Origin of the sequence: Tabrizicola sp. (assembly GCF_041911175.1) — a bacterium.
In the GTDB taxonomy this organism is placed as follows: domain Bacteria; phylum Pseudomonadota; class Alphaproteobacteria; order Rhodobacterales; family Rhodobacteraceae; genus Tabrizicola.
The window spans coordinates 1-54,564 of sequence record NZ_JAYRPN010000079.1 but is presented as its reverse complement, the minus strand read 5'-3'; the positions used below and the strand labels follow the sequence as shown (position 1 = coordinate 54,564).

Here is a 54,564-nt window from a genome sequence, read left to right as displayed (position 1 = left end):
TTATCAATGATCTGAGCAGCGTCTGCCATGTTGACCGTCCCATTGTGAGCATGTATGTTCATTGTGAACAACGGCTCCACATGAGCAAGGCCGCGTCACGATGTCTACACCTTCAGATGAACTCTTGAAAGAGATTCGGGCCGAACTGGTGAGACGTGGAACGTCATTAAAGGCATTCTGCGAACAGCATGGCTTTGTTCGGCAGCATGTGGGGCAGGTGGTCTCCGGCAGGCGTAAGGGACCAAGGGCCACGATGTTGGTAGAGTCCTTTCTCGCAAAGTTGCGCGAGACAGCATGACGTATCTGTCCCCGGCAATCTTCGCGTCTTCGATGGGCATCGGCCCGCGCGCGGCACAGGTGGCTTTCCAGAAGGCGGCTGAAGGCAAACCGTGGAAGGGCATCACTCTGCCGGTCGTTGCCCTTCCGGGCAACCGTGGCGGCGCTGGCGGTAAGGTCTGGGGCCTGGCGGTGGACCGCTGCCCGCCCGAATTGAAGGCGAAGCTTGGCATCTTTGAAAGCCCCTTTGAAGCCTCGGTTCAAGACACGTTGAACGGGCGTCTTGAGCCGTGGCAGTGGCAAGAGCAACAGGACCGGTTGCGGATCATCGCGCCGATGATCGGGCTGGAAAAGCGAGCACCGGAGCGGGCGGAGGCCTTCCGCGCCGTTGCCGCCATGCGGCACTTCATTCGGGGCGTTCCTACCCTCATTTCCGAGAAGACCTTGCGGGACTGGGTGCGCGCGCATGAGCTGCACGGCCCCGGTGCGCTGATCCCCGAAACGCGTGGCGACAAGGGCAAGGCGCGGGTGCTTTTCACCAGGGAATGGGATGCGGGCATTGACCTGCCCTTCGACCGTCGCGCGGCCATCGCGGCGCGGTTGATCAGGGAAGCCCGCAGCATGGTCGGGATCGACGGCACGTCGATCCGCGAGACGTTGCGCCTGTGCAGCGATATCCTGTGCCGTCGCTCGACCGAGGCCGGGTCGGCCATCCTGGTGCGCGACCTTCGGGGCTTGTGCCAGCTCAATATCAAGTGGGCCGAGCGGATCGACCTTGAACGCTACCGGCTGCACTACCGCGCGCGGAAGGATCACAAGACCTATCAGGACCGGGCGGTGGGCCGGGCGAGCCTTGCCCTTGCCGACCGACCGATGAGCCTTCTACAAGGTGACGTGCACTATGCCGATATCGCGGTGCAGGACCAGGCCGAGCCGATCCGTCTGCGCCTGATTGCCTGGCTGGATATGTCGAGCCTCTTCCTGTGGGTGACGCCGGTCCTGCTTTCAAAGGGGCAGGGCATCGTGCAGGCCGATGTGGCCGAGGCGCTGGCCCACGTCACCATGTCCCCGCATGGGGGCATCCCGGAACACTTCTACTTGGACAACGGCGGCGAATACTCGGCCCTTGCAGCGGCGATGGGGCGGCTGTCCTACCTCGCGCAAGATCAGTTCGGCCTGACCCTCGCCAAGCCCTACAGCCCTACGTCCAAGGGATCGATCGAAGGGCTCTTCAACATCCTGGAACAGGTCTTCAAGGGCCTGCCGGGCTGGATTGGCGGGCGGCGGGACAACAAGAAGACCGCGAACAAGGGGCAGACCGTCGCACCCTATGCGCTGGGCCTTGGGCAGCTGGTGCAGGATATCGAAGCCTGCGTTGCAATCTACAACAGCCGCCCCCAGGGCGCGGGCAGTCGGCTTGCGGGCCTGTCTCCGAAAGAGGCGCTGGAAATGAAGATCGAGGCTACGGACTTCACCGCCCGGATGCCTTCGGAAGAGGTCTTCGACCTGATTTTCAGCCGCCCGGAAACCCGCACTGTCAACCAAAGCGCGGTCAAGATCGACAACCGCGTGTATCACGGGCCCGTCCTGCACCGGATGATGCCGGGCGAGAAGATCGAGGTCCTGCTACCTCTGCGGAAAGACCGGGGCTATGCGTGGGTCAACCTGCGCGGCCGCGCGCCGGAGCGGATCGAGCTGGCCCCGACTTTCGCCTATGGCGACCGGGCTGGGGCGCGGTACCAGGCGCAGCTTGAGGCAGCGTCCAACCAGTTCGTGCGGGACCTTGCACGCGACCTGGACCCGAGCGTTTCCACCTTCGAACACCAGAAGCGCGCGGCGGACATGACGCCGCCAAGGGCACCCGCGCCGGACCTGTGGACCGGCCCGCGCGTGATCGACAAGACCGCGCCCCGGAAGACCGAGGAAGAGCTTGCAGAGGAAAAACGCGCCGAGCGGCAAAGGAAGCTCTTGGCGATGATCGAAGGGGCAAACGCCCCCGAAGAGCGGGCAGTCAGCGGTGGCCGCCGCTGACTGCCCATGTGCAACCCAAGACCCGAAGGAGGTCACATGTCTGCGATGCACCCCATTACCCCTATCATCCGAACGGGGGCCTATTCAATCCTGCGGGACGTTGCCCGCGCGGCGCTGGAAACCGCGCGGCTCGGCATCGTGCGCGGCCCGGTCGGGATCGGCAAGACCTTCGCCTTGCGGCAGATCGCGGAAGAGCTTTCGCAGGGCGATGATGATGTTTTCCTGATCGAAGCGCCTTCCGACAAGTCCAAGGCGGTTCGGCGGTTCTATCAATCCGCCCTCTACGACCTTGGGGCCTATGGGCACGGTGGGGCCGATCCGTTCGACGTGTTCACCGGCTACATGCTGCGCAGCTACCCCTTCCGGCGGGCTGGCCGGCGCAAGCGCGTTCTTCTGATCGTGGATGAATGCCAGCGCCTTGCCCCAAACATCCTGGAAACCCTTCGACATGCCTATGACGCTGGCCAGCTCGCGCGAGACGGCATGACGGAAGAGCCCGCCTTCGGCATTCTGCTGGTCGGCAACCATCACTTCCTGACCAAGGGCGGTCGGGCCGTGGCGCTGACTTTCGATGCCCTGCTTTCGCGGTGCCCGATCAACGTGGAACTGTCCCGGCCGGAACCGGCCGAATATCGGGCACTTGCCGAAGGGCTCTTCCCGGAAAACGACGCGCTGCGCGGCGCGCTGGCAAAGCACGGGGCCAAGCGGGGCAACTTGCGCGAGATGGCCGAGGCTCACGCCTTGGCGCGGCACTATGCGGGCGGTGGGCCGATCAGCCCGATTCACCTGGAAAAGGCAATGCTCTTCTCTGGGGGAAACGTGTGATGGGGGACATGTTTCGAATGAGCCTTCACCTTGACGGCGAGTCCATGAACGAATTCGGCCGCGCCGTGGCTCGGGTCTGTGTGGAGTATCCGAACGTCACCTTGTCAGATGCGCGAGAAATCGAAACCCTGATAAGGTGCGATGAAATCGACCGTCCGGCCGTGCTGCAAATCCTGGCTCGTGTAATTGCCAACTCCGAGTCGACCGTCATCATTGGAAACGGGGTCGCTACGTTGATCGGCATGTGCGAGCCGGTGCGGATCGACGGGGGGCCGGTGCAATGAGCAAGCGCCTCACCCCCGAAGAGATCGAGGCGCGGACGATCTACATTCCGCAGGATGATCGGACCCGGCCCGTCTCCATCCGCATGTATGAAGCCGAGCAGAAGCGGGGACTACGGGCAACCGAGACGGTGCCCTATGCCCTTCACGACGCCGCCGCTGTCTTCAAGCTGCTCAGTGAAGACCTTTCGACCGGCCTCTTCGCCCGGAACGATCCGGGTGTGATCAGCCTGACCAACATCTGCGCGGCGCACTTCAAATCCCTCGCTGAAAATGAGGGTGAGCACCTGATGCAGCTCGCACAGAACCTGCAACACCGCGCCTCTGCCGAGGGCGGAGAGGAGAAACCGAAATGACCCTTTCCAATTCCCAGAAGGCTATCCTGCACGTCGCGAAGTCCAAGCTGCTTTGGGACGATGAGACCTATCGCATGGTTTTGGTCCGGATCGCGGGCGTCACCACGTCCAAGGACCTTGACCAGGACGGCTTCACCGTCGTGATGGGCTTCGCTGAATACTGCGGGTTCCGTCCGCTGGAAAAGGGCGGGCCCCGCTATGGCGACCGGCCGGGCATGGCGACCTTCGCGCAGCTTGAGCTGATCCGCGAGCTTTGGCGCGAGCTGCACGACCAGGCGACGTGCGACGATGAGGCCCTGACCGGCTGGCTTCTGAAATACCACAAGGTCAGCTCCATGCGCTTCCTGACCCTGGAGGCGGCCCGCAAGGCAATCGTCGCCCTGAAAGCCTGGAAGGCCCGGCCCAGGCACGGCGTCAAGGTAGGGTGAGAAGGCCGGGTTGGACTCGAACCAACATCAATCCGTCGCTTGCGACGCACCCCCTTGCCCATCGGGGTACACGGCCTCGGACGGATCATAGGCACGGGCGAACCTGAAAGCAACAAGGGGCGGCCCGAAGGGTTCGCCCCTTGACATTGCGTAGGAGGGCCGAGAAAGGCCCTCTTCTCTTTTCGGCCCCCTCACCCCTCGGAAACTCGTAGACCCGTTTAATTTTCTCTCTTTGGCGTTTAATTTTGCAATCCCGGATCACCCCTGTCGCCGGGTGACCCAAAACGAGCGTGATGGCACCTTTCGACCAGGATGAAGACATCGGAAAGCCGGGGTCCGGTCCGCCACCGCGAGGTGCCGCGAATGAGGGAGGCCCGCCCCTCCTTCATCCCGCTTCTCACCGTTGCGCAAAGGCATCCGATCCGGCATCCTGTCGGGGCGGGCGTGACACGGTAATATTCTCGCGGCCGTAGCACGATCTTCTGATCGGAGCGCCATGCAGGGTTTCCGGGAAACCGGGCGCGGGGCCCTGCCGCCTGCATCTGCGACAAGTCCGAAGGCACGAGCTGCTTTGCATTCGGCCCGAAGACCTGTAATCTTGCGACTGACGTGGGGCATCGCCCGCTGCGGATCGGCCGTATGCACGCCCTGGACGTAATGGGCGGGGACACGTCGACCGCGCGGTGTACCCCGATGGGCAAGGGGGTTCGCCTGCTTGGCAGGGAACTGATGTCAGTTCGAGTCTGACCCCGCGCGGCCCATGATTTCCCTCTTTCGATTTCCCAGGGACCTACCCACAAGCGCTTGTGGGTGATCTCGCCATTTCCCGGCATGTTACGCCTTGTCCCGAGGGGTGCGACCGGCGCATCCGACAGCCAGGGACTGCGCGCATGATCATCAACGGCCAGACGCTTGACCTTGCCTTCCGGGGTTTCAAGACCGTCTACACCGAGGCATTCGACCAGGCCGAAACCCACTACGACAAGATCGCCATGACCGTGCCCAGCTCGTCGCGGGACGAGTCCTATGGCTGGATCGGACAGTTCCCGCAACTGCGCGAATGGGTCGGGCCGCGCCATGTGAAGAACCTTGCCGCGCACGGCTTCACCATCACCAACCGCACCTTCGAAAGCACGGTTGCGGTGAAACGGTCGGATGTCGAGGATGACCGGCTGGGCATCTTCAAGCCGATGTTCGCCGAGATGGGCACCTTTGCCCGGCGTCATCCGGAGGAGCTGGTGTTCAGCCTTCTGAAGGACGGCTTCACCGCGCCCAGCTTCGACGGCAGCACCTTCTTTGCCGCAGACCACGAGCTGGAAATCGACGGCGAGAAGGTCGAGGTCAGCAACATGGATGCCGGGTCCGGCCCGGCGTGGTTCCTCCTGGACACTTCCCGCGCCCTGCGCCCGATCATCTGGCAGGAGCGGTCAGGCTACGAATTCCAGTCGATCACCGACAGCAACGATCCGCATGTGTTCATGAACGACCAGTATCTCTACGGGGTGCGGGCGCGGGTAAATGCAGGCTTCGGTCTGTGGCAGCTGGCCTATGGATCGAAAGCCACGCTGAACATGACCAGCTACGCCGCCGCGCGAGCTGCGATGATGGACTTCCGCGCCGATGGTGGTCGCATTCTGGGTGTGAAGCCGACCGTCCTGGTCGTGCCGCCTGCACTTGAGGCTGCGGCGCTGCAAATCCTGAACGCCCTGCTGACCGAGGACGGCGGTTCTAACGTCTGGGCCAACACGGCCCAGTTGATCGTCACTCCTTACGTGAAGGGCTGAGCCATGACCGTGCTGACTTCAGAACGCAACACCACCCAGCTGCGCGGCGATACCCGCGTGCAGCCGGCGGCCGCCGCCGTCAAGGTCTGGAAGGGCGGGATCGTCATGCGCAACGCGGCGGGCTATGTCACCAAGGGGGCCACGGCAACCGGCTGCATCGGCATCGGTCGCTCCGAAGCGACGGTGGACAACAGCGAGGGCGCAGCCGGGGCGGCCTCGGTCGAGTATCGTACCGGCATCTTCGACTTCGCCAATTCGGCGGCCGCCGATGCCATCACGCAGGCCGATATCGGCAAGCTCTGCTACATCGTCGATGATCAGACCGTTGCGAAGACCAACGGTTCCGCGACCCGCTCGCCCGCAGGGATCGTGGATGGGATCGAAGGCAGCAAGGTCTGGGTCCGGCTGGAAGAGGAGGTGACGCGGAGCGCGATCTGATGGCGGGCCTGTCGCTAGCGGTCTGCGACCGCGCTCTTGCGCCTGGTGGTGCCCCGGAATGGGTTCATCTTCTTCCCGCGGGTGACATGACCGGTCGCGACGGGCGCCGTTTCGATCTGGCGGACCCTGCGGCCCTGATGCTGGATTTCCAGTCGCGGGGTGTCGATCTGCCTATTGACTACGAACACCAGAACGACCGGCCCGAAGCAAAGCTCAAAGGCCCGGTTCCCGCTGCGGGCTGGATCAAGGAGTTGAGGGCTGACGACACGGGCCTCTGGGGTCGCGTCGAATGGACGGCCACCGCGCGGGAGCTGATCGGGCGGCGGGAATACCGCTACCTCAGCCCGTCCTTCATGTTCCATCCCCAGACGCGGCAGGTCGTGCGGCTCAAGGGTGCGGGCCTCGTCCACAACCCCAACCTTCTCCTGACCGCCCTTGCGCATGAGGAACCCGACATGCCTGCACCCGAAGAGCGCAAGCCCGCACAGCCCGATCCGCAGCTCCTGCCCCGACTGGCCGAGGCTTTGGGCCTTGCGCCTGACAGCGACGCGGCGGCGGTCCTCTCTGCCATCCTCGCCGCTTTGCTGCCCGGCACGGCGCTGGCCAGGGAACAGTCCGATCCGACCCGATTTGTGCCGGTGGACGCAGTCAGGGAACTGCTGTCCGACCGCAATACCCGCATCGCGACCATGCGCGAATCCGAGGCCACCGCGAAGGTGGAGGCGGCGCTTCGTGCCGGTCATATCACGCCTGCTATGCGCTCCTGGGCAACCGCGCTTTGCATGCAGGATGTCGAGAGCTTCGATACCTTCATCTCGAAGTCGCCCGCGCCCTTTGCGCATCTGCTCCGTGAATCCCACGCTGCGGGCATCCCGCCGCATCCTGCCGGACGCGCCGCTGCCGATACGGTGGAAGAGGCCGCCATCTGCGCCCAGCTCGGCCTGAAACCCGGCGCATTGCTGTCCTGAAATCGGTCGGGAGGTCACGAGCCCCGGTCGTTCCTGGCGGTTGGACAGCCGCCTTCGGCCCTCGCGTCTACCCGCAGGGCCGAAACCCGCGCCCGCTTCCGTGCCTGGTCGGAAGCGGGCGCAACCCATCTCTGCCACGAGGTTCCGCCGATGCCCTCCACGCTTCCTGCCCGCCCGATGCCCCGCGCCTCTGCCCAGGTCGCGCCCTATGTCGAATGCCTCGGCGCCGAGCTGGCAGTGCAGTTCCTGCTGCGTTTCGGAGGTGCGGAACTCTATATCCCGGCAAATGGGGGCGCGGCCTCTGCGCTTTGCGCCCTAGTCGGCGCGGAAGCGGCAGCCCGCATGGCCAGTCACCATCGCATCGGCCAACATGTCCGGCGCGTCCCCCTCGCCCGGCGTTGGCTGGCCCTCATGCTGCACTGGCAGGGCCATTCCGTCGCCCAGATCGCCCGCACCCTTCGCACAACCGATGTGACGGTACGGAACTACATCAACGAGGGGCGCATCGCGTGAGGCCATGTAGAAAGAGCCGCAGGTGAGACCGAGCCGAGCCAATGCCAAGTGCCTTGCCGCCTCGGCCCTGGCCGATCTGGACCGGGCGCGGCGGTCGGTTGAGCTGCTTTCGTCCGAGCTTGAAGGCGGTGTTAAGGCCGCGTTCAACGACCCATTGAACACTGGCACCGATCTGGCCGCATGGCGGGCCGCACATCGTTCCGGCACCCCGTCGAAGCTCGACACCGATGCCGAGTTGCGAGCCTTCGTACTGAATCTGATCGAAACCCTGACATACGATCAGATCGTGCAGGCCGTCGAGGCGGCGTTCCCGCCAGACCAGCGCACCTCGCGTTCGTCTCTCAGCCGCTGGTTCCGACGGCAGCGCGAACCTCGGGCAGGAGTCTCAATCGGCTGATACCGGCTGTCATCAGCTGATCCCGGAATTCACCGCCCTCCCCCGGCTCTTCCGGCTTAATTGGTAACATTCCGGGAGAATTGGTTACACCACATCAGGCTGCGATATAGCGGTCGCGGCGGTGGTTGACGGCGATGACCAGGTTCACCACCAGCGCGCCTGCGAAGCTGATCGCCACGGTTTTGGGCGGCACCACCAGGAAGGCCAGCGCGAAAAGCACGGCGTCGAAGCCCAGCTGCACCCAGCCCGCGCGCCAGCCGAGCCGGTCCTGCAATATCAGCGCCAGGATGCCCACCCCGCCCAGGCTCGCCCCGTGGCGGAAGAGCGCGAGAAGCGCCGAGCCGGAGAGGAAGCCGAACAGCACCGCGCCAAGCCAGGGGTTCAGCGTGGCGAAGCTGACCTGCCCCGGCATCCAGACCGACAGGGCGGAGAGCAGCGCCACCGCCGCGAAGGTCTTGACGGTGAAGCGCAGCCCCATGCGCAGGTAGCCCAGAAGGTAGAAGGGCAGGTTCACCGCGAAGAACACCGGGCCGAAGCCCCAGCCGGTGGCATAGGCGATCAGCACCGCAAGGCCCGCAGTCTGGCCGGTGACAAGGCCGAGATGGGTGAGGATGGTGATGCCGAAGGCCGCCATCGTGGCGCCATAGGCGATGCCCTGGGCATCCTCGATCAGGCTGTGCTTTTCGGGGTCGGTCATGCCGCCCGGCTATCCGGGGCGGCAACCGACCGCAAGTGCAGCAATGCCGCAGGTGCGCCTAGGGTCAGGCGGCGATATAGCGGTCGCGACGGTGATTGACCGCGAGGAACAGCGAAAAGACCGCCGCGCCGAGGAAGCTGTGGGCCAGCGTATCCAGCGGCATCACCAGCGCGGCAAGGCCGAAGATCACCACGTCGGACAGAAGCTGCGCATGGCCGGCAGGAAAGCCGGTGCGGTCCTGCAACTCGATCCAGAGCACCGAAAGGCCGCCGAAGCTGCCGCCATGCCGGATCGCCGCCAGCCCGGCGATGCCGAAGAGAAGGCCGAAGAGCACGGCGGCCACGGTGGGCTCGATCCGGCCCAGTTCGATCCAGCCCGGCAGGACAGCCACCAGGCCCGAGAGGGCGGCGGTCGTCGCCAGCGTCTTCAGCGCGAAGCGTGCGCCCATCCGTCGCCAGGCGAGGCCGAGGAAGGGCAGGGTGACGGCGAAGTACACGGCAGGGAAGGGCAGGCCGGTCAGATGCGCGATCAGCACGGCAAGGCCGGTGGTCTGGCCGGTGACGAAGCCCATATGGGTCAGGATATGCATCCCGAGTGCGGCCATTGTCACCCCGAAGGCGATGCCCTGGGCGTCGTCCACCGCACTGTGGCGCGGGCGGTCGGTGATCTGGTCGGGACGGTCGGGCATGGGGGACTCCTCGCGGGCAGGAAGGTCATACCTTCTGCCGCATTTAAAGTCAATAAGACTGACCTATAATGTCGTGGCGAAGAAAAAGGGCCGGAAGTTTCCCTCCGGCCCGCGCGATGGATGGTGGGTTGGCACCGAGCCTGCGCTTATCCCTTAAGCGCCTTGTTCAGATACTCGTCCACCTTTTCGAGATAGCCCATCGTGGTCAGCCATTTCTGGTCCGGCCCGACAAGAAGCGCCAGGTCCTTGGTCATGTAGCCGTCTTCCACCGCGTCGACGGTCACCTTCTCCAGCGTGGTGGCGAAGCGCATCAGCGCCTCGTTGTTGTCGAGCTTGGCACGGTGCTTCAGGCCTCCGGTCCAGGCGTAGATCGAGGCGATGGAGTTGGTCGAGGTCTGCTTGCCCTTCTGGTGCTCGCGGTAGTGGCGGGTCACGGTGCCGTGGGCGGCTTCCGCTTCCACGATCTTGCCATCGGGCGTCATCAGCACGGAGGTCATCAGGCCCAGCGAGCCGAAGCCCTGCGCCACGATGTCGGACTGCACGTCGCCGTCATAGTTCTTGCAGGCCCAGACATAGCCGCCCGACCATTTCAGCGCCGAGGCCACCATGTCGTCGATCAGCCGGTGTTCGTAGGTCAGGCCGCGCTTCTTGAACTCCTCGGCGAATTCCGCGTCGAAGACCTGCTGGAAGATGTCCTTGAAGCGCCCGTCATAGGCCTTGAGGATGGTGTTCTTGGTGCTGAGGTAGACCGGCACGTTCCGCACCAGGCCATAGTTCAGCGAGGCGCGGGCGAAGTCGGTGATGCTGTCGTCGAGGTTGTACATCCCCATGTAGACCCCGGCGGAGGGGGCGGAGTAGACGTCGCGCTCGATCACCGTGCCGTCGTCGCCGACGTATTTCATCGTGAGCTTGCCCTTGCCCGGGAAGCGGAAGTCGGTCGCGCGGTACTGGTCGCCAAAGGCGTGGCGGCCGACGACGATGGGCTGGGTCCAGTGCGGCACCAGGCGGGGGACGTTCTTGCAGATGATCGGCTCGCGGAAGATCACGCCGCCCAGGATGTTGCGGATCGTGCCGTTCGGCGATTTCCACATCTGCTTCAGGCCGAATTCCTCGACCCGCTGCTCGTCCGGGGTGATCGTCGCGCATTTGACGCCGACGCCGTATTTCTGGATCGCATGGGCCGCGTCGACGGTGATCTTGTCCTCGGTCCGGTCACGCTCCTCGATCCCGAGGTCGTAGTATTTCAGGTCGATGTCGAGGTAGGGCAGGATCAGCTTCTTCTTGATGAAGTCCCAGATGATCCGGGTCATCTCGTCGCCGTCGAGTTCGACAACGGGGTTGGCTACCTTGATCTTCGACATGGGTCACTCCGGTCAGGGGATTCGGTTGCGGGCTGCATAGCGGAAAAGCATAGGCTTGGGAAGGGCGGTATGCGATTGTATACCGTACTGGTTGATGCGGTCGCCGAGCTACCGGGAATATTCGACAATGTCGAAGTCAGAGAGTGTTCCCATCCCGTTCCCGCCTTCCGGCAGAACGTAGCCGACCACGGTCATCCCGCCGCCGATCTGCTTTTCGATCTGGACGATGACGACCTTGGTCTTGCTGCCATTGGCGTTTTTCACGACGGCGAGCGCCGGCAGACCGGGCGTCGCCACGACCTCGGATTGGCCTTGGCCTGCCGCGAACACCGCGTTGCAGTAGTTCACGTCATCCAGTGTCGCGACACGCTCTTCGATCACCGGGATGGCTCTCCAGTCTTCGATGTCGAATGGGGGGTAGCAGGGTTCCATGTCAGCAGTCTTTCTTGGCCGCAAACCAGGCGAATGCGCGGGATCGGACCCACTCCCACAATCCCGGCGCGCCTTTGGCGATCTTCACGCCGACCCGCGCTTCCAGCTGGGCGAAGGTCACGTCATAGGTCTTCCAGGTCCCGCCGCCGGACATCAGGTTGGCCATCACCGGCTGCACGCGGTCGAGCGATTTTGCGAAGCGGGCGTCGGGGGTCTCGGCGGCCTCGAACTCCTCCCAGAGCGCGCGAAGATCATCGCGCAGGTCATCGGGAAGCAGGCCGAAAATCCGGTCGGCGGCTTTCGCCTCGGCGGCCTGTGTCTCGGTGCTGGAATGCGCGGTGCCGTTCTGCGAATGGATCGGCACGTCGCCGACGTCGATCTCCACCAGGTCGTGGATCAAGAGCATGCGGATCACCCGGTTGATGTCCACCCCCGGCGCGGCCTGGTCGGCCAGCACCAGCGCGTAAAGCGCCAGATGCCAGGAATGCTCGCCGGAGTTTTCGGGGCGCGAGCCGTCGACCAGCGTCGTCGCGCGCAGGATGGATTTCAGCCGGTCGGCCTCGTTCAGGAAGGCGAACTGGCGCTCAAGCCGGTTGCTCAATGGCCCATGCCGCCCATGTCGATCGGGGCTTCCGGTGCTTCCTGGATCTCGCCGCGTTTCGCGGCCAGCGCCTGCTCCAGGAAGACCCGGCCCCGACGCTCGGCCAGCCGCACCCGCACCGAGGTGATATAGGCCTCCTGGAAGGTCGGCGAGGCTGCCATCAGCACCTTGGCGACCTTCTCGTAGAAGCGGTCGTCCTCAAGCTCCACCTCGGCGGCGAGCACGTCCTCGGCCAGCTGGTCGGCCATTTCCTGCAGGGTCGCCATCAGCGTGTCGCCTCGGTCATCCTCCGGCGGACATAGTCGGAAACCGTCTGGATCATCGGCTTCATATGCGCCTCTTCGTCCTTGAAGAAGTGGTCCGCGCCCTCGATCTCGGTGTGGGTGATGGTGATCCCCTTCTGCTCGTGCAGCTTGCCGACCAGCGTCTTGGTGTCTTTCGGCGGGGCCACCTTGTCGGCGGTGCCGTTGATGATCAGGCCCGAGGACGGGCAGGGGGCGAGGAAGGAGAAGTCGTAGAGGTTGGCGGGCGGGGCGACCGAGACGAAGCCGGTAATTTCCGGCCGCCGCATCAGAAGCTGCATGCCGATCCAGGCGCCGAAGCTGAAGCCTGCGACCCAGCACTGCTTGGAGTTCTGGTTCATCGCCTGGAGGTAGTCGAGCGCGCTGGCGGCATCGCTGAGCTCGCCGATCCCCTGGTCATATTCGCCCTGCGACCTTCCGACGCCGCGGAAGTTGAAGCGCAGCACGGTAAAGCCCAGATTGTAGAAGGCGTAATGCAGGTTGTAGACGACCTTGTTGTTCATCGTTCCGCCATAGGCGGGGTGCGGATGCAGTACGATGGCAATCGGGGCGTCGCGGTCCTTTTGCGGATGGTAGCGGCCCTCAAGGCGTCCATCGGGGCCGGCGAAGATGACTTCGGGCATTGCTTACTTCTCATGCGGGAGCGATTTCTTGACGCTTTCGCTCGGCTAAACTAGAACCGTTCTAAAGTGGGCCGGAACCGATCCCGGCCGACTTTTCGGGGCTTGACTGAGGTAATGCCGCCTGCGCGCGGCGTCAATGCGGTTGCGATTCCCCGAAGCCGGGGGCAGGAGGGTGGCATGAAGCTTTCGACCAAGGGACGCTACGCGATGGTGGCACTGGCCGACCTGGCGCTGGCCGAGGCGAAATCGGGCGGCGACGACCTGGTCTCGCTGGCCGCGATCTCGAAGCGGCAGGACATCAGCCTGCCCTACCTGGAGCAGTTGTTCGTCAAGCTGCGCCGTGCGGGGCTGGTCGAGGCGGTGCGTGGCCCGGGCGGCGGCTACAAGCTGGCGCGGTCGCCGGACCAGATCCGCATTTCCGACGTCATGCAGGCGGTGGAGGAAACCGTCGATGCCATGCACACCGGGGCAGGGGCGAGCGGGGCCGTTTCGGGCAGCCGGGCGCAGTCCCTGACCAACCGGCTGTGGGAAAGCCTGTCGGCCAATGTCTATGTCTTCCTGCATCAAGTGCGGCTTTCGGACGTGGTGAAGAACGACCTGACCCCATGCCCTGCGGTGCCCTCGCTGTTCCGCGTGGTGGATGAGGAATGACGAGGCTCTACCTCGACTGGAACGCGACGACCGCGCTGCGCCCCGAGGCGAAGGCGGCGATGGTCGCGGCGATGGAGGTGGTGGGCAACCCGTCCTCGGTCCATGCCGAGGGGCGGGCGGCGAAGGCGCTGATGGAACGGAGCCGTGCGAAGATCGCGGCGGCGCTGGGGGCCGAAGGGGCGGACATCGTCTTTACCAGCGGCGCGACCGAGGCGGCGGCGCTGGCCTGTGCAGGGCGCGGCCTCGCCTGCGCAGGCGTGGAGCATGATGCGGTGGCGGCCTGGTGCGAGGCGAGCCTTCCAGTCGACGAGCAGGGCAGGGTGGCAGTGGCCGATCCCGCCCGGACCGCGCTGCAACTGGCGAACAGCGAAACCGGAGTGATGCAGGATCTGCCGCAGGGTCTTGCGGTCAGCGACCTGACACAAGCCTTCGGCAAGGTGCCCTTCGCCTTCAACTGGCTGGGCTGCGAGATGGGGCTCATCTCGGCGCACAAGCTGGGCGGGCCGAAGGGGATTGGCGCCTTGGTGGTGCGGCAGGGCATCGAAGTGCCGCCGCAGCTGAAAGGTGGCGGGCAGGAGATGGGGCGCCGGGCGGGGACCGAGAACCTGATCGGCATCGCCGGGTTCGCCGCCGCCGCCGAGGCCGCCGCGCGCGATCTGGCGAATGGGGTCTGGGACGAAGTCGCCGAACTTAGAAATATTCTAGAATCGCAGTTGTCGGCTGCGGCAATTGAGACTATTTCCGTCGGGAATGGTTCGCCTAGATTGCCGAACACCCTTTGCCTGATCGCGCCCGGCTGGAAGGGCGAGACGCAGGTGATGGCGATGGATCTTGCCGGGTTTGCGGTGTCCGCAGGCTCGGCCTGTTCCTCGGGCAAGGTGCGGGCCAGCCGTGTCCTGACCGCGATGGGCTACAGCGAAGCCCTGGCCGGGCAGGCGATCCGGGTCTCGATCGGGCCCGGGGTGAGACAAGACGACGTGCTGCGGTTCGGGAGCGCCTGGACCGCCGCCTATGCCAAGGCCCGCGCGCGGGCTGCCTGAAAGGAAACGCCGATGACCGCGATTCTCGAAACCACCCCGGATGTCCGCGACGGCGTCGACCGCGAGACGATCGAGACCGTGCAGGCGATGGCCGGCAAGTACAAATACGGCTGGGAAACCGAGATCGAGACGGAATATGCCCCGAAGGGCCTGTCCGAAGACATCGTCCGCCTGATCAGCCAGAAGAACGGCGAGCCGGAGTGGCTGCTGGACTGGCGTCTGGCGGCCTACCAGCGCTGGCTGAAGATGGAAGAGCCCCGCTGGGCAATGCTGAACTACCCCGAGATCGACTATCAGGACCAGTATTACTACGCCAAGCCGAAGAGCATGGCGAAAAAGCCGAAGTCCCTGGACGAGGTAGATCCCAAGCTGCTGGCGACCTATGCGAAGCTTGGGATTCCCTTGAAGGAACAGATGCTTCTGGCCGGTGTTGAAGGTGAGGCGGAACCGCGCAAAGTGGCGGTGGACGCGGTCTTTGACAGCGTTTCGGTGGGGACGACCTTCAAGGCGGAACTGGCCAAGGCCGGGGTGATCTTCTGCTCCATCTCCGAGGCCGTGCGCGAACATCCCGAGCTGGTGAAGCAGTATCTGGGTTCGGTGGTGCCGCCGACCGACAACTTCTTTGCTACCCTCAACTCCGCCGTCTTCTCGGACGGTTCCTTCGTCTACATCCCCAAGGGCGTGCGCTGCCCGATGGAGCTGTCGACCTATTTCCGCATCAACGCCGAAAACACCGGCCAGTTCGAACGCACGCTGATCGTCTGCGACGAGGGTGCCTATGTCAGCTACCTGGAAGGCTGCACCGCGCCGAAGCGCGACACCAACCAGCTGCACGCGGCGGTGGTGGAGATCGTGATCCTGAAGGATGCCGAGGTGAAATATTCCACGGTGCAGAACTGGTATCCGGGCGACGAGAACGGGGTTGGTGGGATCTACAACTTCGTGACGAAGCGCGCCGATTGCCGGGGCGATAGGGCCAAGGTGATGTGGACCCAGGTTGAGACCGGGTCGGCGATCACCTGGAAATACCCGTCCTGCATCCTGCGCGGCGACGATGCGCAGGGCGAGTTCTATTCGATCGCCATCGCCAACAACGCCCAGCAGGCCGATACCGGGACCAAGATGGTCCATCTGGGCAAGCGCACCAAGTCGCGGATCGTGTCCAAGGGGATCAGCGCGGGCCGGGCGCAGAACACCTATCGCGGGCTGGTCAGCATGCATCCGAAGGCCAAGGACAGCCGCAACTACACCCAGTGCGACAGTTTGCTGATCGGCGACAAATGCGGCGCGCATACCGTGCCTTACATCGAAGTGCGCAACAATTCCTCGCGCGTGGAGCATGAGGCGACCACGTCCAAGGTGGATGACGACCAGCTGTTCTATTGCCGCTCGCGCGGGATGGACGAGGAAGAGGCGGTCGCCCTGGTGGTGAACGGCTTCTGCAAGGAGGTCCTGCAGGCCCTGCCGATGGAATTCGCGATGGAGGCGCAGAGCCTGGTCGCGATTTCGCTGGAAGGCTCGGTCGGGTGATGGAGGGTCGGGCAGAGGCTGAGGCTGTGCAGGCCAAAGCCCCAGTGGCGGCACGTCCCCAAGGGACGGGCCGGAAGGTGCTGTTCTCGGCAATGAAGAACGAAGCACCCTTCCTTCTCGAATGGATCGCCTACCACAAGGCCATTGGCTTCGATGAGATCGTCATCTGTTCCAACCCTTCAAACGACGGAACAGAGGAATTGCTGGTGGCGCTGGGAGAGGCGGCGCAAGTTACGCATATTCGGAGCCTGCCGGTTCACGGGCGATCCGCACAACAGCTTGCTTCGATCGCATTCTCGCAACAGTGCGGATATCGGGATGGCGATTGGTATCTTTGGCTTGATGCGGATGAGTTTCTGAACGTTCACACGGGTGATCGCACCGTAGGCGCCTTGGTAGCTGCCATTGGAAGCCAGCAGTGTGCCTTGGTCAACTGGCGCATCTTCGGCGCAAATGGGAACGAAACGTTTCCCGGTCGTTTCGTAAGTGCCGATTTCGTTGGTGCATCGGCAGAAGGCTTTGCCGGAAATGACCAGGTGAAGACCCTATACCACCATTCAAAGAACTTCCGTGGCTTTGCACGTTTCGGAATCCATCGCCCGCTTGTAGCCCGCAATACTGATCTGCGACTTGATGACGTCTTGGTCGGCACTGGCGCCACCGCAAGCGACGCTTACAGGATGCATTTGCGTTGGTTGAAAGGTGTGGATTCGGGCGGGACCGCGCGGGTCGCCGATGGAGAACTTGGTTGGGCGCTTGCCCAGATCAATCACTACATGGTGCGGACCCCGGATTTCTTCGCTCTGAAGCGCAATCGCGGTCGCGGTTACAAGCCTGACGCCGTGGGTGGCGCGAACCTGCGGCATACACCCGAGTTCTTCGAGACAAATGACCGCAACGAGGCGGAGGACCGGACGATTCTGCATTGGCAGGATGCCGTCACCGCGGGGATCGAGCGGCTATTGGCCAATCCGGCGGTCGCGGCAGCCTCTGCTCGATCCGCCATGCTTGTGAAGGACATCATGGCCAACCCCGAATCCCCGTCCGCACCCGCAGTAGCGGAGCCTGCCGACGATCCGGCCAAACCGTCCGAACCCGTTTTCGAACTGACCTTCCCGGCAGCCGAAAGCGCATATGTCCGGGAGACCTATCCAAAGGCTCGCGTCATCCTGGAATATGGCAGTGGCGGCTCCACCGTACTCGCAGCGGAAGCCGGATGCCGGGTCATGAGCGTTGAAAGCGACAGGGCTTGGGCGGAACGTCTGGCAGACCATCTTGCGGCGATCTCCTCCCGTGCGTCTGTTCACCATGCCGACATCGGCCCGACCGGCGCTTGGGGCACGCCATTGAAAGCCAACGCTTACGCCAAGTTCCCGTCCTACGCCCTGTCCGTCTGGGATCGCCCGGACTTCGAGGAGCCCGATCTCGTGCTGATCGACGGTCGCTTCCGCGCCTCCTGCCTTGTCGCAGTCCTGCTACGTGCCAAGCGCCCTACTACGGTGCTTTTCGATGACTATGCCAAGCGGCGCTACTACCACGGCGTCGAGCGCCTGGCCCGCAAGGAAGAAATGGTCGGCCGCATGGCCCGCTTTACCGTCACCCCCGGCGCGATCCCGCCCGAGATGGTCACCCAGGCCATCGGCTGGTTCACTGATCCGCGCTGACGACAAAGGAAAAAACATGCTTGAAATCAACAATCTGCACGTCAAACTTGAGGAAGAGGACAAGGTGATCCTCCGCGGCGTCGATCTGAAGATCGGCGCGGGCGAGGTGCATGCGATCATGGGGCCGAACGGGTCGGGCAAGTCGACACTCAGCTATGTCCTGTCCGGCCGCGACGGCTATGAGGTGACGGAAGGCTCGGCGACGCTGGACGGCAAGGAACTGCTGGAAATGGAGCCGGAAGAGCGTGCGGCGGCGGGCCTCTTCCTGGCCTTCCAGTATCCGGTGGAGATTCCCGGCGTCGGCAACATGACCTTCCTGCGGACGGCGGTGAACGCGCAGCGGAAGGCGCGCGGTGAAGAAGAACTCAGCGCGGGCGATTTCCTGAAACTCGTGCGGGCGAAGGCCAAGACGCTGAAGATCGACGCCGAGATGCTGAAGCGCCCGGTCAACGTGGGCTTTTCCGGCGGCGAGAAGAAGCGCAACGAAATCCTGCAGATGGCGATGCTGGAACCCCGGATGTGCATCCTGGACGAAACCGATTCGGGGTTGGACGTCGACGCGATGAAGCTTGTCGCCGATGGGGTCAATGCGCTCCGTAGCGAAGGCCGGTCCTTCCTGGTGATCACCCATTACCAGCGGCTTCTGGACCATATCAAGCCGGACGTGGTGCACATCATGGCGGCGGGCCGGATCGTGAAGACCGGCGGGCCGGAGCTGGCGCTGGAGGTCGAGACCAACGGCTATGCCGACATCCTGAACGAGGTGGGCTGATGGCACTGCCGAAGACGAAGGAAGACGCGCTGGCGGCGCGTCTTGCGGCCCTTCCTGCCGTTTCGGGCAAGGGCTGGCTGGTGGGCGCGCGGACCGAGGCTCTGACCCGGCTGACCGCGATGGGCCTGCCCGCGCGGCGTGATGAATACTGGCGCTACACCGACCCGGCGAGCCTGAACGCCCCGGAGGCCCCGGTCGCGCATCGCTTCGATGCCAGCGACGAGGCCGCGCCCTTCGACGGCATGGACCGGCTGAAGATCGTCTTCGTCGATGGGGTTTTCGACCCGGCGGCCTCGGACGACCTGACGCTCTCCGGCGTGACCATCGAACGGCTGGCAGAGGCCGGGGCGAAGGACATCCACTGGGCGCAGGGCTTGTACGGTGTGCTGGAAGCGCGCGGCCAGTCCCCGGTCGCGCGGCCCTTCGCGGCGTTGAACACCGCCCATGCGACGGATGGCGTGCTGATCCATGTCACTGGCAGGGCGACGAAACCCGTGTCGCTGATTTATGTCCACGACTCAGAGACTTCGGACGCGATCCTGCACCACTGCGTGAAGCTGGAGCCGGGGGCGGAGCTGACGCTGCTGGAAAACGGCCCCGCCGCCGCGCGCTTCTCCAAGGTGCTGGAGGTCGAGGTGGCAGACGGCGCCAGCTTCCACCATATCCGCTTGCAGGGCCGCGACCATGAACGCCGCGCGGTGACGCATGTCTTCGCCCGCCTTGGGGCGAAGTCCGAGCTGCGGTCCTTTACGCTGACTGCCAACGGCCGCCTGACCCGCAACGAGGCGGTGGTCGAGCTGACCGGCGACGAGGGCCGCGCGCATCTGGCCGGGGCCACCGTCGGTGACGGCGAGTTCCATCACGACGACACGGTTTTCATCACTCATGCCGCCGTTGCCTGCGAAAGCCGGCAGGTGTTCAAGAAGGTGCTGATGAACGGCGCGACGGGAGTATTCCAGGGCAAGATCCTGGTGAAGCCCGGCGCGCAGAAGACCGATGGCTACCAGATCAGCCAGTCGCTGCTGCTGGACGAGGACAGCCAGTTCCTCGCCAAGCCCGAGCTGGAAATCTACGCCGATGACGTGAAGTGCAGCCACGGCTCCACCTCCGGCGCCATCGACGAGACCGCGCTCTTCTACCTGCAATCGCGCGGGGTGCCCCGGCGGACGGCGCAGGCGCTGCTGGTCCTCGCCTTCCTTGCCGAAGCCATCCAGGAGATCGCCGACGAGGAGTTCGCCGAGGACATCCGCGCCCGGCTGGAACGCTGGCTGGCGCGGCACGGGACGAAGGGGTGAGTCTGGGGGCATGAGCGTCACCACCGACCTTGTCGCCACCTGGGCGCGACCGCGCGCCATCCTGCGCCAGCACCTTGCGCGCGGGGTGTCCGAGCCGTTTGCGCTGTCGTTCCTGCTGATCTTCCTGGCGCTGGCCTTCGTCGGACAATGGCCTGTCGCCGCGCGCGAGGCGTTCCTTTCCGGTGAACCTTCGGCGACGCCCCGCATCATGGCGCGGGCCTTTGCCGTGCTGGCGACCATTCCGGTCTGGTACGGGCTGGCCGCACTCGGCCACCTGGCGGCGCGGGCGATGGGCGGGCAGGGCACATGGTACGGCGCGCGGATCGCGCTCTTCTGGGCGCTGGCCTGCATCGGGCCGCTGATGCTTCTGCAAGGCCTGGTCGCTGGGATGATCGGGCCCGGCCCGGGCCTGACCGCCGTGACGCTGCTGGCGGGGGTGGCGTTCCTCTGGCTCTGGGCCACGCTTCTGCACGAGGCCGAGCACGGATGACGCTTTCCCACCGCATTGGCGCTTTGGCGCAACTGACGCTGCAAGAGCCCCGGCAGGCCGCCCGCGTGCTTCTGGCCGAGGACGTGCCGATCCGCGCGCGGACGGCGGGGCTGCTGCTGGTCGCGGTCGTCTCGTCGCTGCTGGCCAGCCTTCAGGTCGGCTCGGACCTTGGCGGACTTGACCCGTTCAGCCGTTTCATGCTGGCCAGCCCCTTCCGCGCGGCGGTCTTCCAGTGGCTGTTCCTGGCGCTGACCGTTGTGCTGGTTCACCGTGTCGGGCGGGCCTTCGGCGGACACGGCAGCTTCCCCGATGCGCTGCTGGTCGTGGTCTGGCTGCAACTGCTGATGCTGGCGCTGCAGGTCGTGCAGCTGGTGGCGACGCTGATCGCCCCGCCCTTGGCCGGGATCATCGGCCTTGCCGGCTTTGCGCTTTTCGTCTGGCTGATGACTGTCTTCACCGCCGAACTGCACGGCTTCCGCTCACGCGGGAAGGTGCTTCTGGGGCTGGTGCTGACCGGGCTTGCCGCCGGACTGATCCTTGGCACCGCGACTGTCCTGATCCTCGGCCCGGAGGCCTTTGCCGATGTATGACGTCCAGAAGATCCGCGCCGATTTCCCGATCCTTGGCCGTCAGGTGAACGGCAAGCCGCTGGTCTACCTCGACAACGGCGCCTCGGCGCAGAAGCCGCAAGTGGTGATCGATGCCATCACCCGCGGCTATTCCGAGGAATATGCCAACGTCCACCGCGGCCTGCATTTCCTGTCGAACCTCGCGACCGAGAAATACGAATCCACCCGATCCGTGATCGCCCGCTTCCTGAACGCCGCGTCCGAGGCGGAGATCGTCTTCACCACCGGCGCGACCGAGGGCATCAACCTTGTCTCCTACGCCTGGGCCGCCCCGCGCCTGCAACCCGGCGACGAGATCGTGCTGTCGATCATGGAGCATCACGCCAACATCGTGCCCTGGCATTTCCTGCGCGAACGGCAGGGGGTGGTGCTGAAATGGGTGGAGGTGGACGCGATCGGCGATCTTGACCCGCAGGCGGTGCTGGATGCGATCGGGCCGAAGACGAAGCTGGTGGCCGTGACGCATATGTCGAACGTGCTGGGCACCGTGGTCGATGTGGCCGCGATCTGCCGGGGCGCGCGGGAAAAGGGCGTGCCGGTGCTGGTCGACGGCTCGCAGGCCGCCGTCCATATGCCCGTCGACGTACAGGCCATCGGCTGCGATTTCTACGCGATCACCGGGCACAAGCTCTACGGCCCCTCGGGGTCCGGCGGCATCTACATCCGCGCCGAACGCCAGGCCGAGATGCGGCCCTTCCTGGGCGGCGGCGACATGATCCGCGAGGTCACGCGCGACACCGTCACCTGGAACGACCCGCCGATGAAGTTCGAGGCCGGAACCCCCGGCATCGTCCAACAAATCGGGCTTGGCGTGGCGCTCGACTATCTGATGGGCCTCGGCATGGCGAATGTCGCGGCGCATGAACGCACCCTGCGGGACTATGCCCGCGACCGGCTCAAGGGTCTCAACTGGCTGACGGTGCAGGGGAATTCGGCGGGGAAGGGGGCGATCTTCTCCTTCACCATGCAGGGCGCGGCCCATGCGCATGACATCTCCACCATCCTTGACAAGCGCGGCATCGCCGTCCGCGCCGGCACCCATTGCGCCATGCCGCTGCTGGCGCAGTACGGGATCACCGCTTCCTGCCGGGCCTCTTTCGGGCTCTACAACACCCCTGGGGAAGTTGACGCCCTGATCAGCGCGCTGGAGCTGGCGCACGATCTCTTCGCCTGACGCGCTTCCGGCATTGAAACCCCCGCGGCCTTCGGCTAAGGACAGCCGCAGGCACCCATAGCTCAGCTGGATAGAGCGTTGCCCTCCGAAGGCAAAGGTCGCACGTTCGAATCGTGCTGGGTGCGCCAGCCCCTCCCGCCCGCTCCGACCCGTCGCTGGTCCATCGCCGGGCCTGCCTGACCCTGGACGAATCCTTGCCGCCACTGGCCCGCATCGCCGCCGGTCTTGCCCTCGGAACCCTGGGCGGGTTCACTTTCTACGCCCTCTCGCTGCCCCTGCCCTGGATGCTCGGCGCACTTTTCGTTACCATGACCGCAGCCGTCGCAGGCCTGCCGGTCCTTGGGCCGATGCGCCTGCGACCCGCCATCGTCGCGGTGATCGGCGTGCTCCTAGGCTCACGCTTCACCCCCGCCGTCATCGGCCAGGCGGGCGAGGCGCTGGTGACGATCTCGATCCTGATCGTCTACCTTGCTGCCGTCGCCGCCGTGGTCGTGCCCTGGTATCGCTTCGTCGCAAGGCAGGACTGGACCACCGCCTATTTCGCGGGAATGCCCGGCGGCCTGTCCGAGATGGTGGAGCTTGGCGAGGCCAAGGGCGCCGACGTGCCCGCCATCGTGCTGGCCCATTCCCTGCGCATCGTTCTGACCATCGGGCTGATGGCGGTGCTCTTCCGTCTTGTCCTTGGCTATAACGTGGGGGCGGCGGGCGGCGCGGTCGCCGGGACGGCGCTCGAGGTGCAGGACGCGGCCATCCTCGTCGCCTGCGCCGTGCTGGGGGCCGTCCTTGGCCCAAGGCTGCACCTGCCCGCGCCGACCTTCCTCGGCCCCTTGATCCTGTCGGCGGCGATCCACATGGCCGGGATCACCGAAAGCGCACCGCCCGGCATGCTGATCAACGCGGCGCAGGTGGCGCTTGGCACCATCCTCGGCTGCCGCTTCCTTGGCATCGACACGCGGATGCTGTTCCGCGCCGGGCTCTACAGCCTCGGGGCCACCGCGCTGACCCTTTGCCTCGCGCTTCTCGGCGCTTTCACCCTGCAGGCCGCCGCCGGTGTGGCCATCGACCAGGCGATGCTCGCGCTCGCGCCGGGAGGGCTGACCGAGATGGGCCTCATCGCGCTGGCCATCCACGCCGACGTGGCCTTCGTGGCCCTGCACCATGTCGTGCGCATCCTGGTGGTGATCGTTCTCGCGCCAATCCTGGTGCGGCTCGTCCAGCGCTAAAGCTGCGTCGCATCCTGCAGGCGCACCCCTTTCAGCCCGGCCCGAACCAGCGCGTCGCGCAGCACCCGGTCGCAGAACACGTCCATCGAATAGGGTGAGGCGAAGATATGCGCCCGGCCCACCACCTCGGGCCGGAACCGCAGCGCAGCCCCGCCCGACCGGCTGTAGTACTTGCCGTTCACATAGTCGCCGGTCTTGATCCTCAGCCGCGAACCCGCCTCGTCCAGCGCGTCCAGCTCGCGCACCACGTTGCAAAGGTGAAGCTGCGGCCCCGGCGTCCCGTCCCACAGGGTAAAGTCGCAGGCGGCAAAGGCGAAGGCCTCCGGGTCGACCGCCTGGAACACCTGCTTCAGCGGTTCGGAGATGATCCACAGCGACGCCAGCATCTCGAAGTCACGCGGCAACCCGTTGGTCTTGCCGCCCTTCGGCTCGTGCACCAGATGCGGTCGTTCGGGGTATTGGTCGGGATCGCCGTTCGGCGGCTCGATGGTGTAGGAGCCGGGCCGCCGCAGCCGGTCCCGATTGGCGAAGTCGATCTTCGGGAAACCGCCCGCGGGCCAGAAGCTTGGCCCGATCAGGAAGTATCGGCCCTTCTCCCGGCGCTCGGCCTCGGTCCAGGGTTCGGAAAAGGGGTGGCGGTCTTCTGTCATGGGGGCACCTCGCCGCCGGTCTGGCGCAGGCGGGGCAGGGCGGCAAGGCAGGAATTCCTGCGCCATCATCCTTGCCTTCTTGCAAATGCTTCTCATTTACATTCTACTCGTCGCAACCCAAGGAGCGCCCATGCGCCTTCGCCGCCGTGCCCTGCTGATCGCCAGCCTTCTCGCCTTGCCGTTTGCCGCGCAGGCGCAGGACCGGCTCAAGGTCGTCACCACCTTCACCGTGATCGCCGACATGGCGCGCAACGTGGCGGGCGAGGGGGTCGATGTCGTCTCCGTCACCAAGCCGGGCGCGGAAATCCACGGCTACGAGCCCACCCCGCAGGACATCGTCGCCGCCTCCGACGCCGACCTGATCCTGTGGAACGGCCTCGGCCTCGAACGCTGGTTCGAGCAGTTCCTGGCGAACCTGGGCGAGGTGCCCTCGGCCACGCTGACCGACGGAATCGCGCCGATCTCGATCACCGGCGGCGATTATGACGGCAAACCCAACCCCCATGCCTGGATGAGCCTGTCGAACGCCGCGATCTACGTCGACAACATCGCGGCCGCGCTCTCCGCCGCCGATCCCGCCAATGCCGCGACCTATGCCGCCAATGCCGAGGCCTACAAGGCGACGCTCGCCGCCGCGCTCGACCCGCTGAAAGCCGAGATCGCCGCCCTGCCGGAAGGCCACCGCTGGCTCGCCACCTGCGAGGGTGCGTTCAGCTACCTGGCCCGCGACCTCGGCCTGTCGGAACTCTATCTCTGGCCGATCAACGCCGACCAGCAGGGCAGCCCCCGCCAGGTCCAGGCGGTGATCGACGGCGTGCGCGAACACCGGATCCCGGCGGTCTTCTGCGAAAGCACGGTCTCCTCGAAACCCGCCGAACAGGTCGCCCGCGAGACCGGCGCGGCCTTCGGAGGCATCCTTTACGTCGACAGCCTGTCCGAGCCCGACGGCCCGGTCCCGACCTATCTCGACCTCCTGAAAGTCACCACCGAAACCATCGCCAAGGGCCTTGCGCCGGCAAATTGAGGGCGCCCCATGCGCGACACCCCGACCACCGAGGGCATCTTTGCCGAAGGCGTCACCGTCACCTACAGGAACGGGTTGACCGCCCTCACCGACGCCAGCTTCCAGATCCCCACCGGCACCATCACCGCGCTCGTCGGCGTGAACGGGGCGGGCAAATCCACCCTCTTCAAGGCGATCATGGGCTTCGTCCCCGTCGCGCGCGGCACCATCCGCCTGCTCGGGATGCCGGTCCGCGAGGCGCTGCGCCGGAACCTCGTGGCCTATGTCCCCCAGGCCGAGGAGGTGGACTGGTCCTTCCCGGTGCTGGTGGAAGACGTGGTGATGATGGGCCGCTACGGCCATATGGGGATGCTCCGCCGCCCCTCCGCCACCGACCGCGCCAAGGTGGACGAAGCGCTCGCCCGCGTCGGCCTGACCGACCTCCGCCACCGCCAGATCGGAGAACTCTCCGGCGGCCAGAAGAAGCGCGTCTTCCTCGCCCGGGCGCTGGCGCAGGAGGGCCGGATCATCCTTCTCGACGAGCCCTTCACCGGCGTCGACGTGAAGACCGAGGAGCAGATCATCGCCCTTCTCCGCAGCCTCCGCGACGAGGGCCATGTGATGCTGGTCTCCACCCACAACCTCGGCTCGGTCCCCGACTTCTGCGACCGCACCGTGCTGGTCAAGGGCACCGTCCTCGCCTATGGCCCTACGGAAACCACCTTCACCCGCGCGAACCTGGAACGCGCCTTCGGCGGCGTCTTGCGCCACTTCACCCTCGGCGGCCCCGACCTGCACGAGGACGACGACGCCCGCGAGATCTCCATCCTCACCGACGACGAACGCCCCTTTGTGCACTACGGCCGGAAGGGCGACGAATGACCTTTGCCTTTCACATTTGCCCAAATATCCCCGCCGGAGGCAATCATCCGAGCCGTTTTGCGTTCTTCACGCAAAACGGCGAGACAAAAGACTTGCGCGCCAGCGCTCGATTCGAAACCCGCCCGAACCCGCTCAGCGCCGACGCTGACACCCGCACCTGCCGCCCCGTCCGACTCTTCGGCGCCAACGCATCCTGTTCCGCGCCTCCCTCCCCCCTCCGTGGGGGAGGGCCGGGGTGGGGGGGTATGTGGCCAAGGAAGCGCCCCCATGCTTGAACCCTTCGCCTACGGCTACATGACCAACGCCATGTGGGTCTCCGCCCTCGTCGGCGGCGTCTGCGGCTTCCTCTCCGCCTATCTCATGCTGAAAGGCTGGTCCCTCATCGGCGACGCGCTCTCGCATTCCGTCGTCCCCGGCGTGGCGGGGGCCTATATCCTCGGCCTCCCCTTCGCCCTCGGCGCCTTCCTCTCCGGCGGCCTCGCCGCTGCCGCCATGCTGGTCCTCTCCAACCGCACGGGCCTCAAGACCGACACCGTGATCGGCCTGATCTTCACCAGCTTCTTCGGCCTCGGCCTGTTCCTGATCTCGATCTACCCGACCTCCGTCTCGATCCAGACCATCACGATGGGCAACATCCTCGCCATCTCCCCCGGCGACACCTTGCAACTCGTCATCATCGGCGGGGTCTCCGCCGCCGTGCTCCTCCTCCTCTGGAAGGACCTGATGGTCACCTTCTTCGACGAGGCGCATGCCCGCACCATCGGTCTCAAGCCCGACCTCCTGAAAGTGGTCTTCTTCACCCTCCTCTCCGCCTCGACCGTCGCCGCGATGCAGACCGTGGGGGCCTTCCTCGTCGTCGCGATGGTCGTCACGCCGGGGGCCACCGCTTACCTCCTGACCGACCGCTTTCCCCGGCTCCTGGCCCTCGCCGCCAGCATCGGCGCCGCCAGCGGCTTCGCCGGAGCCTATCTCAGCTATTTCCTCGACGGCGCCACCGGCGGCATCATCGTCCTCCTGCAGACCACGCTCTTCGCCCTGGCCTTCGTCTTCGCCCCGAAACACGGGATACTCGCCGCAAAACTGAGGGCGCGGGCATGATCGACGCGCTGCTGCAACCCTTCCAGTTCCCGTTCATGCAGAACGCCTTCTGGATCGCGCTGATCGTCGCCCCGCCCTGTGCGCTCCTCTCCTGCTTCCTGGTCCTGAAGGGCTGGGCGCTGATGGGCGACGCCGTCAGCCACGCCGTCCTGCCCGGCATCGTGCTGGCCTATATGGCGGGCGCGCCCCTGCTGGTCGGGGCCTTCGTCGCGGGCCTCGGCTCGGCGCTCCTGACCGGCTACCTGGCCGACAACAGCCGGATCAAGCGCGACACGGTGATGGGCGTGGTCTTCTCGGCCATGTTCGCCAGCGGAGTGGTGCTGATCACCGCCTTCCCGACCGACATCCACCTCGACCACATCCTCTTCGGCAACATGCTGGGCGTGGGGCAGGGGGACCTGATCACCGCCGCCCTCATCGCCCTGCCCGTCACCCTGATCCTCACCCTGAATTGGCGCGACCTGATGCTGCACGCCTTCGACCCGGCGCAGGCGCAGGTCTCGGGCCTGCCGGTGAAGCTCCTGCACTACGGCCTTCTCGCCATCCTCGCGCTGACCATCGTCGCCACGCTGTCCTCGGTCGGACTGATCCTCGCCATCGGCCTCCTGATCGCGCCCGGGGCCATCGCCTTCCTGACCACCCGCAGCTTCGGCGCCATGCTGATCACCGCCACGCTGGTCTGCCTTCTCGCCATGCTCACCGGGCTCTGGGCCAGCTTCCACCTCGACTCGGCCCCCGCGCCGACGATCATCCTGATCCTCACCGCGACGTTCCTTGCGGCCTTCCTGCGCCGGGTGATCCAGACCCGGCGCGCCTGAACCGGCTTTACGCGACGCGGCCAAGCCCTTACCGATGGGCCATGACCCAAGGCCCGACCGCCCTGACCGATGCCATCGACGCAAGCCTGGCCCGGATCGCCAGCGCGCCGCCCGGCCCGGCGCGGCTCGCGGCGCAGCTGCGCCAACTGGCGAAATGGCGTTCGATCGTGCTGGCGAACACGCTGGCCGCAAGGGGCAGGGCCGAGGTCGCCGCCGGACCCTTCGCCGGCATGTCCTACCCGGTCCCCGCCTCGGAAGGCGGTCGCGCGGCCCGGCTTCTGGGCTGCTACGAGGCCTCGCTGCACCCCGTGATCGAGACGGTCATCGCCCGCGCCTATCCACAGATCCTAGATATCGGCTGCGCCGAAGGCTACTACGCCGTCGGCCTTGCCCGCCGGATGCCGCAGGCGACCGTCCATGCCCGCGACAGCGATCCGCGCGCCCGCGACCTCTGCGCTGATCTCGCCCGCGCGAACGGCGTCGAGGCGCAAGTCGTCATCGGCCCCGAGGTCACGCATCAGGACCTCGCGCTCTGCGCCGCCGCCCCGACCTTCCTTCTCTGCGATATCGAGGGTGCCGAGGACCGCTTGCTTGATCCCGCCAGCGCCCCGGCCCTGACCGAGGCCGACATCCTCGTCGAGGTGCATGAAGCCCTGCGCCCCGGCCTCCTTGCCACGCTGACGCAGCGTTTCGCACCCACGCACCGCGTGACCCGGATCGACCGCGCCCTCCGCCCCGATCTCCTGCCCGACTGGAGCGAGGCGCTCTCCGACCTCGACCGCCTGCTCCTGCTCTGGGAATGGCGGGCGACACCGACCCCCTGGCTCTGGATGGAACGCCGCTGATGCCTGCAACGACTGCCGCAATCTGGTATGCCTCCGATGGCTTCGACCCGACGAAGAAAGGTATCAACGGTCGCCGCGTCGCGGGGGAAAGCTTCCTGCGCGGCTTCTTCGCGCACGGCGATGTCACGGAATTCGTCTCGCTGGCCCATACCCAGGCGGACCATGCCGCCTTCGCCGACCTTGCGCACGGCATGGGCGTGACCCGCCCCCTGCGCGCCGTCCGGCTGGACGCGCCACAGGCGCTTGCCCCGGTCGATGTCGTGCAATACCCTGCGCCCCTTGTCTCGACCGAGCTTTGGCGTCGCGCCCCGTACGGTGCGGCGGCCTGGGCGCTTTGCGGCATCACCCACACCACCGCCACACGCAACGTGATGCAGGCGCTCTTCGACCTGCGCTCCGCCCCGCAGATGCCCTGGGACGCGATGATCTGCACGTCGCGCTCCGTGCAGGCCTCGGTCCGCCGGTTGATGGAACTGGCCGAGGCGCATCTCTCCCAACGTTTCCCCGGCGCCGTCCTGCCCGCCCGCCCGCTGCTGCCGGTGATCCCGCTCGGGGTCGACTGCGCCGCGTTCCAGCCCGACCCGGCGCTTGGCGAGGGCCTGCGCGCCCGCATCGGCGCCGCCCCGGGCGATCTGGTCGCCGTCACCATTGCGCGGCTGACCCCGGACGAGAAGTTCGACCCGCTGCCGCTCTTCCTCGCGATGGAGCTTGCCGCGACCGCGTTGCGCGCGGATGGCACCAGACTGCACCTCGTCTTCTGCGGCCAGTTCTCCGAACCGTTCTGGCAGGCGACCTATGCCACCGCCGCCGCCCGGCTGATGCCCTCCTGCAGCTACCATGTCCTCGACGGGGCCAACGCGGACGACCGCAAGGCCACGCTTTCGGGCGGCGATGTCTTCGTCTTTCCCATCGACAACCTGCAGGAAACCTTCGGCCTGGCGCCGATCGAGGCGATGGCGGCGGGCCTGCCGGTCATCGTCTCGGACTGGGACGGGATGAAGGACACCGTCACGCCGGACGTGGGCTTCCGCATCCCGACCGAACTGCCGCGCGGCGGGCTGTCGACCTATGTCAGCCATCGCTACCTCGGCGGGACCGACAATTATCTGCAGTACCTCAGCCAGATCTCCTCGATGACCCCGCTGGATGTCCGGGCGATGGCCGAAGCCCTTGGGACGCTGGCCCGCGACCCCGCCCTGCGCGCGCGGATGGGGGCTGCCGCGCGCGACCGGGTGCGGCGGCTCTTCGACTGGTCGGCGGTGATCCCGCAGATGCAGGCGCTCTGGGGTGAACAGGCGGCGATGCTGGCGCATGCCCGCGCGAAAGGCGGCCCGGCCATCGCCCGGCGCGACCCCGGCCGCATCCCTGTCGGTCCCGCCGTCGACCAGATGTTCGCGGCCTATCCGACCCGCTTTGCCCCCGCCGACCGCCGCCTCGCCGCCACGTCCGCCCCGGACCGCCCCTCGGCGACCGAGACCTTCACGCTTCGGAACTACGCCGCCCGCCGCCGCCTGCTGGAAGACCCCGCCCGGATCGAGACGGTGCTTGCCGCCTATGCTGCGACCGGCGCCAATGGCGCGACCGAGGCCGAGATCGCCGCCGCCACCCGACTGCCCGCCGCGACGATCGCGCGCGTCTCGCTCTGGCTCTTCAAGTACCACTACCTGCAGCAGGTGCCCGCATGACCCGTTCGATCCTGATCACCGGCGCCGGGGCGGGCATCGGCCGCGCCACCGCCCGCCTGTTCCTCGCCGAAGGCTGGGAGGTCACGCTCCTCGGCCGCCGCCGCGCCGCGCTGGAGGAAACCGCAGGCGCGCACAAGGCCCGTATCCTGACTGCCGACGTGGGCGACCCGGCCCAGGTCGATGCGGCCTTTGCCGAGCTTCCCCGCCTCGACGTTCTCTTCAACAACGCCGGCATCTCCGCCCCCGCCGCGCCGATCGACGAAATCCCGGTGGAGACCTGGCTGGACCTCAGCCGCACCAACATCACCGGCATGTTCCTCTGCGCCCGCGCCGCCTTCGGCCTGATGCGCCGCCAGTCGCCGCAGGGGGGCCGGATCATCAACAACGGCTCGATCTCGGCCCATGTGCCGCGCCCCGGCAGCACCCCCTACACCATGTCGAAACATGCCGTGACCGGCCTGACCCGCACCCTTGGCCTCGATGGCCGCGCCTTCGACATCGCCTGTGCGCAGATCGACATCGGCAATGCCCTGACCGACATGGCCGCCGCCTTCACCAAGGGCGTGCCCCAGGCCGATGGCGCGACGCGGGTGGAGCCGGTGATGGATGTGGATCACGTCGCCCGCATGGTCCTGCACATGGCGAGCCTGCCCCTGGACGTGAACACGCCCTTCGTGACGATCATGGCCCGCGACATGCCCTATATCGGGCGCGGCTAGTCGAACTGCGCCGGAAGCTCGCGCAGAAGACCCATCACCCGCTTGTCCTGCAGCGCGTAGAAGATCGCCTTGCCCTCGCGCCGCGTGCTGACCAGCCCCTCCAGCCGCAACCGGGCAAGCTGCTGGCTGACGGCGGCCTGGCGCTGGCCCAGAAGCCCTTCCAGCTCGGTTACCGATTTCTCGCCCGCTGCAAGGTGGCACAGGATCATCAGTCGGCCTTCGTGGCTCATCGCCTTGAAAAAACTGGCAATTCCATCGGCCCGACTCGCCATCCAGGTGGCAATGTCCTGATCCTCGCCTGCCGAAAGCCCGTCGGGGCCAGGGCGCGGATTGACACGATCCATCTTCATCACTCGGTCCTGCACAACTTCACATTGCAGGCTGATACCATGTTTCCCGGCCCGTCACGACAGGCACTTGCCGTGCCCGCCGCCACCGGGCAAGGTTCCGCCGAACGCCGGGGCCACCCTGCGCCCCCGGGGCGCATACCCCTGCGAAACCGCTTGCCCGAAGGATCCTCGCGATGCGCCCCTCTGCCTTCACCGCCCCCGGCCGCTTCTGGCGCGGCAACCTGCACACCCATTCCACCCGCTCCGACGGCGTGCTCTCGCCGGAAGAGGTCTGCCGCCGCTACCGGGCCGAAGGCTATGATTTCCTTGCGCTCACCGACCATTTCATCGGCATCTACGGCTATCCGATGGTCGACACGCGCCCCTTCCGCAGCGAAGGCTTCACCACCCTGATCGGCGCCGAGCTTCACTCCGGCGCGCAGTCGAACGGCGAGCTGTGGCACATCCTCGCCGTGGGTCTTCCCGATGACTTCGCGCCGCCCACGACCACCAGCTTCATCGCCGAGCCGGGGCAGGAGTCGGGCCCAGCCATTGCCGCCCGCGCCGTCGCCGCCGGGGCCTTCGTCGCCATCGCCCACCCGCAATGGTCCGGCCTGACGCTGGCCGACGCCCGCACCATCGAGGCCGCCCATGCGGTCGAGATCTACAACCACGGTTGCGCCACCGGCTGCGACCGGCCGGACGGGGCAGGGATCGCCGACCTTCTTCTGACCGAAGGCCGCAGGCTTTCCCTCATCGCCACCGACGACGCGCATTTCCACGAGCCCGACCATTTCGGCGGCTGGGTGATGGTGAAGGCCACCGAGAACACGCCCGAGGCGCTGCTGGCTGCCCTGAAGCGCGGCGATTTCTATTCCTCGCAGGGCCCGCAGATCCATGACGTGCATCTCGACGGCGACAAGGTGGTGGTCGAATGCTCTGCCGCGGTTTCGGTGGTGGCGATGGGTTGGGGCACGGGGGCCAGGGGCGTCCACGGCCATTCCATGACGCGCTGCGAAGTGCCGCTTGACCGTCTGCTCGGCTCGCCCTGGGTGCGCATCTCGGTGATCGACGCCGCCGGGAAACGCGCTTGGTCAAACCCGATCTGGCGCGAGGCGGGCCGGAACCCCCGCATCCTGTAGACCCCCGCGCACCCGGTCGGTCAGCTTGCCTTGTTTGGGGGCCGCAGGGTCAGCCCAGCGTCACCTTCTGGGTGAAGAACACCGGAACGGCGGCTTTCACCGGGTTGGTCCGGTAGCTTTTCAGCCGTTCGATCCGCCGCAGCGCCGGATCTTCGCGCCACACCGCCCGCAGGCACCAGGTCAGCACTGATTTCGAACGGGTCATGGCCTTCTCCCCTTGGCGGTGTTGGTTAATGGATTTCGCACGCATAAGTTGTGCCGCGAATGGCCGATCCAAGGAAAATCCGGGAAAGATGATGGCGACTTCGTGGAAAGGGGCGCGATCTCGAACGATCGGATGAAATCCGCCGCGTTGTTGCACGACGAGGGGCGTCGTTTCCTGTCCAGCCTTGCGCCGATGCCGCCCAACGCCGAAACTGTCCCCGGGAAGGAGGCCCCGAATGCCCGACCGCGCGATGATCGCCGATCCCGACACCTATTTCGCCCAAGGCTGCGGCCGCTGCGACCGTTTCGCGACGCCCGATTGCTCCACCCGCCTGTGGCTTGCGGGTCTGCTCACCCTGCGCCGCATCCTGACCGAAGCGGGCCTGACCGAAACCGCGAAATGGGGCCATCCCTGCTACATGCACGCCGGTCGCAACATCGCCATCATCGGCGCCTTCCGGGGCGATTTCCGCCTGACCTTCTTCAACGCCGCCCTGATGCGGGACCCCGAGGGTGTGCTGGAGAGGCAGGGACCGAACACGAAACACCCCGACTGCCTCCGCTTCACCGACAACGATGGTCCGGCCCGGCTGGAACCGGTGATCCGTGCCTATCTGGCCGAGGCGATGGGCTACGCCGAGCAGGGCCTCCTGCCGCCGAAGGAACCGACCGAGATTGATCTCCCCGACGAACTGGTTGAAGTGCTGGATGCCGATCCCGAACTGGCCGAGGCCTTCGCCGCCCTCACCCCCGGGCGGCAGAAAAGCTGGGCGCTGCATCTGACCAGCTCAAAGACCCCGGCCACGCGCCTTTCGCGTATCGAGAAGGGCCGCGCGAAGATGATGGCCGGGAAAGGTGCCACGGAGTACTGACGTAGGTCGGGCTTCAGCCCGACTCCCCTTGGTGAACCCAGCGTAGACGCCCACAGGCAACCCCTTGAGTCCACAGGGAACCAACGGCCTGCCAAGCGTGGACCCATCAGTTCCCCAAGATCCCCGGCAGCCGCAACCCATGCTCCTTCGCGCAGGCGATGGCCGTCTCATAGCCTGCATCCGCGTGCCGCCAGACCCCCGAGGCCGGGTCGTTCCACAAGACCCGCTCCAGCCGCTTCGCCGCCTCCGGCGTCCCGTCCGCCAGGATCACCACCCCGGCATGCTGGCTGAACCCCATGCCGACCCCGCCGCCGTGATGCAGCGACACCCAGGTCGCGCCGCTCGCGGTGTTGACCAGCGCGTTCAGGAGCGGCCAGTCGGAAACCGCATCCGACCCATCCCGCATCGCCTCCGTCTCCCGGTTCGGGCTTGCGACCGACCCCGAATCCAGATGATCCCGCCCGATCACGATCGGCGCCTTCAACTCACCCGAGGCCACCATCTCGTTGAACATCAGCCCCGCCCGGTGCCGGTCGCCAAGCCCGATCCAGCAGATGCGCGCGGGCAGCCCCTGAAACGCGATCCGCTCGCCCGCCATGTCCAGCCAGCGGTGCAGGTGCTGGTTCTCGGGGAAAAGCCGCTTCATCGCCGCGTCGGTCTTGGCGATATCCTCCGGGTCGCCGGACAGCGCACACCAGCGGAACGGCCCGATCCCCTTGCAGAACAAGGGCCGGATATAGGCGGGCACGAAGCCGGGGAAGGCGAAGGCATTCTCGAAGCCTTCATCCTTCGCCACCTGCCGGATGTTGTTGCCGTAATCCAGCGTCGGAACGCCTGCGTTCCAGAAGCCGACCATCGCCTCGACATGGGTCCGCATCGAATGGCGCGCGGCCTTTTCCACCGCCGCCGGGTCCGTTTCCTGCTTCGCCCGCCATTCGGCCACCGACCAGCCCGCCGGGCAATAGCCGTGCAGCGGATCATGCGCCGAGGTCTGGTCGGTCACGATGTCGGGTCGCATCCCCCCGGCCTGCATCCGCTTCAGCAGTTCCGGGAAGACCTCCGCCGCGTTGCCCAGCAGGCCCACCGACTTCGCCTCGCCCTTCGCGGTCCAGTCCGCGATCATCGCCAGCGCCTCGTCCAGCGTCTTCGCCTTTGCGTCGACGTAACGGGTGCGCAGGCGGAAATCGATCCGCGTCTCGTCGACCTCGACCGCCAGGCAGCAGGCCCCGGCCATCACAGCGGCCAAGGGCTGCGCCCCGCCCATGCCACCCAGACCGCCGGTGAGAATCCATTTCCCCTTCAGATTGCCGCCATAGTGCTGGCGGCCCGCTTCGGCGAAGGTCTCGTAGGTGCCCTGCACGATGCCCTGCGTGCCGATGTAGATCCAGGACCCGGCGGTCATCTGGCCGTACATCATCAGGCCCTTCTTATCCAACTCGTTGAAATGCGCCCAGGTCGCCCAGTGCGGCACGAGGTTCGAGTTCGCGATCAACACCCGCGGCGCGTCCACATGGGTGCGGACGATGGCGATGGGCTTGCCGGACTGCACCACCAGCGTCTCGTCGGCCTCCAGGTCTTTCAACCCCGCGACGATACGGTCGAAATCCTCCCAGGTGCGGGCGGCCCGGCCGATGCCGCCATAGACCACCAGCTCATGCGGGTTTTCGGCCACGTCGGGATGCAGGTTGTTCATCAGCATCCGCATCGCGGCCTCGCCGGCCCAGGTCTTCGCGGTCTTCTCCGGGCCGGTCGGCGGGTAGATGTCGCGCAGGTTGTGACGGGGGTTGGTCATGGGAACCTCTCAGGCAAGAAGGTGGCCAGCGATGATCGTGCGCTGGATTTCGGAAGAGCCCTCGTAGATCCGCAGGATGCGGCAATCGCGGGCGTAACGTTCAAGCGGCATGTCACGGGTGAAGCCGTAGCCGCCATGCAGTTGCAGGGCGCCGTCGGTGACGCGGTGGCGCATTTCCGAGGCGTAGAGCTTGGCCATCGACGCGGCACTGGTGAAGCGCTGACCGGCCTGGCGCTGCCGCGCGGCTTCCAGCGCCAGCAGGCGGGCGGCGGAAAGGTCGGTCGCCATGTCGGCCAGCTGCCAGCGGATGCCCTGGCGGTCGGCCAGCGGCACGCCACCGATGATCCGGGTCTTCGCCCAAGTGGTCGCCGCAGACAGCGCCGCCTGCGCGATGCCGATCGCCATCGCGGCAACCTCGACCCGGCCGTTGTCCAGCACTTTCATCGCGGTGCGAAAGCCGGTGCCTTCCGGGCCAAGGCGGTTCGCCTCGGGCAGCCAGCAGTCGAAATCCAGTTCCCAGACATGGCCGCCGCGCAGGCCCATCGTCCGTTCCGCCCGCCCCGGCACCAGCCCCGGCGTGCCCTTGTCGACCACGAAGGCCGAGATGCCGCGATGCCCCGCCGCAGGATCGGTCACCGCATAGACCACGATGAAATCCGCCACCCCGCCATTCGAGATGAAGCATTTCGCGCCCTTCAGCCGGTAGCCCGCCCCCTCGCGCACCGCGCGGGTCTTCATGTCGGCGGGGTCGGAGCCCGCGTTGCGCTCGGTCAGGGCAAAGGCGCCAAGGCTGCGGCCCTCGGCAGCAGCGGGCAGGTAGCGCGCCTGCAAGGCCGCATCGCCGCCGAGATGCAGCGAATCCGTCGCCAGATAATGCGCCGTCAAGGCCGAGGCGGTAGAGGCACAGGCCCCCGCCACGATCTCCACCGCGCCAAGCAGGCACTCAGCCGAGATGCCCGGCCCGAAAGGCTCCGGCAGGTTGGCGCCCAGCATCCCGGCTTCGGCAAGCTGCGCGAGCTGACGGCGGACGAAGTGCGATTCCTCATCGGTTTCAGCGGCTTCCGGGGCGATCTTCGTCGCGCACAACCGGTCGAGTATGTCGAGGAAGGCGCGTTCCTCTTCGGGCAGCATGTGGAAGAGGTCAGCCATGATGGATCCCCAGACGATGCAGGATGGCGGCACCGTCGGCTCCCAGAGCGGGGGCCGAGGAGGCGGCAACCAGCTTCGCGCCGTCAAAGCGCACCGGCTGGCCCACGGTCGGCGCATGGCCCAGCACCGGATGCGGCAGGTCGGCCACCAGACCCCGGGCCCGGGCATGCGGGCTGGCGGCGGCTTCGGCCAGGCTTTGCACCACGGCGGTCGGAATCCCCGCCGCCGCCAGCGCCTCGGCGGCTTCGGCAGCCGGATGCGTGCCGCTCCAGCCCTCAATCGCGGTGCGGATGCGGGGTTCCTGCAAGGTGCGGCCTTCGTCGGTGGCAAGGGCAGGGTCGGAGGCCAGATCCCCGCGTTCGATCAGCGCGCACAAAGCCTGCCACTGCCGGTCGCCCAGTACGGCGATCACCACCGGACCATCGGCGCAGGCAAAGCAGCCGAAGGGGGTGGACAGCGGATGGCGGTTGCCCACCCGGCGCGGCTCGGCCCCGGCGTAGAACTGCACCGCATGGGCGGTCGGCAAAAGCGAGAACAGCGCGTCGAACATGGCAACGTCGATGGTCGCGCCCTCGCCGGTCGCCTGTCGCCGGTACAGCGCCGCAAGGATCGCCCAGCTGGCATAAAGCCCCGCCATCAGGTCGCCGTAGCTTTCCCCCACCTTCAATGGCGCGCCACCCTCTTCCCCCGTCACCGCCATCAGCCCCGACATCGCCTGCGCGACCAGATCATAGGCCGGCAGATGCGCCGCAGGGCCGGACTGGCCGAAGCCCGAAATCGCGGCATGGATGAGCGACGGCTTTTCCTCCCGCAGTTCCGGGCCCAGTCCCAGACGGCTGGCGACGCCGGGGCGGAAATTTTCCACCACCACGTCGCAGGCCAGCGCGATCTGCCGGGCGACCGCCTGTGCGGCGGGGTCCTTCAGGTCCAGCACGATCGACTGCTTGCCCCGGTTCATCAGCGTGAACAGCGCCGATTCCCCCTGCAGGAACGGGCCGATATGGCGGTAATCGTCACCCTGCGGCGGTTCCAGCTTGATCACCTCGGCCCCGAGATCAGCCAGCAGCGCCGTGCAGAACGGCCCCGCCAGCACGCGGGTCAGGTCCAGGATGCGCAGGCCGTGAAGCGGTTTCATCGCTCAGGCCAGGGCGGGCATCTGAATGCCGGTGGCGGTGGACAGGGCACCGGCAGCCACCAGCGCGGCGGCTTTCGCAAGGTCGGGGGCAAGGTAGCGGTCGTCCTCCAGCGCGCGAACCTCGGTGCGGAGCGCGCGCACGGCGGCTTGCAGCGGGGCGGAGGTCTTCAGCGGCGCGCGGAACTCCACCCCTTGCGCGGCGCACATCGCCTCGACCCCGAGGATCACGTTCAGGTTCTTGACCATCCGGCGCAGGCGGCGGGCACCGTGGGCGGCCATGCTGACATGGTCCTCCTGGTTCGCGCTGGTGGGGGTGGAATCAATCACTGTCGGATGCGCCAGATGCTTGTTTTCGCTCATCAAGGCGGCGGTGGTGACTTCTGCGATCATCAGGCCGGAGTTGAGACCGGGCTTCGGCGTCAGGAAAGCGGGCAGGTCGAAGCTCAGCGTAGGGTCGACCATCAGCGCCACCCGCCGCTGGGCAATCGCCCCGATCTCGGCCAGCGCCATCGCGATCATGTCGGCGGCAAAGCCCACCGGCTCGGCATGGAAGTTGCCGCCACTGACGATCTGCCCGTCCGACAGCACCAGCGGGTTGTCGGTCGCGGCATTGGCCTCGGTCTGCAGGGTGCGCGCCGCCATCCGCAGCACATCCATCGCCGCGCCGGTCACCTGCGGCTGGCAGCGGATGCAATAGGGGTCCTGCACCCGGGTATCGCCCTCGCGGTGGCTGTCGCGGATCTCCGATCCCGCCAGCAGCGCCCGCATCGTGGCCGCCGCGTCGATCTGTCCGGGCTGGCCGCGAAGCGCATGGATTTCCGGCTCCAGGGGCGCGGTCGAGCCCATGATCGCATCGGTCGAGAGCGCCGAGATCACCAGCGCCTCGCGCGCGGCCTGCCAGCCCTGGAAGAGGCCGGCGAGCGCATAGGCGGTGGAAAACTGGGTGCCGTTGATCAGCGCAAGGCCTTCCTTCGCGCCAAGAGTGATCGGCGAAAGCCCTTTTATCGCAAGTGCTTCCGCGCCGGTCTTCACCTGGCCGTCGACCAGTGCCTCGCCATGTCCGATCATCACGGCAGTCATGTGGGCCAGCGGTGCAAGGTCGCCCGAAGCACCCACCGAGCCTTGGTCGGGGATCACGGGGGTCACGCCCTGGGCCAGCATCCCTTCGATGCAGGCCACCACGTCGGGGCGAACGCCCGAAGCCCCGCGGCCCAGCGACAGAAGCTTCAGCACCATCATCAGCCGGGCCACGTCCTCCGGCATCGGCGCGCCCACGCCGCAACAATGGCTGAGGATCAGGTTTTTCTGAAGCGTGGCCGTGTCTTGCGGGGCGATCTTGATGCTGGCCAGCTTGCCGAAGCCGGTGTTCACCCCATAGACCGCCGTTCCGCCATTCGCCGCCGCCGCGATATGGCTCGCCGCGCGTTCGATGCCGGGACGGGCGCTGTCGGCCAGCCGGGCGGGCAGGCCCAGGCGGAAGATGCGCTCAAGTTGCGCCAGCGTGACCTGGCCGGGGATCAGGATTTCAGGCGTCAAGACGGCCTCCGAAAATGCGTTGGTGAAGCGGCGTGGCGCCGATGCGGTAGGCAAGCTCCGCCGGGTGATCGGCGTCCCAGATACAGAGATCGGCGCGCAGGCCGGGGGCGATGCGGCCGCGGTCGGCAAGGCCCAAGGCGTTCGCAGCGTGGGCGGTGGTGCCCAGCAGCGCCTCTTCGGGCGTCAGGCGGAAGAGGGTGCAGGCCATGTTCATCGCCAGCGTCAGCGAAGCCATCGGCGAGGAACCGGGGTTGAGGTCGGTCGCGACCGCCATCGGCACTCCGGCGGCGCGTAGGGCGGCGATGGGGGGGGCCTGCGTCTCGCGCAGGGTGTAGAAGGCGCCGGGCAGGATCACGGCGACGGTGCCCGCCGCTTTCATCGCGGCGATGCCTTCGGGCGAAAGATATTCCAGATGGTCCGCCGACAACGCCCCGTGCCGCGCCGCAAAGGCGGCCCCACCCTGGTCGGTCAGTTGTTCGGCATGCAGCTTTACGGCCAGGCCAAGCGCCCGCGCCTCGGCGAACAGCGGTGCCAGTTCCTCGACCGAGAAGGCGATGTTTTCGCAGAAGGCATCGACGGCATCGACCAGCCCCTCGGCCTGCGCCACCCGCAGCGAGGGGATCGCCACCTCGGCAATATAACCCTTTGCATTGCCTTTGAATTCCGGCGGAATGGCATGGGCGGCAAGATGCGTCGTCTTCACTGTCACCGCGCGCGACTGCCCGATCCTGCGCGCGACGCGCAGCATCTTCAGCTCGTCCGCGATGGTCAGCCCATAGCCCGACTTCACCTCGATGGTCGTGGCTCCGCTGGCGATCAGCTGGTCGACGCGGGGCAGGGCGCGGGCCAGCAGCTCCGCCTCCGACGCCGCCCGCGTCGCCGTCACGGTCGAGAGAATCCCGCCCCCGGCGCGGGCGACCTCCTCATAGCTCGCCCCCTTCAACCGCAGCTCGAACTCCACCGCCCGGTGGCCGCCGAAGACCGCATGGGTGTGGCAGTCGATCAGCCCGGGGGTGACGAGGCGACCTTCCGCGTCATGCCCGGGAAGCGACCGATAGGCGGCAGGCAGGTCGGCCATCGGCCCCGCCCAGACAATCCGCTCGCCCTCCAGCGCCACGGCAGCGTCGGGGATCAGGCCGTAGCCATTCGTCATCGTCGCAAGGGTGGCATGGGTCAGGAGCATCGGCTTGCCTTATGCGTGGTGTATTGGCTAATATGTCTAGACATAATGCAAGTCAAGTGAGTCGCCATGATCCTGCACGCTGAAACCGCACTGCTGCCGGAGGGCTGGGCCAGGGACGTCCGCATCGTGATCGAGGATGGCCGCATCGCCTCGATCAGTCCCGGCCACGCGCCCGAAGGCCTGGCCCACGGCTGCCTGTTGCCCGCGCCGGTCAACCTGCATTCCCACACCTTCCAGCGCGCGATGGCGGGCCTGACCGAGGCGCGGACGGCGGGGCAGGACAGTTTCTGGACCTGGCGGACGCTGATGTACCGCTTCCTCGACCGCCTGAGCCCCGAGGACGTGCAGGCGATTGCCGCGCAGGCGATGGTCGAGATGGCGGAAAGCGGCTTTTCCGCCGATTGCGAATTCCACTACCTGCATCATCCGGTCGGCGGCGGCACCTATGCCGACCCGGCGGAACTGTCGCTGCGGATCGCGGCGGCGGCGTCCGAGACCGGGCTGGGCCTGACCCATCTGCCGGTGATCTACGAACAGGGCGGGGTCGATGGCCGCGCGCTGGCCGGGGGGCAGCTGCGCTTCGGCTCCTCGCCCGAGGTCTATGCGGCCCTGCTGGAGGGGGCAGGGCGGGCGCTCTCCGCGATGCCGGATGCCGTGCTGGGCGTCGCGCCGCATTCGCTGCGGGCAGTCAGCCGGGCGACGCTGGACCGGGTCGCGGGCATGGTGCCGGGCGGGCCGGTGCACATCCACATCGCCGAGCAGGTCGCCGAAGTGACAGAGGTTCAGGCCGCCTGGGGCGCACGTCCCGTCGACTGGGCTGTCGCGAACCTGCCGCTGGACGCCCGGTGGTGCATGATCCACGCCACCCAGATGACGCCCGCCGAAACGGCGGCGCTGGCGAAAACCGGCGCGGTCGCGGGGCTATGCCCGATCACCGAGGCGAACCTCGGCGACGGCATCTTCGACGCGCCCGGCTGGCTGGCCGCCGGGGGCGCCTTCGGCGTCGGCAGCGACAGCAACGTCCGCATTTCCTTGCCCGAGGAATTGCGGCTGCTGGAATATTCCCAGCGGCTGAACCTGAAGGCCCGCGCGGTGATGGCCGACAGCCGCTCGACCGGGCGCTTGCTGTGGCAGGGCGCGGCGAGGGGCGGCGCTCAGGCGGCGGGGCGCGGGGCGGGGGCGATTGCGGTCGGCGAATGGGCCGATCTTCTGGCGCTCGACACCGACGATCTGCGCTTGCAGGGGCTGGGCGGCGACCAGCTTCTCGACGCCTTCGTCTTCGCGGGCCGCGACGGCCTTGTCACCGATCTCTGGTCCGCTGGTCGGCACATCGTCCAGAACGGCCAGCACATCGCCCGCGACGCCATCGCCCACCGCTTCCGCGCCACCATGCGCCGCTTGCGCGAGGCGCTGTGACCCTCGGCTGGGAGGACATCCGCGCCGAAGTCCTGCGCCGCATCCGCGCCCGCGACTGGCCTCCCGGAGCGCTGATTCCGGGAGAGGAGGCGCTGGCCGAGGAATTCGGGGTCGCCCGTGCGACTGTCAACCGCGCGCTGACCGCGCTGGCCGAGGCCGGCGTGGTGGAACGCAAGAAACGCGCCGGGACGCGGGTGGCCGAGCTTCCGGTGCGTCGCGCGCGGCTGGAGATCCCGGTGATCCGGCTGGATGTGATGGGGCGCGGCCTCGCCTACGATTTCAAGCTTCTGGCCGATCGCACCCAGCCCGCCCCGGTCCCCGTCACCGCGCGCCTCGGCCTGCCGGAAGGCACGGCGATGCGCTATCTGGAAACCCTGCATCTGGCAGGCGGGCGGCCTTTCATGCTGGAAACCCGCTGGCTGAACCCCGCCTGCCTGCCCGCGCCCCTGCCGGATTTCACTGCGGTCAGCGCGAACGAATGGCTGGTGACGCATGTCAGCCTCGTCTCCGGCGACATCGCCTTCACCGCCGAACCGGCCAGCCCCCGCGAAGCCGAGGTGATGGGCACCCCCCCCGGCACCGCACTTCTGGTGGCGGAACGGACCACCCACGGGACCAATGGCCCGGTGACGCTGGTCCGCCTCGCCCATGCACCAGGGCACCGGGTGCAGATGCTGTTCTAGGTCTTTGCGGCGATATCCGTGCGACCCTCACCCCCGCCGAACCTGGCTTCGGTAAGGGCGATAAAGTTCCGCACCGTATCGAGCCCAGCGGCCTCTTTCGCCTGCAAGAGCGGAAGCACGCGGTCTTGCGTCGCGCGGGCATGGTCGAGGTCGTCCAACCCATAGGCCACCCCGTATCGGGCAAGCTCATGCTCGGACACCCAAGCCTCGCGAGACGGGTAGAGACCCGGAATCACCACGCTGAGGCAGCCGCAGATCGCGGCATATTGCGAATAGAAGGTGGCCTCGTCGTAGGAGTAGAAGGTCTCGCAGCGGTTGAAGATGCTTGCGATCTCTTGATGCGACAGGTCGTCGATCTGGATGGCATCCGCCGTTTCCGCGATCCTTGGCTTCTCCAACCCTTTGCGGACCATGAAACACGCCCCGCTCCGATCCTTGCGGCCTTCGTTGCGATAGATCGGGTTGACCTTCCAGAGGAAGAGATCAGGTGCACCGCCTGTGACCTCGGGAAGGTCGAACATTTCGCCGACCCGGAAGAACATCTCGTCCGGGCCGAACTCGTAGGGATACAGCAGGCCCGGTCGATACATCAGCCAGCGGACCACCTTCTGCGCCTTCAGTGGGTTTCCGAGCACGATTTCCGGATAGATCACCACGCTCTTGCGCAGATCGTCCGGCTTGGCCAGTGGCAGTTTCCGGCCTGGGGCAAACGCGAACCACGGCCCCCGCCACAGCAGCGACGGATGCTGGAAGGCCGCTTTGACCCAGGCGACCGGATGCCCCGGGGCGGGATTGTGCACCGGCCACATCTTTACTTTCGCGCCCAGGTCGTCCAGCGCATAGGCCAGTTCGTGAAGAAAGATCGCGCCCCCGCCATCGGGGTTGTAGGGCGGGGCAACCACAACGTAGCTCAGGTTCATTCATCTGACTCCCGTGCCAGCGCCGAAAGGCAGGCCCGGATCGAAGCGTCGTCCGCGGCCGGCACAATCTTTCCAGGCAGGGCACCCGCACTCGCTTCAAACGCATACAGGCTGAAATATCCCATGCCTTGCGACCTCAGTTTTGCAGAAGCCAGGTTCTGGCCGTAGCGATGATCTCATCCACCGCGCTGTCCTCCAGCGCCCAGAACATCGGCAGCCGCGCGAGGCGGGCCGAGATGTCGTCGGTGACCGGCAGGGCGCCATCGGCGCGACCATAGCGCAGTCCCGCCGGGGCGGAGTGCAGCGGAACATAGTGGAACGGTGTCACGATCCCCGCGTTCCGCATATGGGCGATGAAGGCGTCCCGGTCGTCGATGTCGCGCAGCAGCAGGTAGAACATGTGCCCGTTGCCCGTCACGCCTTGCGCCGCATGGGGCAAGCCCACCCGGCCTGCATCCTCCAGATCGGCGAAGCCGGTCGCATAGCGGTCGAATATCGCAAGCCGCCGGTCGCGGATGGCATCTGCATGGTCCAACTGCCCGGCGAGGAAGGCGGCGATCAGTTCACCGGGCAGCATGGAGGACCCGAGGTCGACCCAGGTATACTTGTCCACCTGTCCCCGCAGGAAGCGCGAGCGGTTGGTGCCCTTCTCGCGAATGATCTCGGCGCGCTCCACCAGTTCGGGACGTGTCAGGGTCAGCGCGCCGCCTTCGCCGCTGATGATGTTCTTGGTCTCGTGGAAGCTGAAGGCAGCCATGTCGCCCAGCGACCCGGCCGGCCTGCCGTTCAAGGACGATCCCAGGGCCTGCGCCGCATCCTCGACAAGAAGCAGCCCGTGGTCGCGGGCGGTCTCGGCCAGCCGGTCCATCGCGGCGGGGAAACCCGCGTAATGCACGGCAAAGATGGCTTTCGTCCGGGCCGTCACCGCGCGGGCAGCGGCTTCGGGGCTGATGTTCAGCGTCGCGCGGTCGATGTCCACGAACACCGGAACCGCGCCGCGCAGGGCCACGGCATTGGCGGTGGAAACGAAAGTGAACGAGGGCATGATGACCTCGTCCCCCGGCGCGAGATCACACAGAAGGGCCGCCATCTCAAGTGCCGCGGTGCAGGAATGCGTGATAAGTGCGGTCGCCCCCCCGGTCATCTCCGAGATCCGGCGGTTGCACTGGCGGGTGAACTTGCCGTCTCCCGATAGCTGGCCTAAATCAACGGCCTTGAGCAGATTGTCGAGTTCGCAACCTACGATAGATGGTTTGTTGAACGGAATATTCCGCATTGGCAATGCGCACTTATCCATTTGATGCAGGCCTTGGCGTAGCAGAGTCATTCTCCGCAAGTCAAGCCGCAGGGCGGGCGGCTGTCCGCATCGGAAGACCATACGCGCGGGGCGCGCGGATTGACGGCACGGCCGACGTTGCCGATGGCCCGGTCACTACCCGAAATGCCGGGCGACCAGCTGCGTCAGCTTGCGGTGCAGCGGCAGCGTCCGGTGCCGGATATGGATCGCGGCGAAGACCGGCTGGCGCAGGTCGGGGGCGTCCTCCACCGCCATGAAGCGGCCCCCGGCGACCAGATCGGCGGCGGTTTTCTCCAGCACATAGCCCGACCCGCCCATCGCCATCAGCAGCGAGACGACCGAGCCGGATTGCCCGACCGACACCGCAGCCGTGGCAAGGTCGGGGGTCAGCTGGCGGTGCATCTCCTCGAAGGCGGGGGAGAAATGCGCAAAGACGAAACGGCCTGGGGTCACTTCGGCAAGGCGCGGGGTATCGGTCGAGATCATCCGGTAGCTCACCTCGCCCACGCTTTCGAAATGCAGGTCGGGGTGGGGCTTGGGGCTGAACATCACCGCGAAGTCGAGGATGCCAGTCAAGAGGTCGGCGCACATCTGGTTGGAATAATCGGGTTCGATGTAGAAGGCGGTCTCCGGGACCGCCGCCCGAAACCGCGCCACCCAGTCGCCCAGATAGACCGCCGCCAGGTCGTTCTGGATGCCGAGGCGCAGAAGCTGCGACGCGCCCTGCGGGATCTGGATGCGGCGCCGCGCCTCATTCCATTCATGGCGCAGCGCGCGGGCATGGGGCTCGAAGCGCTTGCCTTCCGGGGTCAGGTCGGTGCCTGCGCGCGAGCGGTCGAAGAGCCGGGACCCCACCGCCTGTTCCAGCGCGGTGACCCGGGCCGAGACGGTGGACTGGGTGATCCTGAGACGCTCGGCCGTGCGGTGGAAGCTGCGGGTCTCGGCAAGGTCGAGGAAGGTGTCGAGGAGGTCGATCTGCATGGGTCGCCGCTGCGCTGGTGGCAGGCCCCGGGGGCGCTTCGCCCCCCGGACCCCCCGAGGATATTTGGGCAAATGTGAAAGGCGTGATCGGGTTTGTCGATCAATAGCCCGGTTCCGCCCGAATTGAAAGCGGGCGCTTGGCGGCAGATAGTGGCGCAAGCTTCGGGAGGGCGGTCATGGCGGAATTTGCGCAAGCGCGGGTGGTGATCATCGGGGGCGGGGCGGTCGGGGCCTCGGCGCTGTACCATCTGGCGAAGGCGGGCTGGACCGACTGCCTGCTCCTGGAGAAGAACGAGCTGACCGCCGGGTCGACCTGGCACGCGGCGGGGAACGTGCCGACCTTCTCCGCCAGCTGGTCGATCATGAACGTGCAGCGCTATTCGGCCAACCTCTACCGGGGCCTCGGGCAGGCGGTGGACTATCCGATGAACTACCATGTCACCGGCTCGGTGCGGCTGGGCCATTCGAAGGAACGGTTGCAGGAATTCAAGCGCGTCGTCGGCATGGGGCGCTATCAGGGGATGGACCTGACGATCCTGTCGCCGGACGAGATCCGCTCGAAATACCCCTTCGTCGAGACCCACGACCTGACCGGTGCGCTCTATGATCCCTATGACGGCGACATCGACCCGGCGCAGCTGACCCAGGCGCTGGCGGCGGGCGCCCGCAAGCTGGGGGCGCGGATCGAGCGCTTCTGCCCGGTGACGGCGGCGCGCTGGACCGGGGCGGAATGGATCCTCAGCACCCCCAAGGGCGAGGTTCGCGCCGAATATGTCGTCAACGCGGGCGGCTATTACGCGGCGCAGGTGGGGGCGATGTTCGGGCGGCGCGTCCCGATGATGGTGATGAGCCACCAGTACATGCTGTTCGACACCATCCCGGAACTGGAGGCCTGGACCAAGGAGGTCGGCCACAAGCTGCCTTTGCTGCGCGATGTCGACTCCAGCTACTACCTGCGGCAGGAGAAGATGGGCTTCAACCTCGGCCCCTACGAGGAAACCTGCCGCGCGCATTGGGCGACGCCCGACGACCCGATGCCGGAGGATTTCAGCTTCCAGCTCTTCCCCGACGACCTGGAACGGCTGGAATGGCACATCGAGGACGCCATGGCCCGGGTGCCCTTGTTGCAGAAGGCGGCGCTGACCAAGGTGATCAACGGCCCGATCCCTTACACCCCCGACGGCAACCCCCTGATCGGCCCGATGCCCGGAGTGCCCAACGCCTTCGAGGCCTGCGTCTTCACCTTCGGCATCTGTCAGGCGGGCGGCGCGGGCAAGGTGCTGGCGGAATGGGTGACCGAAGGCGGCACCGAATGGGACATGTGGTCCTGCGATCCCCGCCGGTTCACGGGCTGGGAGGATCACGACTATCTGGTCGCCAAGGGCAAGGAAGTCTACGGCCACGAATACGGCATGCATTTCCCGATGGCCCGCTGGCCCGCCGCCCCCGACCGCAAACTGTCGCCAGTGCATGACAGGCTGAAAGCCCTCGGCGCCCAGTTCGCGCCCTACAACGGCTGGGAGCGCGCGGAATGGTTCGCCCAAGCCGGGGACGACACCTCCTGGGAGGCGACCCAGACCTGGGGCCGCGCCGGTCCGTGGGAACCGCGCATCCACGCCGAGGTGGAGGCGGTGCGCGATGGCGTGGGCGTCCTGGACCTGCCGGGCTTCACCCGCCTGCGCCTGACGGGACCGGGCGCGCGGGCGCATCTCGCAAGCCTCACGGCGTCGAAACTGCCGCAGCCGGGGCGCACCGGCCTCCTCTATTTCGCCGACGACAGGGGCCGCATCGTCACCGAAATGACCTGCCTGCCGTTCTCGGACGAGGACGTGGGCGTCATCACCGCCGCCGTCGCGCAGGGCCATGACGCCGACATCTTGCGGAAGGGGCTGCCCGAGGGCGTGGTGCTGGAGGACTGGACCGACAAGATCCACTGCTTCATCGTCACCGGCCCCAAGGCGCGCGACCTGCTGGCGGGGATCGCCGAGGCCGACCTGACGCTGCCCTGGCTGTCCGTCCAGTATTTCGCCAAGGTTGCGGGCAAGGATGTGGCCCTGCTCCGCGTCTCCTTCGCCGGGGAACTCGGCTGGGAGATCCACTGCGACCGGGGGGACGCCCCGGCCATTTACGAGGCGCTGCTGGCGGGGGGCGCGAAGCCCTTCGGGATGCGCGCGCTGAATGCGATGCGGATTGAAAAGGGCTATCGCGCCTGGAAGGGCGACCTTTCCACCGATTATTCGTTGCTGGAAGGCGGGCTGGAACGGTTCATCGACTGGACCCACGACTTCCCCGGCAAGGCGGCTTTGCAGGCCGAGAAACAGCGCGGCGTGAAGAAGCGCTTCGTCTCGCTGAAGGTCGAGGCGGGGGAGTGTGATGCGCCCTACATGTCGACGCTCTGGCACGGTGGTCAGGTGGTGGGCGAGACGACCTCGGGCGCCTGGGGCTACCGGGTCGGGCATTCGCTGGCGCTGGGCATGTTGCGGGCGGACCTCGCCGTGCCGGGAACCGAAGTCGAGGTGGAAATCTTCGGCGACCGGGTGAAGGCCACGGTGCTGGCGGATGGCCCGGCCTGGGACGCTAGGAACGAACGCATCCGCGCATGACGGAGGGTGGACCGGGGGCCAGCCCCCGGACCCCCGGGATATTTGGACCAGTATGAAAGACCGGATGAATGGCTGAGATTCCTACCAAAGCACGCGCAGTTGTCATCGGGGGCGGGGTCTCGGGCTGTTCGGTGGCCTATCATCTGGCCAAGGCAGGATGGAGCGATGTGGTGCTCTTGGAACGCCGCAAGCTCACCTCCGGCACCACCTGGCACGCGGCGGGGTTGATCGGCCAGCTGCGCGGGTCGGCGAACATGACGCGGCTCGCCAAGTATTCGGCGGATTTGTATCGCGGGTTGGAGGCGGAGACCGGGGTTGCCACCGGCATGAAGCAGGTCGGCTCGATTTCTGTGGCCTTGACCAAGGAGCGCCATGAAGAGTTGCTGCGACAGGCCACCGTCGCGCGCATCTTCGATGTGGAGGTGCATGAGATCAGCCCGTCCGAGGCCAAGGCGAAATACCCCCACCTGAACATCGACGGCGTGGTCGGCGCGGTGGCACTGCCCTTGGACGGCCAGTGCGACCCGGCCAACATCGCGATGGCCTTGGCCAAGGGCGCCCGGATGCGGGGCGCGAAGATCTTCGAGAACACGCTGGTCACGGGTGTCACCACCGCCGGGGGGCGCGTCACCGGAGTGGATTATGAGACGGCGGAGGGGCCGGGGCATATTCAGGCCGACGTGATCGTCAACTGCGGCGGCATGTGGGGCAGGGACCTTGCCTTGCAGAACGGCGTCACCCTGCCGCTCCATGCCTGCGAGCATTTCTACCTGATCACCGAACCCGTCGCGGGCCTTGACCCGATGACCCCGGTGCTGCGCGTCCCCGACGAATGCGCCTATTACAAGCAGGACGCGGGGAAGATGATGCTGGGGGCCTTCGAGCCGAAGGCAAAGCCCTGGGGCATGGACGGCATCCGCAAGGACTTCGAGTTCGACACGCTGCCCGAGGACTGGGACCATTTCATGCCCATCCTGGAACATGCGATGCACCGGATGCCGCTCTTCCAGACCGCAGGCATCCACACCTTCTTCAACGGGCCGGAGTCCTTCACCCCCGACGACCGCTACTACCTGGGCGAGGCGCCCGAGGTGAAAGGCTATTGGATCGCCGCCGGATACAATTCCATCGGCATCGTCTCGTCGGGCGGCGCGGGGCAGGCGCTGGCGCATTGGATCACCGAAGGCGAGCCGCCCTTCGACCTCTGGGAAGTCGACATCCGCCGGGCGCAGCCGTTCCAGAAGAACCGCAAGTATCTGAAGGACCGGGTCAGCGAGACGCTGGGCCTCCTCTACGCTGATCATTTCCCCTACCGGCAGGTCGTCACCTCCCGAGGCGTCCGGCGCTCGCCGATCCATGATCAGCTTGCCGCCCGTGGCGCGGTCTTTGGCGAGGTCGCCGGTTGGGAACGCGCCAACTGGTTCGCGAACGAAGGGCAGGAGCGGGAATATCGCTACAGCTGGAAGCGGCAGAACTGGTTCGACAACCAGAAGGCCGAACACATGGCGGTGCGGGAAGCGGCGGGCCTCTTCGACATGACCAGCTTCGGGAAAATCCGCATCGAGGGCCGCGACGCCTGCGCCTTCCTGAACCGGATTTCCTCGGCCCAGATGGATGTGGCGCCGGGGCGGATCGTCTACACCATGTTCCTCAATGATCGCGGGGGGATAGAGGCCGATCTTACCGTGACGCGGCTCTCCGAGACCGCTTTCCTCGCTGTGGTCCCCGGTGCCACCCTGCAACGCAACCTCGCCTGGATGCGGGCCAACCTCGGCGACGACTTCGCCGTCATCACCGATGTCACCGCCGCCGAAAGCGTCCTCTGCCTGATGGGCCCGCAGTCGCGCGAGGTGCTGGCGAAAGTCTCACCGAACGACTTCAGCAATGCCGGACATCCCTTTGGCCATGCTGCGGAAATCGAGATCGGCATGGGCCTCGCCCGCGCGCATCGTGTCACTTACGTCGGCGAGCTGGGCTGGGAGCTTTACGTCAGCGCCGACCAGACTGCCCATGTCTTCGAGGCGATCATGGAGGCCGCGCCCGACCTCAAGCTTTGTGGCCTCCATACCCTCGACTCCTGCCGGATCGAGAAAGCCTACCGCCACTGGGGCCATGACATCACCGATGAGGATCATGTGCTGGAAGCGGGCCTCGGCTTCACCGTCAGCCGCAAGAAACCCGCCTTCATCGGGCGCGAGGCGGTGCTGCGCCGCGAACAGCAGGGCCTCGACCGCAAGCTCCTGCAGTTCCGCCTCAAGGACCCCGAACCGCTCCTCTTCCACAACGAAGCCATTGTCCGCGATGGGAAAATCGTCGGCCCCGTCACCTCCGGCGCCTATGGCCACCATCTCGGCGGCGCCATCGGCATGGGCTATGTCCCGGCCAAGGGTCAGTCGGACGACGACATCCTTGGCGCGCGCTATGAAATCGAGGTCGCGGGCCAGCGGCATGAGGCCATCGCCAGCCTCGCCCCGCTGTACGACCCGAAATCCGAAAGGATCCGCGCATGACACTGGCCGCCCGCCACCAGACCTTCCACGACCTGCATCAGCAGGGCTGCTTCGTGATCCCGAATCCCTGGGACCGGGGCAGCGCGCAGATGATGGCGGCGCTGGGGGCCAAGGCGCTGGCCACCAGTTCCGCCGCCCATGCCTTCACCCTCGGTCGCGCCGACGGCGGCACCGTCAGCCGCGACGAGGCGCTGGCCCATGCGCAGGACCTGATCTCCGCCACGCCGCTCCCCGTCTCCGGCGATTTCGAGAACGGCTTCGGCGACGCGCCCGAGGATGTCGCCGAAACCGTCCGCCTGTCGGGTGAGGCGGGCCTGTCGGGCATCAGCGTCGAGGACACCCGGATGATCTCCGGCAATCCGCCCTACGCCTTCGATCTGGCGGTGGAACGCATCAAGGCCGGGGCCGCCGCCGCCCGCGCGCTGAACCGCCCCTTCATCTTCTGCGCCCGCGCCGACGGCGTCATGCACGGCACCTACGATCTCAAGGAAGCCATTCGCCGCCTGCAGGCCTTCGAGGCCGCCGGGGCCGACCTCCTCTACATCCCCGTGCCCCCCGGACCCGCAGAACTGAGGCAGATCGTCGCCTCCGTGACCAAGCCGGTGAACGCCCTCGCCGCCGGACCGCTCAAACAACTCACCGTCGCAGAACTCGCAACAATCGGCGTCCGCCGCATCTCCACCGGCAGCCAGATTGCCCGGCTGACCCACGCCGCGATCCGCGATGCCACCACCGCCATGCTCGATCACGGCAGCTTTGCCCCCCTTGCCGGCACTGCCAGTGGTGACGAAATCGACGCGCTTCTCCTGAAAGGAGCCTCCCAATGACCGACATGCCCGACATCGGCGAAACCTGCGAACCCACCCGCGCCCGCCGCTCCGGCGGTCGTCAGGCCCGCGTTGCCCTGCGCGCCGCCCCCCTGGCCGACGACGTGAAACCCGTCCGCGCGGGCCTGCCCGGCGGCCAGTACAAGCCGCTGACCGAAGTCGCGGTCCAGCAGATCCACGCCGCTGCGCTGGATGCGCTGGAGCAGATCGGCCTCTCCCAGGCCCCGCCCTCCGGCGTGAAGCTGCTGACCGAGGCGGGCGCCATCCAAGGCGACGACGGCCGCATCCGCTTCCCCCGCGCGCTGGTCGAGGACATGCTCACCAAGGCCGCGCGCAACATCACCCTGCACGCCCGTGACCCGAAGCACGACCTGCATCTGACCGGGACCAATGTCCACTACGGCACGGCAGGCGCGGCGGTCCATATCGTCGACCCCGTCACGCTGGACTACCGCGAGTCGACTGCGCAGGACCTCTATGACGCGGCCCGTCTCGTCGACAACCTCGACAACATCCATTTCTACCAGCGCACGATGGTGTGCCGGGATGTCACCGACAACAAGGAGATGGACCTCAACACGCTGTACGGCTGTCTTGCAGGCACCACCAAGCACGTCGGCACCAGCTTCTCCGACCCGTCCCACGTCGCCGATTGTTTCGAAATGCTGCACATGGTTGCGGGTGGCGAGGAGAAATGGCTGGAACGGCCCTTCGTCTCGAACTCGAACTGCTTCGTCGTGCCGCCGATGAAATTCGCCGAGGAATCCTGCATCACGATGGAGGATTGCATCCGGCGCGGCATGCCGATGCTTCTGCTGAGCGCCGGTCAGGCCGGGGCCACCTCGCCCGCGCCGATCGCGCTGACCATCGTGCAGGCGGTGGCCGAATGCCTCGCGGGCGTGGTCTATGTCAACGCGATCAAGCCCGGCGCCCCGGCGATCTTCGGCACCTGGCCCTTCGTTTCCGATCTGCGAACAGGCGCCATGTCCGGCGGCAGCGCGGAACAGGCTCTGCTCACCGCCGGTTGCGCCCAGATGCACCGGTTCTACGACCTGCCGGGCGGCGCGGCGAGCGGTATCAGCGACAGCAAGCTCCCCGACATGCAGGCGGGCTGGGAACAGGGGATCACCAACGCGCTTGCCGGGTTGGCTGGCCTGAACATGTGCTACGAGGCGGTCGGCATGCACGCCTCGCTCCTCGGCTTCTGCCTCGAAAGCCTCGTCCTCGGCGACGACCTTCTTGGCCAGGCCATGCGGCTGGTGCGCGGCATCGACGTGACGCCGGACAGCACCTCCCTCGACGCGATGAAGCAGGTTTGCCTCGGCGGGCCGGGACACTATCTCGGCAGCGACCAGACGCTGAAGCTGATGCAGACCGAATACATCTACCCCAACGTCGGCAACCGCATGTCGCCGAAGGAATGGAACGAGGCCGGCAAGCCGCTGCTCCTTGACACCGCCATCGCCCGGAAGAACGCGATCCTGGGCAAGGCGGGCTGCCGGATCGAGCCAGAGCTTGACGCGATGATCCGAAAGCGGTTCAACATCTACTTCAGGTAGCGCGCGCAACGCACGGGAAAGACGCAGGAAATGCACTACGGCTATATCGGCCTCGGCAACCTTGGCGGCCATCTGGCGGCAAGCCTTCTGCAAGCGGGCCACCGCGTCACCGTCTATGACCGCAACGCCAAGCTCGCCGAGCGCCACGCCGCGCTGGGGGCGACAGTCGCGCCCTCGGTTTCGGCGCTGGCCGAAACGGTGGACCATGTCTTCACCTGCCTGCCCAATCCCGCCGTGTCCGAAGCCGTGCTGGCCGAACTGATGACCGGGCTCAAAGCGGGTGCGACCTGGATCGAGAATTCCACCCTCGGCCGCGATGACGTGCTGCGCCTTGCGGGCCTTGCCCGGATCGGCGAGGTGCGCCTCTTGGAGGCTCCGGTGACTGGCGGCGTCCATCTGGCCGCGCGGGGCGAGATCACCGTGCTTCTGGGCGGCGACCAGGATCTGGTCGACCTGCACCGCCCGGCGCTGTCGGTGATCGGCAAGCGGCTCTTCCACATGGGGCCGCTCGGCTCGGCGGCGATCATCAAGGTCATCACCAACATGCTGGCCTTCATCCACCTCAAGGCGACCTCGGAAGCGCTGATGCTGGCGAAGCGGGGCGGGCTGGACCTCGGCCAGGCATGGCACGCGATTGCAGCAAGTTCTGGAAACAGTTTCGTCCATGAAACCGAAGGCGCGCTGATCCTGAACGGCTCCTACGACATCGCCTTCAACATCGACCTTGCGCTGAAGGACCTGGGTTTCGCGCTTGGCTTCGGCAAGGAATTCGGCGTGCCGCTCGACCTCGCCTCGATCACGCAGCAGACCTATATCGCGGCCAGGGCGGCCTTCGGCGGCGAGGCGCAGTCGCCGATGATCGCCAAGTTGCTGGAGGACCTTCTGCACACCGACCTTCGCGCCGAAGGCTTCCCGGCGCGGCTGGAGTGACGGCTTGAGAGGCCCGGGGACGCGGGTTAAGCTTCGGTAAACGCCCGCGACCAAGCCTTTGATTTCATTGCGGGTCCGAATCTTGTCCACTGTGGACAGAAGGAGCCGCCATGACCGCCGACACCGACGCCCGCATCGCCCGCCTGCTCCATCACCGCAAGGCGGGCCTTGCCCTCGGCGACCCCGTCGTCCCCCCGATCTCGGTCGCGACGACCTTCCACCTGCCCGAGGCGCAGGGGGCCTCGCATTACTACGGCCGCTCCGGCCAGCCGACCTGGGACGCGGTGGAGGCGCAGCTGGCGATCCTCGAAGCCGCAGAAGTGGTCG

The 54,564-nt window shown here is 66.6% G+C and carries 56 protein-coding genes, 3 tRNA genes and 1 pseudogene (1 of these 60 only partly in view); 40 read left to right on the top strand and 20 right to left on the bottom strand.

The window, feature by feature from the left end; translation table 11 throughout:
- Positions 1 to 29, bottom strand: partial view of a helix-turn-helix domain-containing protein gene (locus ACE3P6_RS10535; protein WP_374394612.1) — the 5' end (the start) only. Its footprint begins 412 nt before the window's first position; the window shows 29 of its 441 coding nt (coding positions 1-29); its start codon is at positions 27 to 29; its stop codon lies off the left edge, out of view.
- A gap of 71 nt (positions 30 to 100) precedes the next feature.
- On the opposite strand from ACE3P6_RS10535, the gene ACE3P6_RS10530 reads away from it, so the two are divergent.
- The 6 genes from ACE3P6_RS10530 to ACE3P6_RS10505 are packed head-to-tail and all read left to right on the top strand — an operon-like array spanning position 101 to position 4,197.
- The gene (locus ACE3P6_RS10530) at positions 101 to 298 is read left to right on the top strand and encodes a hypothetical protein (protein ID WP_374394609.1); all 198 of its coding nucleotides are present in this window, start codon (positions 101 to 103) and stop codon (positions 296 to 298) included.
- Positions 295 to 2,307 carry a hypothetical protein gene (locus ACE3P6_RS10525; protein ID WP_374394607.1) on the top strand — a complete coding sequence of 671 codons (2,013 nt, stop codon included), beginning with the start codon at positions 295 to 297 and terminating at the stop codon, positions 2,305 to 2,307. The genes ACE3P6_RS10530 and ACE3P6_RS10525 overlap by 4 nt, the downstream gene beginning before the upstream one ends.
- 36 nt (positions 2,308 to 2,343) lie before the next feature.
- A complete protein-coding gene (locus ACE3P6_RS10520) occupies positions 2,344 to 3,132 on the top strand; it encodes an AAA family ATPase (protein ID WP_374394604.1) in 789 nt (262 codons plus the stop codon).
- 44 nt (positions 3,133 to 3,176) lie between these two features.
- Positions 3,177 to 3,416, top strand: coding sequence for a hypothetical protein (locus ACE3P6_RS10515; RefSeq protein WP_374394602.1), 240 nt, complete (start codon positions 3,177 to 3,179; stop codon positions 3,414 to 3,416).
- Positions 3,413 to 3,769 carry a hypothetical protein gene (locus ACE3P6_RS10510; protein ID WP_374394600.1) on the top strand — a complete coding sequence of 119 codons (357 nt, stop codon included), beginning with the start codon at positions 3,413 to 3,415 and terminating at the stop codon, positions 3,767 to 3,769. Before ACE3P6_RS10515 ends, ACE3P6_RS10510 begins: the two co-directional genes overlap by 4 nt.
- Positions 3,766 to 4,197 carry a regulatory protein GemA gene (locus ACE3P6_RS10505; protein WP_374394597.1) on the top strand — a complete coding sequence of 144 codons (432 nt, stop codon included), beginning with the start codon at positions 3,766 to 3,768 and terminating at the stop codon, positions 4,195 to 4,197. The genes ACE3P6_RS10510 and ACE3P6_RS10505 overlap by 4 nt, the downstream gene beginning before the upstream one ends.
- A gap of 1 nt (position 4,198) precedes the next feature.
- On the opposite strand, the gene ACE3P6_RS10500 is transcribed toward ACE3P6_RS10505, so the two are convergent.
- A tRNA-OTHER gene (locus ACE3P6_RS10500) sits at positions 4,199 to 4,274 on the bottom strand.
- Between the two features lie 601 nt (positions 4,275 to 4,875).
- Here ACE3P6_RS10500 and ACE3P6_RS10495 point away from each other — a divergent pair.
- The 6 genes from ACE3P6_RS10495 to ACE3P6_RS10470 all read left to right on the top strand — a co-directional run bounded on the left by ACE3P6_RS10495 (position 4,876) and on the right by ACE3P6_RS10470 (position 8,297).
- Positions 4,876 to 4,953: transfer RNA gene (locus ACE3P6_RS10495), tRNA-OTHER, on the top strand.
- Between the two features lie 134 nt (positions 4,954 to 5,087).
- Entirely contained in the window at positions 5,088 to 5,981 is an 894-nt protein-coding gene (locus ACE3P6_RS10490; RefSeq protein ID WP_374394595.1) for a Mu-like prophage major head subunit gpT family protein, read from the top strand.
- A gap of 3 nt (positions 5,982 to 5,984) precedes the next feature.
- The gene (locus ACE3P6_RS10485; protein ID WP_374394592.1) at positions 5,985 to 6,419 is read left to right on the top strand and encodes a hypothetical protein; all 435 of its coding nucleotides are present in this window, start codon (positions 5,985 to 5,987) and stop codon (positions 6,417 to 6,419) included.
- A complete protein-coding gene (locus ACE3P6_RS10480) occupies positions 6,419 to 7,387 on the top strand; it encodes a phage protease (RefSeq protein ID WP_374394589.1) in 969 nt (322 codons plus the stop codon). Before ACE3P6_RS10485 ends, ACE3P6_RS10480 begins: the two co-directional genes overlap by 1 nt.
- Positions 7,388 to 7,537: 150 nt before the next feature.
- Entirely contained in the window at positions 7,538 to 7,900 is a 363-nt protein-coding gene (locus tag ACE3P6_RS10475) for a helix-turn-helix domain-containing protein (RefSeq protein ID WP_374394587.1), read from the top strand.
- Between the two features lie 22 nt (positions 7,901 to 7,922).
- Positions 7,923 to 8,297, top strand: a complete 375-nt coding sequence (locus ACE3P6_RS10470; RefSeq protein WP_374394585.1) for a hypothetical protein — start codon at positions 7,923 to 7,925, stop codon at positions 8,295 to 8,297.
- Between the two features lie 94 nt (positions 8,298 to 8,391).
- Here ACE3P6_RS10470 and ACE3P6_RS10465 read toward each other — a convergent pair whose 3' ends face one another.
- From ACE3P6_RS10465 to ACE3P6_RS10435, 7 genes are all read right to left on the bottom strand, one after another.
- Positions 8,392 to 8,994: a YitT family protein gene (locus ACE3P6_RS10465; RefSeq protein ID WP_374394583.1), complete on the bottom strand. Its 603-nt coding sequence runs from the start codon at positions 8,992 to 8,994 to the stop codon at positions 8,392 to 8,394.
- A gap of 64 nt (positions 8,995 to 9,058) precedes the next feature.
- A complete protein-coding gene (locus ACE3P6_RS10460; protein ID WP_374394582.1) occupies positions 9,059 to 9,682 on the bottom strand; it encodes a YitT family protein in 624 nt (207 codons plus the stop codon).
- Between the two features lie 146 nt (positions 9,683 to 9,828).
- The gene (locus tag ACE3P6_RS10455; protein WP_374394580.1) at positions 9,829 to 11,043 is read right to left on the bottom strand and encodes an NADP-dependent isocitrate dehydrogenase; all 1,215 of its coding nucleotides are present in this window, start codon (positions 11,041 to 11,043) and stop codon (positions 9,829 to 9,831) included.
- Between the two features lie 108 nt (positions 11,044 to 11,151).
- Positions 11,152 to 11,475, bottom strand: coding sequence for a hypothetical protein (locus ACE3P6_RS10450; RefSeq protein WP_374394578.1), 324 nt, complete (start codon positions 11,473 to 11,475; stop codon positions 11,152 to 11,154).
- 1 nt (position 11,476) lies between these two features.
- Entirely contained in the window at positions 11,477 to 12,076 is a 600-nt protein-coding gene (locus tag ACE3P6_RS10445) for an HD family hydrolase (protein WP_374394577.1), read from the bottom strand.
- Positions 12,073 to 12,342: a hypothetical protein gene (locus ACE3P6_RS10440; protein WP_374373714.1), complete on the bottom strand. Its 270-nt coding sequence runs from the start codon at positions 12,340 to 12,342 to the stop codon at positions 12,073 to 12,075. Before ACE3P6_RS10440 ends, ACE3P6_RS10445 begins: the two co-directional genes overlap by 4 nt.
- Positions 12,342 to 13,001 carry an alpha/beta hydrolase gene (locus ACE3P6_RS10435; RefSeq protein WP_305545666.1) on the bottom strand — a complete coding sequence of 220 codons (660 nt, stop codon included), beginning with the start codon at positions 12,999 to 13,001 and terminating at the stop codon, positions 12,342 to 12,344. Before ACE3P6_RS10435 ends, ACE3P6_RS10440 begins: the two co-directional genes overlap by 1 nt.
- A 177-nt stretch (positions 13,002 to 13,178) precedes the next feature.
- Between ACE3P6_RS10435 and ACE3P6_RS10430 the strand changes: the two genes are divergently transcribed.
- The 11 genes from ACE3P6_RS10430 (at position 13,179) to ACE3P6_RS10380 (ending at position 23,469) form a co-directional block, all read left to right on the top strand.
- Positions 13,179 to 13,652, top strand: a complete 474-nt coding sequence (locus ACE3P6_RS10430) for an Rrf2 family transcriptional regulator (RefSeq protein ID WP_374394575.1) — start codon at positions 13,179 to 13,181, stop codon at positions 13,650 to 13,652.
- Positions 13,649 to 14,692 (top strand): cysteine desulfurase family protein, encoded by a 1,044-nt coding sequence (locus ACE3P6_RS10425; RefSeq protein ID WP_374394572.1) that lies wholly within the window; start codon positions 13,649 to 13,651, stop codon positions 14,690 to 14,692. The genes ACE3P6_RS10430 and ACE3P6_RS10425 overlap by 4 nt, the downstream gene beginning before the upstream one ends.
- Before the next feature lie 12 nt (positions 14,693 to 14,704).
- Positions 14,705 to 16,222 (top strand): Fe-S cluster assembly protein SufB, encoded by a 1,518-nt coding sequence (gene sufB / locus ACE3P6_RS10420; protein ID WP_374394570.1) that lies wholly within the window; start codon positions 14,705 to 14,707, stop codon positions 16,220 to 16,222.
- A gap of 92 nt (positions 16,223 to 16,314) precedes the next feature.
- Complete coding sequence (locus tag ACE3P6_RS10415; RefSeq protein WP_374394568.1) at positions 16,315 to 17,886, top strand: glycosyltransferase family 2 protein; 1,572 nt, start codon at positions 16,315 to 16,317, stop codon at positions 17,884 to 17,886.
- A 16-nt stretch (positions 17,887 to 17,902) separates the two neighbouring features.
- Positions 17,903 to 18,658: a Fe-S cluster assembly ATPase SufC gene (gene sufC, locus ACE3P6_RS10410; protein WP_374394567.1), complete on the top strand. Its 756-nt coding sequence runs from the start codon at positions 17,903 to 17,905 to the stop codon at positions 18,656 to 18,658.
- On the top strand, positions 18,658 to 19,953 hold the full coding sequence (gene sufD, locus ACE3P6_RS10405) for a Fe-S cluster assembly protein SufD (RefSeq protein WP_374394565.1): 1,296 nt from the start codon (positions 18,658 to 18,660) through the stop codon (positions 19,951 to 19,953). The genes sufC and sufD overlap by 1 nt, the downstream gene beginning before the upstream one ends.
- 10 nt (positions 19,954 to 19,963) lie before the next feature.
- A complete protein-coding gene (locus tag ACE3P6_RS10400) occupies positions 19,964 to 20,443 on the top strand; it encodes a YIP1 family protein (RefSeq protein ID WP_374394563.1) in 480 nt (159 codons plus the stop codon).
- Positions 20,440 to 21,033 carry a YIP1 family protein gene (locus ACE3P6_RS10395; protein WP_374394561.1) on the top strand — a complete coding sequence of 198 codons (594 nt, stop codon included), beginning with the start codon at positions 20,440 to 20,442 and terminating at the stop codon, positions 21,031 to 21,033. Before ACE3P6_RS10400 ends, ACE3P6_RS10395 begins: the two co-directional genes overlap by 4 nt.
- Positions 21,026 to 22,246 (top strand): cysteine desulfurase, encoded by a 1,221-nt coding sequence (locus ACE3P6_RS10390; protein ID WP_374394559.1) that lies wholly within the window; start codon positions 21,026 to 21,028, stop codon positions 22,244 to 22,246. The genes ACE3P6_RS10395 and ACE3P6_RS10390 overlap by 8 nt, the downstream gene beginning before the upstream one ends.
- Positions 22,247 to 22,297: 51 nt before the next feature.
- Positions 22,298 to 22,374 (top strand) — tRNA-Arg (locus ACE3P6_RS10385).
- Entirely contained in the window at positions 22,360 to 23,469 is a 1,110-nt protein-coding gene (locus ACE3P6_RS10380) for an AbrB family transcriptional regulator (RefSeq protein WP_374394557.1), read from the top strand. Before ACE3P6_RS10385 ends, ACE3P6_RS10380 begins: the two co-directional genes overlap by 15 nt.
- On the opposite strand, the gene ACE3P6_RS10375 is transcribed toward ACE3P6_RS10380, so the two are convergent.
- The gene (locus ACE3P6_RS10375) at positions 23,466 to 24,119 is read right to left on the bottom strand and encodes an imm11 family protein (RefSeq protein WP_374394556.1); all 654 of its coding nucleotides are present in this window, start codon (positions 24,117 to 24,119) and stop codon (positions 23,466 to 23,468) included. The genes ACE3P6_RS10380 and ACE3P6_RS10375 overlap by 4 nt on opposite strands.
- Positions 24,120 to 24,249: 130 nt before the next feature.
- On the opposite strand from ACE3P6_RS10375, the gene ACE3P6_RS10370 reads away from it, so the two are divergent.
- The 7 genes from ACE3P6_RS10370 (at position 24,250) to ACE3P6_RS10340 (ending at position 31,169) form a co-directional block, all read left to right on the top strand.
- A complete protein-coding gene (locus ACE3P6_RS10370; RefSeq protein ID WP_374394554.1) occupies positions 24,250 to 25,143 on the top strand; it encodes a metal ABC transporter substrate-binding protein in 894 nt (297 codons plus the stop codon).
- A gap of 9 nt (positions 25,144 to 25,152) precedes the next feature.
- Positions 25,153 to 26,004, top strand: a complete 852-nt coding sequence (locus tag ACE3P6_RS10365) for a manganese/iron ABC transporter ATP-binding protein (protein WP_374394552.1) — start codon at positions 25,153 to 25,155, stop codon at positions 26,002 to 26,004.
- Positions 26,005 to 26,271: 267 nt separating this feature from the next.
- Positions 26,272 to 27,102, top strand: coding sequence for a metal ABC transporter permease (locus tag ACE3P6_RS10360; protein ID WP_374394551.1), 831 nt, complete (start codon positions 26,272 to 26,274; stop codon positions 27,100 to 27,102).
- The gene (locus ACE3P6_RS10355) at positions 27,099 to 27,920 is read left to right on the top strand and encodes a metal ABC transporter permease (RefSeq protein ID WP_374394549.1); all 822 of its coding nucleotides are present in this window, start codon (positions 27,099 to 27,101) and stop codon (positions 27,918 to 27,920) included. Before ACE3P6_RS10360 ends, ACE3P6_RS10355 begins: the two co-directional genes overlap by 4 nt.
- A gap of 41 nt (positions 27,921 to 27,961) precedes the next feature.
- Complete coding sequence (locus ACE3P6_RS10350) at positions 27,962 to 28,765, top strand: methyltransferase (RefSeq protein ID WP_374394548.1); 804 nt, start codon at positions 27,962 to 27,964, stop codon at positions 28,763 to 28,765.
- Positions 28,765 to 30,450 (top strand): glycosyltransferase family 4 protein, encoded by a 1,686-nt coding sequence (locus ACE3P6_RS10345; RefSeq protein WP_374394546.1) that lies wholly within the window; start codon positions 28,765 to 28,767, stop codon positions 30,448 to 30,450. The genes ACE3P6_RS10350 and ACE3P6_RS10345 overlap by 1 nt, the downstream gene beginning before the upstream one ends.
- Positions 30,447 to 31,169 (top strand): SDR family oxidoreductase, encoded by a 723-nt coding sequence (locus ACE3P6_RS10340; RefSeq protein ID WP_374394543.1) that lies wholly within the window; start codon positions 30,447 to 30,449, stop codon positions 31,167 to 31,169. The genes ACE3P6_RS10345 and ACE3P6_RS10340 overlap by 4 nt, the downstream gene beginning before the upstream one ends.
- On the opposite strand, the gene ACE3P6_RS10335 is transcribed toward ACE3P6_RS10340, so the two are convergent.
- Positions 31,166 to 31,441: an ArsR/SmtB family transcription factor gene (locus tag ACE3P6_RS10335; RefSeq protein ID WP_374394811.1), complete on the bottom strand. Its 276-nt coding sequence runs from the start codon at positions 31,439 to 31,441 to the stop codon at positions 31,166 to 31,168. The genes ACE3P6_RS10340 and ACE3P6_RS10335 overlap by 4 nt on opposite strands.
- A 251-nt stretch (positions 31,442 to 31,692) precedes the next feature.
- On the opposite strand from ACE3P6_RS10335, the gene ACE3P6_RS10330 reads away from it, so the two are divergent.
- Positions 31,693 to 32,640: a CehA/McbA family metallohydrolase gene (locus ACE3P6_RS10330; protein ID WP_374394540.1), complete on the top strand. Its 948-nt coding sequence runs from the start codon at positions 31,693 to 31,695 to the stop codon at positions 32,638 to 32,640.
- Between the two features lie 49 nt (positions 32,641 to 32,689).
- Here the strand turns inward: ACE3P6_RS10330 and ACE3P6_RS10325 are convergent, their stop codons facing one another.
- On the bottom strand, positions 32,690 to 32,845 hold the full coding sequence (locus ACE3P6_RS10325) for a hypothetical protein (protein WP_374394537.1): 156 nt from the start codon (positions 32,843 to 32,845) through the stop codon (positions 32,690 to 32,692).
- 235 nt (positions 32,846 to 33,080) lie between these two features.
- Between ACE3P6_RS10325 and ACE3P6_RS10320 the strand changes: the two genes are divergently transcribed.
- A complete protein-coding gene (locus ACE3P6_RS10320) occupies positions 33,081 to 33,716 on the top strand; it encodes a YdeI family protein (protein ID WP_374394535.1) in 636 nt (211 codons plus the stop codon).
- Between the two features lie 106 nt (positions 33,717 to 33,822).
- Here ACE3P6_RS10320 and hutU read toward each other — a convergent pair whose 3' ends face one another.
- The 5 genes from hutU to hutI are packed head-to-tail and all read right to left on the bottom strand — an operon-like array spanning position 33,823 to position 40,511.
- The gene (gene hutU, locus ACE3P6_RS10315) at positions 33,823 to 35,508 is read right to left on the bottom strand and encodes a urocanate hydratase (RefSeq protein WP_374394534.1); all 1,686 of its coding nucleotides are present in this window, start codon (positions 35,506 to 35,508) and stop codon (positions 33,823 to 33,825) included.
- Positions 35,509 to 35,517: 9 nt separating this feature from the next.
- Entirely contained in the window at positions 35,518 to 36,657 is a 1,140-nt protein-coding gene (locus tag ACE3P6_RS10310) for an acyl-CoA dehydrogenase family protein (protein ID WP_374394533.1), read from the bottom strand.
- The gene (locus ACE3P6_RS10305; protein WP_374394532.1) at positions 36,650 to 37,792 is read right to left on the bottom strand and encodes a CaiB/BaiF CoA transferase family protein; all 1,143 of its coding nucleotides are present in this window, start codon (positions 37,790 to 37,792) and stop codon (positions 36,650 to 36,652) included. Before ACE3P6_RS10305 ends, ACE3P6_RS10310 begins: the two co-directional genes overlap by 8 nt.
- 3 nt (positions 37,793 to 37,795) lie before the next feature.
- A complete protein-coding gene (gene hutH, locus ACE3P6_RS10300) occupies positions 37,796 to 39,328 on the bottom strand; it encodes a histidine ammonia-lyase (protein WP_374394530.1) in 1,533 nt (510 codons plus the stop codon).
- Positions 39,318 to 40,511, bottom strand: a complete 1,194-nt coding sequence (gene hutI / locus ACE3P6_RS10295; protein ID WP_374394527.1) for an imidazolonepropionase — start codon at positions 40,509 to 40,511, stop codon at positions 39,318 to 39,320. Before hutI ends, hutH begins: the two co-directional genes overlap by 11 nt.
- A 66-nt stretch (positions 40,512 to 40,577) precedes the next feature.
- On the opposite strand from hutI, the gene ACE3P6_RS10290 reads away from it, so the two are divergent.
- Together ACE3P6_RS10290 and ACE3P6_RS10285 are read left to right on the top strand one after the other, a co-directional pair.
- Entirely contained in the window at positions 40,578 to 41,927 is a 1,350-nt protein-coding gene (locus ACE3P6_RS10290; RefSeq protein ID WP_374394524.1) for a formimidoylglutamate deiminase, read from the top strand.
- A complete protein-coding gene (locus ACE3P6_RS10285) occupies positions 41,924 to 42,610 on the top strand; it encodes a GntR family transcriptional regulator (protein ID WP_374394521.1) in 687 nt (228 codons plus the stop codon). The genes ACE3P6_RS10290 and ACE3P6_RS10285 overlap by 4 nt, the downstream gene beginning before the upstream one ends.
- Here the strand turns inward: ACE3P6_RS10285 and ACE3P6_RS10280 are convergent.
- The 3 genes from ACE3P6_RS10280 to ACE3P6_RS10270 form a co-directional block, all read right to left on the bottom strand.
- On the bottom strand, positions 42,607 to 43,530 hold the full coding sequence (locus tag ACE3P6_RS10280) for a hypothetical protein (RefSeq protein ID WP_374394518.1): 924 nt from the start codon (positions 43,528 to 43,530) through the stop codon (positions 42,607 to 42,609). The two genes, ACE3P6_RS10285 and ACE3P6_RS10280, sit on opposite strands and share 4 nt — an antisense overlap.
- Positions 43,531 to 43,666: 136 nt before the next feature.
- The gene (rffA, locus tag ACE3P6_RS10275) at positions 43,667 to 44,806 is read right to left on the bottom strand and encodes a dTDP-4-amino-4,6-dideoxygalactose transaminase (RefSeq protein ID WP_374394515.1); all 1,140 of its coding nucleotides are present in this window, start codon (positions 44,804 to 44,806) and stop codon (positions 43,667 to 43,669) included.
- A gap of 156 nt (positions 44,807 to 44,962) precedes the next feature.
- Complete coding sequence (locus ACE3P6_RS10270) at positions 44,963 to 45,808, bottom strand: LysR family transcriptional regulator (protein WP_374394513.1); 846 nt, start codon at positions 45,806 to 45,808, stop codon at positions 44,963 to 44,965.
- Positions 45,809 to 45,984: 176 nt separating this feature from the next.
- Between ACE3P6_RS10270 and ACE3P6_RS10265 the strand changes: the two genes are divergently transcribed.
- From ACE3P6_RS10265 to ACE3P6_RS10240, 6 genes and pseudogenes are all read left to right on the top strand, one after another.
- On the top strand, positions 45,985 to 48,411 hold the full coding sequence (locus ACE3P6_RS10265; RefSeq protein ID WP_374394511.1) for an FAD-dependent oxidoreductase: 2,427 nt from the start codon (positions 45,985 to 45,987) through the stop codon (positions 48,409 to 48,411).
- A 68-nt stretch (positions 48,412 to 48,479) separates the two neighbouring features.
- Positions 48,480 to 50,921: an FAD-dependent oxidoreductase gene (locus ACE3P6_RS10260; protein WP_374394508.1), complete on the top strand. Its 2,442-nt coding sequence runs from the start codon at positions 48,480 to 48,482 to the stop codon at positions 50,919 to 50,921.
- The gene (locus tag ACE3P6_RS10255) at positions 50,918 to 51,748 is read left to right on the top strand and encodes an oxaloacetate decarboxylase (RefSeq protein ID WP_374394505.1); all 831 of its coding nucleotides are present in this window, start codon (positions 50,918 to 50,920) and stop codon (positions 51,746 to 51,748) included. The genes ACE3P6_RS10260 and ACE3P6_RS10255 overlap by 4 nt, the downstream gene beginning before the upstream one ends.
- A 5-nt stretch (positions 51,749 to 51,753) precedes the next feature.
- Entirely contained in the window at positions 51,754 to 53,307 is a 1,554-nt protein-coding gene (locus ACE3P6_RS10250; RefSeq protein ID WP_374394808.1) for a trimethylamine methyltransferase family protein, read from the top strand.
- Between the two features lie 30 nt (positions 53,308 to 53,337).
- Positions 53,338 to 54,237: an NAD(P)-dependent oxidoreductase gene (locus ACE3P6_RS10245; RefSeq protein ID WP_374394502.1), complete on the top strand. Its 900-nt coding sequence runs from the start codon at positions 53,338 to 53,340 to the stop codon at positions 54,235 to 54,237.
- A 110-nt stretch (positions 54,238 to 54,347) separates the two neighbouring features.
- Positions 54,348 to 54,564: pseudogene (locus ACE3P6_RS10240) on the top strand (hypothetical protein); the annotation flags it as partial.

Bases quoted from the DNA above. Each gene is read 5' to 3' on its own strand.
- ACE3P6_RS10530 (WP_374394609.1), top strand. From the start codon at position 101: ATGTCTACACCTTCAGATGAACTCTTGAAAGAGATTCGGGCCGAACTG.
- ACE3P6_RS10525 (WP_374394607.1), top strand. From the start codon at position 295: ATGACGTATCTGTCCCCGGCAATCTTCGCGTCTTCGATGGGCATCGGC.
- ACE3P6_RS10520 (WP_374394604.1), top strand. From the start codon at position 2,344: ATGTCTGCGATGCACCCCATTACCCCTATCATCCGAACGGGGGCCTAT.
- ACE3P6_RS10515 (WP_374394602.1), top strand. From the start codon at position 3,177: ATGAACGAATTCGGCCGCGCCGTGGCTCGGGTCTGTGTGGAGTATCCG.
- ACE3P6_RS10510 (WP_374394600.1), top strand. From the start codon at position 3,413: ATGAGCAAGCGCCTCACCCCCGAAGAGATCGAGGCGCGGACGATCTAC.
- ACE3P6_RS10505 (WP_374394597.1), top strand. From the start codon at position 3,766: ATGACCCTTTCCAATTCCCAGAAGGCTATCCTGCACGTCGCGAAGTCC.
- ACE3P6_RS10490 (WP_374394595.1), top strand. From the start codon at position 5,088: ATGATCATCAACGGCCAGACGCTTGACCTTGCCTTCCGGGGTTTCAAG.
- ACE3P6_RS10485 (WP_374394592.1), top strand. From the start codon at position 5,985: ATGACCGTGCTGACTTCAGAACGCAACACCACCCAGCTGCGCGGCGAT.
- ACE3P6_RS10480 (WP_374394589.1), top strand. From the start codon at position 6,419: ATGGCGGGCCTGTCGCTAGCGGTCTGCGACCGCGCTCTTGCGCCTGGT.
- ACE3P6_RS10475 (WP_374394587.1), top strand. From the start codon at position 7,538: ATGCCCTCCACGCTTCCTGCCCGCCCGATGCCCCGCGCCTCTGCCCAG.
- ACE3P6_RS10465 (WP_374394583.1), bottom strand. From the start codon at position 8,994: ATGACCGACCCCGAAAAGCACAGCCTGATCGAGGATGCCCAGGGCATC.
- ACE3P6_RS10460 (WP_374394582.1), bottom strand. From the start codon at position 9,682: ATGCCCGACCGTCCCGACCAGATCACCGACCGCCCGCGCCACAGTGCG.
- ACE3P6_RS10455 (WP_374394580.1), bottom strand. From the start codon at position 11,043: ATGTCGAAGATCAAGGTAGCCAACCCCGTTGTCGAACTCGACGGCGAC.
- ACE3P6_RS10450 (WP_374394578.1), bottom strand. From the start codon at position 11,475: ATGGAACCCTGCTACCCCCCATTCGACATCGAAGACTGGAGAGCCATC.
- ACE3P6_RS10440 (WP_374373714.1), bottom strand. From the start codon at position 12,342: ATGGCGACCCTGCAGGAAATGGCCGACCAGCTGGCCGAGGACGTGCTC.
- ACE3P6_RS10435 (WP_305545666.1), bottom strand. From the start codon at position 13,001: ATGCCCGAAGTCATCTTCGCCGGCCCCGATGGACGCCTTGAGGGCCGC.
- ACE3P6_RS10430 (WP_374394575.1), top strand. From the start codon at position 13,179: ATGAAGCTTTCGACCAAGGGACGCTACGCGATGGTGGCACTGGCCGAC.
- ACE3P6_RS10425 (WP_374394572.1), top strand. From the start codon at position 13,649: ATGACGAGGCTCTACCTCGACTGGAACGCGACGACCGCGCTGCGCCCC.
- sufB (WP_374394570.1), top strand. From the start codon at position 14,705: ATGACCGCGATTCTCGAAACCACCCCGGATGTCCGCGACGGCGTCGAC.
- ACE3P6_RS10415 (WP_374394568.1), top strand. From the start codon at position 16,315: ATGAAGAACGAAGCACCCTTCCTTCTCGAATGGATCGCCTACCACAAG.
- sufC (WP_374394567.1), top strand. From the start codon at position 17,903: ATGCTTGAAATCAACAATCTGCACGTCAAACTTGAGGAAGAGGACAAG.
- sufD (WP_374394565.1), top strand. From the start codon at position 18,658: ATGGCACTGCCGAAGACGAAGGAAGACGCGCTGGCGGCGCGTCTTGCG.
- ACE3P6_RS10400 (WP_374394563.1), top strand. From the start codon at position 19,964: ATGAGCGTCACCACCGACCTTGTCGCCACCTGGGCGCGACCGCGCGCC.
- ACE3P6_RS10395 (WP_374394561.1), top strand. From the start codon at position 20,440: ATGACGCTTTCCCACCGCATTGGCGCTTTGGCGCAACTGACGCTGCAA.
- ACE3P6_RS10390 (WP_374394559.1), top strand. From the start codon at position 21,026: ATGTATGACGTCCAGAAGATCCGCGCCGATTTCCCGATCCTTGGCCGT.
- ACE3P6_RS10375 (WP_374394556.1), bottom strand. From the start codon at position 24,119: ATGACAGAAGACCGCCACCCCTTTTCCGAACCCTGGACCGAGGCCGAG.
- ACE3P6_RS10370 (WP_374394554.1), top strand. From the start codon at position 24,250: ATGCGCCTTCGCCGCCGTGCCCTGCTGATCGCCAGCCTTCTCGCCTTG.
- ACE3P6_RS10365 (WP_374394552.1), top strand. From the start codon at position 25,153: ATGCGCGACACCCCGACCACCGAGGGCATCTTTGCCGAAGGCGTCACC.
- ACE3P6_RS10360 (WP_374394551.1), top strand. From the start codon at position 26,272: ATGCTTGAACCCTTCGCCTACGGCTACATGACCAACGCCATGTGGGTC.
- ACE3P6_RS10355 (WP_374394549.1), top strand. From the start codon at position 27,099: ATGATCGACGCGCTGCTGCAACCCTTCCAGTTCCCGTTCATGCAGAAC.
- ACE3P6_RS10350 (WP_374394548.1), top strand. From the start codon at position 27,962: ATGACCCAAGGCCCGACCGCCCTGACCGATGCCATCGACGCAAGCCTG.
- ACE3P6_RS10345 (WP_374394546.1), top strand. From the start codon at position 28,765: ATGCCTGCAACGACTGCCGCAATCTGGTATGCCTCCGATGGCTTCGAC.
- ACE3P6_RS10340 (WP_374394543.1), top strand. From the start codon at position 30,447: ATGACCCGTTCGATCCTGATCACCGGCGCCGGGGCGGGCATCGGCCGC.
- ACE3P6_RS10335 (WP_374394811.1), bottom strand. From the start codon at position 31,441: ATGGCGAGTCGGGCCGATGGAATTGCCAGTTTTTTCAAGGCGATGAGC.
- ACE3P6_RS10330 (WP_374394540.1), top strand. From the start codon at position 31,693: ATGCGCCCCTCTGCCTTCACCGCCCCCGGCCGCTTCTGGCGCGGCAAC.
- ACE3P6_RS10325 (WP_374394537.1), bottom strand. From the start codon at position 32,845: ATGACCCGTTCGAAATCAGTGCTGACCTGGTGCCTGCGGGCGGTGTGG.
- ACE3P6_RS10320 (WP_374394535.1), top strand. From the start codon at position 33,081: ATGCCCGACCGCGCGATGATCGCCGATCCCGACACCTATTTCGCCCAA.
- hutU (WP_374394534.1), bottom strand. From the start codon at position 35,508: ATGACCAACCCCCGTCACAACCTGCGCGACATCTACCCGCCGACCGGC.
- ACE3P6_RS10310 (WP_374394533.1), bottom strand. From the start codon at position 36,657: ATGGCTGACCTCTTCCACATGCTGCCCGAAGAGGAACGCGCCTTCCTC.
- ACE3P6_RS10305 (WP_374394532.1), bottom strand. From the start codon at position 37,792: ATGAAACCGCTTCACGGCCTGCGCATCCTGGACCTGACCCGCGTGCTG.
- hutI (WP_374394527.1), bottom strand. From the start codon at position 40,511: ATGCTCCTGACCCATGCCACCCTTGCGACGATGACGAATGGCTACGGC.
- ACE3P6_RS10290 (WP_374394524.1), top strand. From the start codon at position 40,578: ATGATCCTGCACGCTGAAACCGCACTGCTGCCGGAGGGCTGGGCCAGG.
- ACE3P6_RS10280 (WP_374394518.1), bottom strand. From the start codon at position 43,530: ATGAACCTGAGCTACGTTGTGGTTGCCCCGCCCTACAACCCCGATGGC.
- rffA (WP_374394515.1), bottom strand. From the start codon at position 44,806: ATGCGGAATATTCCGTTCAACAAACCATCTATCGTAGGTTGCGAACTC.
- ACE3P6_RS10270 (WP_374394513.1), bottom strand. From the start codon at position 45,808: ATGCAGATCGACCTCCTCGACACCTTCCTCGACCTTGCCGAGACCCGC.
- ACE3P6_RS10265 (WP_374394511.1), top strand. From the start codon at position 45,985: ATGGCGGAATTTGCGCAAGCGCGGGTGGTGATCATCGGGGGCGGGGCG.
- ACE3P6_RS10260 (WP_374394508.1), top strand. From the start codon at position 48,480: ATGGCTGAGATTCCTACCAAAGCACGCGCAGTTGTCATCGGGGGCGGG.
- ACE3P6_RS10255 (WP_374394505.1), top strand. From the start codon at position 50,918: ATGACACTGGCCGCCCGCCACCAGACCTTCCACGACCTGCATCAGCAG.
- ACE3P6_RS10250 (WP_374394808.1), top strand. From the start codon at position 51,754: ATGCCCGACATCGGCGAAACCTGCGAACCCACCCGCGCCCGCCGCTCC.
- ACE3P6_RS10245 (WP_374394502.1), top strand. From the start codon at position 53,338: ATGCACTACGGCTATATCGGCCTCGGCAACCTTGGCGGCCATCTGGCG.